Source organism: Nostoc sp. C96 (assembly GCF_059384975.1).
This window is the reverse complement of record NZ_CM182020.1, coordinates 1787672-1845342: the sequence shown is the minus strand read 5'-3', so window position 1 is coordinate 1845342 and position 57671 is coordinate 1787672. Positions and strand designations below refer to the sequence as shown.

The following is a 57671-nucleotide window of genomic DNA, read 5'->3' as shown; positions in this document are numbered from 1 at the left end:
TTTCAGTAAGTCTAATTACTAATAAATTTGTAGTTTACTACTAAGCTAAATGGCTCTCATGGATTGGAAAAAAATCATCTTCAGTAATTATCGAATCCATGAGAGTCAGCCATATCTTTACTGGGAATGATGAAATGGCAAAAATTATTATTAATGATCTAAGTTCTGGTGACTTAGACAGCTACCTGACCGAAGTGAATGAGCTAGATTCTCTGTCTATATATGGTGGTGAATCTGAATTTCAGCAAATTCTTAACTTTGCTTATAATCTCTTGAATTTTGTCCTATCGGCTTATGCTATCTACAATATTTCCTCAATAGCAAAATCCTTCAAAATTACTAGGAATAAAACTAACCGTTCTGTATTTAGCTTATTTTAATTGCTGTATCACAATTGAAATACTGACTCTGTGATTCTTTTAGCTAACTTGAAAAATATCTAACGCTATGCCATTTTTACTAAGCTCTCAAAATGTTCTCGAATACTTACTTACTTTTGGACTTTGTACTCAAGCAGAACAGTCATTAAGTAAAATTGAGCCAAAGCCTGCTAAAAATTTTAACTTGTTAGTTACTTTACCTGATAATCGGCAACTGCTAGTTAAGCAAGAGCGCCTAAATCGAGAAGGAAACACGGCTGGAGAGTTTTTTGCAGAATGGAGAGTGCATCAGTTTTTGCAAAATTTTCCTGATATCAATCATATTCGCTTGTTTTGTTCAGAAGCAGTGCATTTTGATGCTGAAAACTCTATTATTGTTTTCAATTATCTCAATAACTATCGAGATCTAGCTGATTTCTACATGAAAGAAAATGTCTTTCCTAGTGAGATTGCGATCGCAGTTGGCAAGACTTTGGCATTAATTCACCGTGCTACTATTACACATCCAGACTATGCACAATTTTTTCACCCAGCCGAGCAGACATCTCACCCAAAAAGTCCCAACCTCACCCTAGGATTAGATAGAATTACTCCAGAAATTTTTGGCATGGTTCCGAGTGAGGGATTAAAATTTTTTACCCTTTATCAACGTTACGATAGTTTGGGACAGGCGATCGCCGAATTGAACCGTTCTTACACCCGCTATTGTTTAACTCATCATGACCTAAAGCTGAACAATATTCTCTTATCTTTAACTTGGCAAGAGGCTCTTGCAAATAACTCTGTCTCAGATGAAAGTGTAATTCGCTTGATTGACTGGGAACGCGCTGCTTGGGGAGATCCGGCGCATGATTTAGGAATGCTCATCGCCAGCTATCTGCAATTCTGGTTATATAGTATGACTACCAGCAAATCAATGGCAATTGAAGAGTCATTACGTCTTGCTACCACACCTTTAGAGATACTTCAGCCTTCCATTGCAGCGTTGATGTCTACTTATTTAGCGCATTTTCCAGCCATTCTAGAGACTCGTCCAGATTTATTAGAACGAGTTGTGCAGTTTTGCGGTTTAGCCTTAATTACAGCTATTCAAGCCGGACTCCAGCATGAAAAAACTTTTGGTAATGTCGGAATCTGTATGCTTCAAGTTGCTAAAAGTTTGTTGTGTAATCCCAAAGCATCTATAAAAACAATTTTTGGAGTGGAAGCTGTAGAACTTTTACCAACAAATTTATCTCGCAATTAAACCTATCTAAAGATAAAAGGGGAGTAGAAAAAGAATTTTCTTCTACATTCTAAGAGGCTCTGTGAGAAGTAAGTCGGTGGAAATAAACCAAACTATATTACGAAGCGTAAATATTCTGAAAACGCTTACCAATGACAAATGACAGACATCACTAGTTATCTTTAATTACACCGACCTACTTATTCTCGCTAAAATCACAGTCTTAAAAACCTCATCTTGATCCTCCCCTTCCCTACATCCGCGCAGCATGTTGAAGACAGGGAATGAGAGAGGTTTGGAGAGGGGTCACTCGTATAATTTTCGACTTTTCAGACATCATTTAACTGCTGAATTTTGACTGCTGTATTCTTCTTCAATTACAGGTAAGCTTTTATGCAAATGTTAGATTCCATCGTAACTCAACTTTCACAGATTCCTGAATCATTGCAGACATCATTACAAGACATTATTTATAACATTGAAATTCAATCTGCTTATTGTATTAAACACCCCGATTACAAACCATTGGAATTGCCAGAATCAGCAGTTTCTCGCTTTCAGCAATTACCTGCGGCGCTGCAAAAAAAATTCTTAAGTTTGCAATTGCGAGGGTTTCTCTACGGCATTTATTACAATAACTCTTTAAAAAGTTCTCTGACAGCCAATACAGAAACTAACAATGTGGCGTTAAATCAAAATCTCGAAAATAATACATTACTGGGTGTCGATGTAGCTTTTTATGAGCGCCTGCATGAAAGTAATCGGGGTGAAGGCTATTGGAATTACAATTGGCAAGTAGTACAAGAAAATCTAGATAACACTTTAACAGTACAGAAGGATGGTTTGACTCTACAAATTGAGCGTAGCCGTCATCTATTACCTCAAAATCAATTTCCTGCGGTGGGTAAGTATGTTGCAATTAAAATGCCTAAAAATCTTGTCCAAAATGGCTTTTATATGGCAGTAGCAAACGCTGGAACTGCGACAAATCGGGAAAGATTAGTGCGTGTTTACTTTAATGTAACTCCAGAAGGTGCAGGTGCAGTTATGGAAACTTTGACTACTCAGCTTAACTTTCTAGAGATTCCTTTCTCATTTAAAGCTCTATACAATCCTTCCGATTACGAACGTTATGATTCAGCAGTTTTTTACTTTGATAAAAACGATTATGAAGCAATTCACCCAGTTTTAGAAAGGGTGTATGCAGAATGTCAATTTTATTTTCAGCCAGAAATACCTTTATTTACTAAGTTTATCGCCCCTGGGTTAGCGATCGCTGAAGAACCCAATCGCAGATTTGCTGAACAAGAGAGTTTTGGGACGCATCGTTGTCAAATTATTGCCAATGGCTTGCTTAATGCTTGGGAGCAAGAAAATGATACACCAGCCAATCGGATAACAGCGATTCTTGAACAATTTTCTTTATCTCAAGTGGAATTACAACATCCTTATCTGAATGCTAATTCTCAAGATATCTATATGCCTTTATTTTGATGATAAATGAAGTAAATTAACTTAAATAATTTAGACTGCAAAAGCACAACAAGCTATATATCTCTGACTAATCGCTTACTCTTTGAGAACTTTGAATCATCTTTATCTGTACATTAGCTAATTTTACTCACAAGAGATAGAATGATGAATAAAGAAGTAACTAAGTACACATTTATTCCTTCTTAGCTTTTCTTATTTCCTTCCTACACAAATCATTTCAGGAATCAAAGCAGATTCCTACATATATTTAATTATTTGCTAATTCTGACAACTTTGTTAATACTGCTTGTGCATGACCTTTTACTTTCACATTTGGCCAAGCGTAAGCAATAATTTTATCTGGTGAAATCAGAAAAGTTGACCGCACAATTCCCATATATTCTTTGCCCATAAATTTTTTTAATTGCCAAACACCATAGGAGTCTGCTAATTGATGTTCTGGGTCGCTCAACAGTGTAATTGACAAGTTATGTTTGTTGATAAACTTACAATGAGACTTACCAGAATCGGGACTGACACCTAAAACTTTGGCTCCTAATTGACTGAATTCTGAATGTAATGCAGTGAAATCTTGAGCTTCTGTCGTGCAACCAGGGGTGTCATCTTTGGGATAAAAATAAAGGACAACCCATTGCCCGCTAAAATCATCTAGGCTAAGTAAATTGTCATTTTGGTCAGGTGTGGAAAAAGTCGGTGCAGGTTGTCCAACTTGGGGAATGTTGCTCATAATGGATTGATAAAATAGCGATCGCCTCAAAATTTTACCGGAAGTTGGCGATCGCTTTTATCTGGTTTGTTGAGAATGGTGCAAAATATAAGTTCACCAACCCAACTGTCATAATCTCTATTCATGCTACGTAAATTTACTGGACGCGATGAATTGATAGCTTATCTGCGAGAACAGTTCCCCCAAGCCGCAGAACATGACAATCATATCAGCAAAATAATTGGCGGACGTAAAGCTGCTCAAACAGCATTACAAAAAGTAGACCCCACCACCTACAGCAAAACCCGTAACTTTTTAACAGGTGCAGTGACAAAACTTTCACCCTATATTCGCTATGGAGTTTTGAGCCTAGCAGAAATCCGTGACTACGTGTTAGACAAGGTAGAACAGCCAGAGGATGCGACTAAATTAATTAACGAATTAGGCTGGCGGGATTATTGGCAGAGATTGTATGTCAAGCTAGGTAATGGCATCTGGCAAGACCAAGAAGAATACAAAACTGGTTACACAGCCTCAGAATATGCCGCAGAATTGCACCCAGATATTCAAGCAGGTAGCACTAGCAGAGTTTGCATCGACAGCTTCAGCCAAGAATTGCAGGAAACTGGCTACTTACACAACCACAGTCGGATGTGGTTAGCCGCTTACATCGTGCATTGGCGGCGTATTCGTTGGCAAGCTGGTGCTAAGTGGTTTTTGCAACATCTTTTAGATGGTGATCCTGCCAGTAATAATATGTCTTGGCAATGGGTTGCTAGTACTTTTAGTCATAAACCATATTTTTTCAACCGCGAGAATTTAGAACGCTACACCAAAGGTGTCTATTGCCAGAAATGTCCTCTATATGGACACTGCGATTTTGAAGGTAGCTATGAAGAATTAGAACAGCGGTTATTTCCCCAAGGAGAATTTACCAAAAAACCAAATAGTCAAAGTTGGCAGCATGGTAAGAAAGGAAAAAAATGAATAAACCAATTATTTGGATACACGGCGACTGTCTTAGTCCATTCAACCCGGCACTTCAAGAATATCCCGATGCTCCAGCCATTTGGGTTTGGGACGATGCTTTGATTGAGGAATGGCAATTAAGCCTCAAACGCATCACCTTTATTTATGAATGCTTGCTAGAATTGCCAGTAGAAATCCGCCGGGGTAATGTAGCCCAAGAAATTTTAGCCTTTGCTCAAGAAAATCAAGCCAATTTAGTAGTGACAGCCGAAAGTCCCAGTCCTAGATTTGATGATATCTGCGATGAAATAGAACGTTCTTTGAAGTTGGAAGTATTAGCAGTGGAACCATTTTTTGAATACGACGGCTATATCGATTTAAAACGCTTCTCCCGCTATTGGAAGGTCGCAGAAAAGTACGTTTTTGAATAATAGGGCAAATTGCTGAGTACTGAGTAAGTATTCCACCCCTGCTCCCCATTTCTAAGGTGATAATCGCTCAATTTTCCAACTACCATCATCTAACAGAGTATATAGCAGGCGATCGTGTAGTCGGCTAGGACGACCTTGCCAAAACTCAATTTCGGAAGGGATGACTCTTAACCCTCCCCAATGAGGGGGGCGGGGAATCTCCTGATTTTCATATTTACTCTGAAATTCCTGCATTTTTTGTTCTAAAAGTTCTCGGCTTTCTATAACTTCGCTTTGCTGAGAAACCCACGCACCTAGGCGACTCTTGGGCGGACGAATCTCAAAATATCCATCTGACTCTTCTTCCGAAACTTTCTCTACATGACCACAAATTCGCACTTGGCGTTCTAATTCTGCCCACCAAAACACCAAAGCTGCTTGAGGATTTTCGGCGAGTTCTTGCCCTTTTTGACTGTTGTAATTGGTGAAAAAGACAAAACCTCGTTCATCAAAGTTTTTCAGCAGAACCATTCTGGCTGCGGGTTTAGCATCTGGTGTGGCAGTCGCTAAAGTCATTGCATTGGGTTCTGGTAATTGTGCTGCTAATGCCTGCTCAAACCATTTTTTAAATTGTATAAATGGATTAGGATCAACTTCAGTTTCAGTTAAGTCTTGTAATGTGTAGTCTTGGCGGAGGTCAGCTATGGTGGGGTTCATGGTCATGTATTTCCTCTATAACAGATACACTTATACAGGGCTTTGTTAAAAATATCTATAAATCATGCCTAGTATCAATGCCAGTTTTCCAAATTTATTCCACAAATATCTAGAGCGTTAAACCTAATGCGCCGTTCAGCCTCTCTACAAACTCTGTTATTCTACGGTTTGAGCGGCCCGATTATCGCTCTCAATGTTGGGCTGCTATCGATACTTTTCAGCTATTTCAAGCATCCCATCACCATTTTGAGCATTGCGGCGATTTTAGCTTTTTTACTTAATTACCCAGTGAAGTTTTTTGAACGCGCCCGCATCACGCGCACACAAGCAGTAATCATAGTTTTACTGGTGACATTAACTCTAGTGGTGATTTTGGGCATTACCCTAGTCCCTATCGTCATTGACCAGACAATTCAACTTTTAAATAAAATTCCTGATTGGTTAACCGCTAGTCAAGCAAACCTAGAACAGCTTGAGGAATTTACTAAACGGCGACGTTTGCCTTTTTTAGATTTACGAGTACTGAGTAATCAAATCAATGCCAACATTCAAAATATCGTCCAACAGTTGGCTTCTAGCGTAGTGGGTGTGGCTGGAATTTTAGTCTCAGGATTATTAAATCTAGTATTAGTGGTTGTCCTGGCATTTTATATGCTTTTATATGGCGATCGCGTCTGGTACGGTTTAATTAATCTTTTGCCATCTCATATTGGCATACCTCTAACCATATCTCTACAGCTAAATTTTCAAAGATTCTTCTTGAGTCAACTATTACTCGGCTTATTCATGATAGTGACTCTCACTCCGATTTTTATCGGCATGAAAATTCCTTTTGCCCTATTATTTGCCATACTCATCGGCTTATCAGAACTGATTCCCTTTATTGGGGCAACTCTCGGTATTAGTTTAGTCACACTTTTAGTTATGTTGCAAAATGGCTGGTTAGCAGTGCAAGTTGCTTTAGCCGCGATTTTTATGCAGCAAATTAAAGATAATCTCCTAGCCCCCAAATTACTAGGTGACTTTATTGGCCTCAATCCGATTTGGATTTTTGTATCTATTTTAATGGGATTTGAAATTGCCGGATTGTTGGGTACACTTGTGGCTGTTCCCATTGCTGGGACTATCAAAGGCACCTTTGATGCGATCAAGAATAACAAAGGAGGTAATTTCGTATCAACTGTCACTATTCCCCACGAACCACCAGAAGACCAGAGAAATTAGGTAGAGACAGGGCAAGAAATAACTAATGACCATTGACTATTAAGTTATCTTGCTGAAACAGCAGCATAAAAACCTAATGATATATTAGTTTGTCCATAAATAATTAAATTAACTAGACTATTTTGCTGGGATTTGTTTCACCAACCTCAAATGACAACTTCCATAATTCGGAAATCAGAATGGATGCTTCCGAGCTATTAGAGAACATCACACTCCTAATTGACCAAGCTGAACGAGGAGAAATAGACCCTTGGGATGTCAAGGTAATTGAGGTGATTGACCGTTATTTGGAATTTATGGCACCGGAGACAACAACAAAAGGCTACGAAGCAGATTTATCGCAATCTGGACAGGCTTTTTTATCTGCATCAATGCTGGTGTTATTCAAAGCGAATACCTTGATGCAGTGGTCAACAGCCGGAGATGTTCAAGAAATTCTCGAAGATGATGGCCTGACTGATATGGAAAACGGCCTCTCACATCAACGTCGTTTGCCATTAGAGCTGCAACTGCGCCGTCGTCCATCGGCTATGCCACCACCTAAGCGCCGTGTTACCCTGCAAGAACTAATTGAGCAATTGCAGCTGATGGCAAATCAGCTAAAACTTGTTCAGAAAGTTGATAAGCCTATTCGTGTAAAGCGTCAGCCTAGTGTCCGCACCATGCGGCAGGCGCTAGAATTGGCTCACCAAGAAAATCTGACAGAAGTAGCCGGGGAACTGGAGGAGGTATTGCGTTTTGCTGCTCAAGAATTAATGCAAGAACAAAATTATGTTAGCCTCGAACAGCTTGTACAATTGTGGTCTCAAACGAAGCAACCTCAAGAAAATGGTTCTAGCCACCAGTCCGAACATAGTCACTTAGTTGGCGTTTTTTGGGCTTTACTGCTGTTATCTGCTCAATCGAAAGTTGAGCTATTTCAAGAGGAATTTTACCAAGAGATTCAAATTAGACTGATTACAGATGTAGCTAATATCCCAAAATCAGTAGAACAACCAATAAACTAAATTACTAGTTCATCCTAAAAATATTATGTAAATTACCCAGACATACGGAAGCTATTTTTTTAAGTTTTAGCAAATTTAGAATATACGCCTACGCTTGTAGTCTATCTCTCGCTATGGTTGCAATAACCAGCAAATTACTGTTATCCCTGTTTCTAGGAGTTACTTAGAGCAGAATCAAAACTGATGATTAAGTATCACTCGTTGAAAATGAAGAGTGCTGAGTTGAAAGACTACCCTAAAGTAGTGGAGTATCAATTAACTCAAAATAAGCAGCTTCCGCCTACTAAAGGCCGGACTTTTATCGAATACGAAAGTACTAAGTACTTTTTACCTGACTCAGGGGCTAAACGCCCCGCTACTGCTAACAGCACTCAGCATTCAGTACTGAGTAAAGTAAACTGGCTTGTGGTTGAGGAATAAACTTATGAAAGCGATGATTCTCGCAGCGGGTAAGGGTACTCGCGTTCGTCCAATTACTTACACGACTCCCAAACCAATGATTCCCATCTTGCAAAAGCCAGTGATGGAATTTTTGCTGGAACTTTTGCGCCAACATGGTTTTGACCAAATTATGGTCAATGTTAGCCATTTAGCTGAAGAGATTGAAAACTATTTCCGTGACGGTCAGCGGTTTGGCGTTCAAATTGCCTATTCTTTTGAAGGCAAAATTGATGACGGTAAATTGGTAGGGGAAGCAATTGGTTCGGCGGGAGGGATGCGACGCATCCAAGATTTTTCGCCGTTTTTTGATGATACTTTTGTTGTATTGTGCGGTGATGCTTTAATTGATTTGGATTTAACAGCAGCTGTTAAGTGGCATAAATCCAAAGGGTCAATTGCAACAATCATTTCTAAGTCCGTCCCTCTAGAAGAAGTTTCTAGTTATGGTGTTGTTGTTACTGATGAGGATGGGCGCGTCAAAGCTTTCCAAGAAAAACCTTCAACGGAAGAAGCCCTCAGTACCAATATCAATACAGGGATTTACATTTTTGAGCCAGAGGTGTTTAAATATATCCCTTCTGGTGTGGAATATGACATTGGTAGTCAGTTATTCCCGAAATTAGTGGAAATTGGTGCGCCCTTCCATGCGATTCCGATGGATTTTGAATGGGTAGACATTGGTAAAGTACCAGACTACTGGCGGGCAATTCGCGGCGTATTGCTGGGTGAAATCAAAAACGTACAAATTCCTGGTCATGAAGTCGCCCCTGGTATCTATACTGGCTTAAATGTGGCTGTAAATTGGGACAAAGTGGATATCACAGGCCCAGTTTACATCGGTGGTATGACCAGAATTGAAGACGGGGCAAAAATCGTTGGACCAGCAATGATTGGCCCGAATTGTTGGATATGCAGTGGCGCAACTGTAGATAATAGCGTAATTTTTGAATGGTCACGCTTGGGGCCGGGAGTTCGTCTAGTTGATAAGCTGGTGTTTGGTCGTTATTGCGTAGATAAGACGGGCGCATCTATTGATGTCCAAGCTGCTTCTTTAGACTGGCTAATTACTGACGCTCGTCAAGCACCACCAGTGCATACTCCTCTAGAACGGCAAGCGATTGAAGAATTGCTGGGGACAAACGCTAGTTAGTCAATTGTCAATAGTCGTTGGTCATTGGTCATTGGTGAAAAACCATTGACTATTGACTATTGACTATTGACTTTGGACTATTAACTATTCAGATATGTGTATCGTCTGAGACTTTGTTCGTAAGTTTGCATGAGTCGTTGAGATTCTGCAAGAGTAATGCGTTTTTCTTCTAATGCTTTCTCGCAGCGCTGGCGGATGTGTTCCACCATATCTTCTGAGTCATACTGCACGTAGCTAACTACCTCACTCATGGTGTCGCCTTTGACGACGTGTTGAATTTGGTATCCTTTGGGTGTCAGTTGAATATGAACGGCGTTGGTATCTCCAAACAAGTTGTGTAAGTTCCCCATAATTTCTTGGTAAGCGCCATTCAAGAACATCCCCAAGTAATAGGGTTCGCCTGGTTGGAAGGTATGCAGCTCTAAAACTGATTTGACATCACGCAGGTCAATAAAGCGGTCTATTTTACCATCACTGTCGCAGGTGAGGTCTGCCAAAATTCCCCGCCGCGTTGGTTCTTCATCGAGACGATGGATAGGCATAATGGGGAATAACTGGTCGATCGCCCAACAATCGGGTGCTGATTGAAACACCGATAAGTTGGCATAGTAAATGGAAGCCATGATTTTTTCTAGGTCTTCCAGTTCGTCGGGTACGTAATCTTGCTGTCTGGTAATCTCCAGAATTTTTTGACAACAGGCCCAGTAGAGTCTCTCAGCTTTAGCTCGTTCGCGCAGGCGCAAAATACCTAAGTTGAAGCGGCTGATTGCTTCTTCTTTAAATTGCGTCGCGTCGTGGAAAAACTCTTGGTAATTTTCTTTGTTGATTGATTGGTAAGTTTCCCACAAATAATTGATGATTGGAGATTCTCCTTCTTGTGGGGGTTCTGGGCAGTTGAGGGGAACATCGCTGGTACTGAGAATATCAAAAATCAGTACTGATTGATGGGAGGCGATCGCCCTACCACTTTCACTGATTAATGTGGGTACGGGAATTTGCCGTTCCGCACAGGTATCTTTTAACTCTGCCACGATATCGTTGGCATAGTTTTGCATGTTGTAATTTTTGGAAGCGTAGAAGTTGGTTTGAGAACCGTCGTAGTCTACACCCAAGCCACCGCCGACATCGAGATATCGCATATCTGCTCCCAACATCGCCAACTCAACATAAATACGGCTGGCTTCTTGGATGGCATCTTTTATTACATTGATGGCAGAAATTTGTGAACCGATGTGGAAGTGTAACAACTGCAAAGATTCGATTAATTCGGCTTCGCGCAGTTTATCCACAGCTTCGATAATTTCTGGCATAGTTAAACCAAATTTGGCGCGATCGCCACTGGAGGTTCCCCAGCGTCCCATTCCTTGGGTGCTGAGTTTGGCGCGAACTCCGAGAATTGGTTTAATGCCCAACTGGCGATTAGCAGCAATTACCAAATCGACTTCTTCAATCTGCTCTAAAACGATGATTGGGGTTTGGCCTAGTCTTTGGGCTAACATTGCCGTTTCGATGTATTCTCGGTCTTTGTAGCCGTTGCAAACGAGCATTGCGCCTGGGGTATCCAATAAAGCCAGGGCAATCATTAATTCTGGCTTGGAACCTGCTTCTAAACCAAATTGATGGGGTTTACCAAATTTGACTAAATCTTCAATTAAATGCCTTTGCTGGTTACATTTGACCGGAAACACACCACGGTAAACACCTGGGTAATTATAACGGGCGATCGCTTTGGCAAAACAAGCATTTAGGCGCTCAATTCGGTCTTCCAAAATATCGGAAAAGCGAATTAGCATGGGTAGCCCTAAATTACGTTGTTTTAAGGCGTTGACTAATTCAAACAAGTCAAGAGAACCCCCGCGATCGCCTTTGGGAGAAACAGTAATATGACCTGCTGCGTTAATCGAAAAATAAGGTTGTCCCCATCCTTCAATCCGGTATAGTGCTTCGCTATCCTCGATTTTCCAGGCGCGAGGCAAATCGCCTGCGGTAGTGCTAGGTGGTAATAACTTTTTTTGTTTGTGATTTTTCACTTCAGCTTTATGCCCATTAGACGGTAGTTGTACCACCTCATCAGATGTAGCAGTTGACTCAACACCCATTTCTGACCTCTGTGTTTCACCCACGAATAAACAATTTAACGCATTCACTTGGTAATGGATATGCACCCAGTGATGATTTCTGAGATAAACTCTGATTGGTCAAGAGTCAACGGTCAATAGTCAATGGTCAAGAATGTATTGACTTTGGATGATTGACTATAGACACTTGACTAAATAAAAATTTTATTAAGTTTTGGGAGACAGCTTTGGAACGCACATTTTTAGCTATTAAGCCTGATGGCGTACAACGTAAACTAGTTGGCGAAATTATCCGTCGGTTTGAAACTAAGGGTTTTACCCTTGTGGGGTTGAAGTTTCTCCATGTGAGTCAAGAGTTGGCTGAACAACATTATGGTGTTCACCGGGCAAGACCCTTTTTTGGTAGCTTAGTTGAATTTATCACTTCTGGCCCAGTTGTAGCGATGGTCTGGGAAGGTGATGGTGTGATTGCTTCTGCCAGAAAAATTATTGGTGCAACCAATCCTTTAACAGCAGAGCCAGGAACCATTCGTGGTGACTTTGGGATCAATATCGGACGCAACCTAATTCACGGTTCTGATGCTCCCGAAACTGCACAAACAGAAATTGCTCTGTGGTTTAAAGATGAAGAATTAGTTAATTGGCAACCACATATATTCTCTTGGTTGCACGAATAGAATAAATTAAAAGGCAAAAGTAAAAAGGTGAGGCAGTGCGTTGGGCGGATCTCCCGACTTGAAGCAACTGCCGAACCCGAAGGGTAAAAAATTTCATTTTACTTTTGCCTTTTTACTTTTTACTTTACTTCGGTTTTTTCTGGTTCGGCTTGGGGTAATGCGGTTTCATTCCGCTTAGAAAAGCCCCAAGCTAAAATTAGGGCGATCGCCGTAATCATTAACCATTCTGGTGGAACTAAATCATCGTTGATGACTTTCAATAGCAAGCGCAAACCCACAAAAGCTACAGTCACATAACCTGCGTCTTCCAGATTGGCATATTCATCTAACCAACGAATAAACAACCCAGCCATAAATCGCAGTGTAATGATCCCAATGGTGGCACCTGTGAGTACTAACCATCTTTCTTGGGAAACGGCGATCGCTGTTGTAACGCTATCTAATGAAAATGCTAAGTCTGTAAATGCAATTACAGGTATGGCTTGTAAAACAGTTTTAAACCTCGGCCCGTGATGGTGAGAGTCTTCTGTTTCTTCTGAGGTAAAGTGTTGAAATACCAGCCACAACAAGTAAGCTGCACCTAAAAGTTCAAATTGCCAAAAATTTTGTACCCACGTAGCAGTCAAAATTAGGGAAATCCGTAATATGTAGGCAATAACTAAACCAAAGTTCAGCGCCTTACGTTCTAGTTCTTTGTCTTCTAGTCCTTGGGCGATCGCCGCTAAGGCGATGGCATTGTCAGCTGATAGCACCGCCTCTAAAAACACCAGAATTAACAGGACTATAGGGGCTTCTACGCTGAAATGAAAGTGGAGATAATCAAATATGCTGTCTAGCATTCCGGGTTCTCAAGCAGAAAAATAAAAACTAACAGAATGTTTCTTCTATAAAAAGCGCAATCAATCGCTACTTTTATCCAGCTTAACTTGTAGAGGCTGCATAATTGCGGCGATCGTATTCAAGTATTGTTGACTATTCTGTTTAAATGTATTTCATTATACACAAATTCCAGAATTTGTTTAAAAATTTTGCTTGTAAGTAAGAAAACATTTCATATCCCCTAAAATACCTGCTAAAAAGGGGAGATTTTGAGATAATTTCTCGCTTTGTCAGTGGGGTAGGGAGGTGTATGAGAAATATTTAATGATTCTCAGACATCCTCTTAATTTTAGTTTGGTTATAACGAAGTGGAACCCAACAATTATTATTTTGTGTTACGTTCCACCCCAGTTACGGTAATGCGCCGCTAGAAAAATTTTCGTAAAAGATGATTGGCTAAATTCCCAACTTCTGCATTATCTATATCATCAGCCAACAAATTTTTGATGGCTGATAATCTGTCATTCTCATCAATAATTCTTTCACATTCTGCTAAGTTAACCGCAAAATCAAACAACGATTTTTCATTTAATTGCTGTCTTACCTGAACAGCTAATATATCGTTACTGACTAAAAATTCCTTAATCGTATCTAATAAATGATTACCTAAAATTTCATCATGTCCCCAAGTTTCTAGCCAATCTCCATCAACATCTTCAACATATATATGCACAAAATCTAAACCATAAGTTAGCCAATCTTGTTGCATTTTGCGTGCTTTTGCTAATGCTTGGGCAAGTTTATCTAATTGTCCTTCGTAGCTTGCAGTTTCACGTTGGTTAGGCATAAAAGCTGTGATAAGCAGTTAACTGGATGAAATACATCAAAAAACTAAGCAAATTTTAGATATTTGCCTTCAGCAAGGTAATCACTGTTATACAAAGCAACGTTGACTAACTGATTAATGAAATTAGTATCTTTGGGATTGTAACTAACAAACAAGCCTCTTTCTATCTCCCACAAGTTAAGTGTATTTTTCCAATCATGATACTTTTGATTACTTAATTCTTCAGATACGCTGGTAACTTGAATACATAGCGGTTGATTGTTTCGACTGCTAACAATTAAATCTGTTGCCATAGAGAGGTCGGCAATATATCGCTGCCAAAAACTACCTTCTCGACTGACAATATCTTGAGCTATTGATTTAATAATATCATCATCAACTTGATTAAATTCACCGGACATCAATTTTTGCTTCCAAATATAAAATTTAGAGTCAGTTGCATTAATCCACTTAGGAAAAAGATAACCATACCAATACCGTTCATTCGGTGTCATTTGAGCTAATTTGGCTTGTTGTTCTGCTGCTGAAGGTAAGGATTTAATTAATAGCCAAATCGTAGAATCAGTAATTACCTCTAAAAGAAACGCCAGCACGAACGGTTTGGCCGTTAGGGAACCTAATTTAATATCTTTGACCCAACGATTAATTTCATCTAATTTTTTCGCTAGATTTGGATCTATCGATGATGACTGCTCAATCAGTGATTGTAACTGCTCCTTAATCTCTTTAGCTTGCAAATGATGCCCTACTTTGGTCAAAAATACTGAGTTTGTTTAAAAAACTGTCCTTAACTTCATCATGCTATTAAATATTCCCAGGGTCAATACCCTGAATGGGTCAAAGTCTACAATAGTAGGCTCAGACATCAGCGATCGCTCCCGATACTAAGTTCACTTTAGCAAAATCCTCCCCTGTTACTCCCAGGCGACCTGACGAACTTAATGAAAATCTAAACACTTTCTGCCACAACTCCGCTAACAATATATTTCAGTGTTAGAAGTGCATTCATAGTTTTATGTCACAGCCAACTATAGAATCAATCCTACAAGAGAAGCGTTTATTCCATCCGGCTGCGGGATTTTCGCAGAACGCCCATATTAAAAGCTTAGAAGATTACCAACAACTCTACGACAAAGCTAAGGCTGACCCGGAAAAATTTTGGGCAGACTTAGCCGCAACCGAACTGCATTGGTTTGAAAAATGGCACACTGTATTAGATTGGCAACCGCCGTTTGCTAAGTGGTTTGTCGGCGGGAAGACGAATATTTCTTACAACTGTTTAGATAGACATTTAACGACGTGGCGTAAGAATAAAGCGGCGTTGATTTGGGAAGGTGAACCTGGGGATTCGCGGACTTTAACTTATGCCCAATTACATCGGGAAGTTTGCCAGTTTGCCAATGTGCTGAAGCAACTGGGAGTGCAGAAAGGCGATCGCGTCGGTATTTATATGCCGATGATACCGGAAGCAGCGATCGCGATGTTAGCCTGTGCCAGAATTGGCGCACCTCATAGTGTAGTATTTGGTGGTTTTAGTGCGGAAGCATTGCGTGATCGCTTAATTGATGCCCAAGCTAAATTAGTAGTCACTGCTGATGGTGGTTGGCGCAAAGATGCGATCGTTCCGCTAAAAGAACAAGTCGATAAGGCTTTAGCTGATGACGCTGTCCCTTCTGTAGAAAACGTCTTGGTAGTCAAACGTACCGGACAAGATATTTATATGCAGTTGGGCGGACGTGACCATTGGTGGCACGATTTACAAAAAGGTGTATCGGCTGATTGTCCGGCGGAACCGATGGACAGCGAAGATATGCTGTTTGTACTTTACACTTCGGGGAGTACAGGCAAACCCAAGGGTGTTGTGCATACCACGGGTGGTTATAACTTGTACACCCATATCACCACCAAGTGGATTTTTGACTTGCAAGACACTGATGTTTATTGGTGTACTGCGGATGTGGGTTGGATTACCGGACATAGTTATATTGTTTACGGCCCCCTTTCTAACGGTGCAACCACGCTGATGTATGAAGGTGCGCCCCGTGCATCTAATCCCGGCTGCTTCTGGGATGTGATTGAAAAATACGGCGTGAATATTTTCTACACTGCACCGACGGCAATTCGGGCGTTTATTAAAATGGGCGAACACCATCCTAAAACCCGCAACTTGTCTTCATTGCGCTTGCTGGGAACCGTCGGCGAACCAATTAACCCCGAAGCTTGGATGTGGTATCACCGCGTTATCGGTGGCGATCGCTGTCCGATTGTGGATACTTGGTGGCAAACTGAAACTGGTGGAATTATGATTACACCCCTACCAGGTGCAATTGCGACTAAACCCGGTTCCGCAACCCGTCCCTTCCCTGGAATTTTGGCAGATATTGTCGATTTGGATGGCAATTCTTTACCCGACAACGAAGGCGGTTATTTAGCAGTGCGCCATCCTTGGCCGGGAATGATGCGGACTGTTTACGGCGATCCTGAACGCTTCCGCCGCACTTATTGGGAACATATTCCGCCGCAAGATGGCAAGTATACATACTTTGCTGGCGATGGCGCGCGACGAGATGAAGACGGTTATTTCTGGGTGATGGGACGTGTAGACGATGTGTTGAATGTTTCGGGACATCGCCTCGGAACAATGGAAATTGAATCAGCCTTAGTTTCTCACCCAGCTGTTGCCGAAGCGGCGGTAGTTGGTAAGCCAGATGAACTCAAAGGTGAGGATGTCGTAGCGTTTGTCACCTTAGAAGGTAGCCATCAAGCCAGCGAGGAGTTGAGTAAAGAACTGAAAAAACACGTCGTGCAGGAAATTGGTGCGATCGCTCGTCCCGGAGAAATCCGCTTTACCGATGCTTTACCCAAAACGCGATCGGGCAAGATTATGCGGCGATTGTTGCGTAACCTCGCAGCGGGACAAGAAGTTTCTGGTGATACTTCCACTTTAGAAGACCGTGGCGTATTAGATAAATTGCGCGAAGGTGCGTAAATCAGTAGGTGAGCTAGTGCTTTGCGGAGGTTCCCTCCGTTATAGCAACTGGCATTGTGTTGTCGCGTAGCGCAACGCACCATCTGAAATTGCGGTGCGTTATGAACGTTAGTTCTAACGCACCCTCCTAGTCCAAGATAAAATCATCGTATATGGCTGAAAGCTGAAGTAAAGCAGGCCAATCACTTAATTTAAATGTCAGAACAATGCTAGAAATAAGCAAAAATTACGTGATGGATGAAAATCAGCAACCTATTGCTGTACAAATTTCTATTGCTGACTTTGAAAAGATCGAAGAAATGTTAGAAAACTATGGATTGGTAAAGTTAATGGACGAGTCAGAAAGTGATGAACATCTGACTACAGAAGAAGCATTGAAATATTACCAGCCCTTGAAGAAAAAGAATGTGGCAAATTGAATATACTAAAAGCTTTTTAAAGGAATTGGCAAATATGAAAGCATACGAATTTCCAGCTAATATTACTGTGGAAGGAAAAATAGAATTACCAGATGTGATTTTGCAACAGTTAGCAAATCAGCAACAGGTAAAAGTAATTATCCTTGTTAAGGAACCTACAGAAGAAGAACAAGAGGAAGCAGCTTGGCATCGTCTTGCAGCCGAGCAATTATTAAAAGGCTACAGCGACGATGATGCTATCTACGACACGATTTAAGCAATGCAAAATTATCAATCTGGCTCAGTTATTTTGCTCAAATTGCCTTTTTCTGATGCAGTAACATTCAAACTTCGTCCGGTATTAGTAATTTTAGATACAGGAGATAATGATTTTATTGTCGCGCGGATTACAAGTCAAATAACTCAAACAATTTTTGATGTTGAAATTATGGAATGGCAGTTAGCAGGTTTAATGCGTCCTTCGGTAGTTAGGCTGCATAAAATAAACACAGTAGAAAAGCGTCTATTAGAACGTCAATTAGGAATTTTACAACCCCAGGATTGGGAAACAGTACGTCAACGCATTCAGCAAATATGGTCTTCTATTTAAGAAGAGAAGGGGAATAATTAGAAATTGCCATATATGAAGATGCTTCGCCACGCTGCATTGATGTAGCTAAAAATTACGTCTAATTCTACGATTGCGTCCAGTTCAGCAGAAGAAGCTGATGCCATAAAATCAGAGTAAATTTAGACTTGCTATTCAAGAATAGTGCCACACATATTTGCTCCTGAAAAATTCGCTCCTACAATCACTGTTGTATCAAGATTTGCCATTTCCAAATTTGCCATTTCCAAATTTGCATCTTCTAAAATTGCCCATCCAAAGTTTACTCTTCTAAGATTTGCACTTTCAAGATTTGCTTCTCTCAGAATTGCTTCTTCCAAATTTGCATCTTCAAGTTGTGCTTCTTTCAAATTTGCACCTTCAAGATATACTTGTTTAAGAATAGCCTGTTTACAAATTGACTGCTCAAGGTTTGCTCCGTTAAGATTTGCCTGTTCAAGATTTGCACCTAATAGATTAGCTCCTTCAAGATTGGACTGCTCAAAGTTTGCATTGTAAAAATCTTTAAAGATTAAAATGCAGTTTTGTAAATTCAAAAAACTCAGACAATTCAAGCACAATACATCAGCACCAAAACTAACTCTTTGCCCTTGCAAGCGAGAAATCCAATTACCAAAAGCTTCAAGATCAGGCCATTCAATTTTAGAAATTTTTTGCGTCACCCTGGCGCAAGCATTTAAGACAACTAACAAAGCTTCTTCGGCGTTACGCGCTTGTTGATTGGCTTGATGAAAGCTTTTGATTTCCGGCAAAAGTTCCATTGGCATTCCGTGATGCAGCATAAAACCAATTAAATGGCATAAGCTTTGTTGCCAATTTTCAACATCTGCGGGATTTTGTAAACGGATTTCGTCACAAATGAAATCGAACAAATACTTATCAATTGGGGATGTGCCGCAAAGAATAGCCCAGTTTTTTAATGCCTCTGTTTCATCCCATCCTTTACGATGATATTTGTCTTTTTGGCGTTCTTCTAACTGTTCATGAATCCAAATGAGTTCCCGCACTATGTGTCTGGCTGTGAGATATTCACCAAAACTCTTGTGCGTGAATTCAAAGGTTTTTTCTTGTTCTTTAACTCCACTCTGCCGGAAATAAAATGCTGTCAAAAGACGAGTTACACCCGCTTCTGCTGCTTGTTGATATTCCCTAAATAGTTGATTGATATGACTATTAGTGCCACATTTCTTTTCAATCTTACTTACTGTTGTGGTTCTACCGTTACCATGCCAGCAAGCTAGGGCAATTTCTTCTAAAATCAGGGCAAACTCTTCATCATCTGCGATGCTAAATTCCTGAGCTACGGGATGTTTTTGTTTATCGCCCCAACGACGCTCATAAACAGCTTTGAGTAAGTCTGCATAAATAGTATTTAAGTTACTATTTTCTGAAAATTCCACTTCGCCACGGTCATAACTCAAAGCCACCAGATAATTTAACAATGGTTGAGCAGTAATTTCTATGAGCTTTCCTTGGTTTAAAGCAGTTGGTACACCATTATATTGCTTATCCTTGGCTTGGGAATACTTCTGCCACCAAAATTGCCGTTGATCTACCTCAAGAAATTTGTTTTCGTCTTTGTATTTAGACCTTTCATCTTTAGTTACGAAGTAAGGCAGGATATGTAATATTTCTTGGGCAGATTTATCAAACTGATTTGTGTTGGCTTGTACTACTAACTCACGTCCAGTAATTAAAACTTGCAAGCGAGTTTCGTGCTGATTAGAGTTATCTACTTTTCTTTCTACTTTCTGAATGAATTTTTGGGCTACTTCTGCACCTTGCTTGCCCTGCATGGCGAGTTCATCTAAGCCATCAAAGATAATTAACAAACGTGATTGATCATTATCTTCTAGGGGGTTATGCTGCAAGAATCCATTAGCTTTAACAAACTCACCCACTGCATTAACTAAATTATCTTCAACCTCAAAACGGTGTAAGGGAATAAATAAAACTTGAATTTCTGCTTTTGCAGCTTGTTCAGCAGCAAACATTTTGGCAAAAGAAGATTTACCGCTACCAGGGCCACCACTAATTACCCGCATAGCATCTTGAGGTGAAGCTTTTGTTAACCAAGCTTCTAGTTCTTCTTTTAAATTAACTACAACTTGCTCAAATTTTTCTGATTCTTGACTTTGACGATAAGAATAACTGTCTTTTTGAGGTTTAATCTGGACTTTATAATAAGCCCGTAAGGGTATATAGACTTTTTCTAAGCCAAAGGTTTCATCAAAAATTGGCTCTGCTACTTGTTTTTGTAACCAAGCCGCATAACGTAACCATGAGCGTTCTTGTTCATTGGCTTGCGTAAAGGGAGTGTCTACCTCTGCTTTTAAACAAGCATATTTATCTGGATGTTCTGCCCATTCTTGATGTAGAGCAAAGATAAAATAAGTAGGTAGGCGATCGCTAATTGTTTGAGCTTGAACTGTAGTTAGGCTAAAATATTGCAACCAATTACCAAAAGCACTGTTAATTGTGGCGAGAATTGGCAAATCTTTGGGATTGTTAAAAAAATCTTGGTCAATACGTAACTCTTGACTTTCTAAGGATTCGTTGAGGTGACTATACAATAATTCCAGGTCACTTTGATTTGGTGTTTCAAAGAGAAAAGTTCGGTTCTCTTCTACCAAACTGAGCATTGCTTGAATCAAAGCACGGTAAACAAGCAACCAGCCTATCTCTTCTGGTGTTTGCGCCCACCCAATTGCTGCTGATGCTTCTACTACATCTTTGGCTACCTCTTGCCAATTTCTTAAAGCCCCATCTATAGCGGCTTTGCTGAGAGATTTGAACAGTTCTCTCACATCTAACTTTGGTGGTTTTCTCCAAAATTGAACAGGCTTACTGATTGATGTTCCAGATTCACTGCTCATACTCATGGCAATTAAGTAAAAAATACTGCTTTAACAACTAATTAAGCAGTGTTTTATTCTAAAATTTCCAAAATTCAGCTTAAAAATTAATAATTTGTTTGTAAAAGGCTCAACTGTCAGCCTCAGAGGTTCAACTGTCAGCCTCAAAGGTTCAATCGTCAGCCTCAAAGGTTCAATCGTCAGCCTCAAAGGTTCAACTGTCAGCCTCAGAGGTTCAATTGTCAGCATCAAAGGTTCAACTTTCAACCTCAAAGGCTCAACTTTCAGCCTCAAAGGCTCAACAGTCAGCCTCAGAGGTTCAACCTTCAGCCTCAAAGGCTCAAAAGGCGAGTTATACAAGTCTTTTTTGACCTCACCCCAACCCCTCTCCGACGCGGAGAGGGGCTTAAATATGCTTAACTACCGACGAGAAATTAAGCTATTGAAGCCTCTCTCCTTGCAGGGGAGAGGTTTGGAGAGGGGTTTGATTATGATTTTGGACTTTCCAAACATCCTCTAAGAAAAATACAAAATAGGGACACAAAAATTATGTGTCCCCATATCAATTATTAGTGCGATCGCCTATCCTAATCCTTACCCCGCCACAATTTCAGTTTTCTTTTTCTTAGAACGGCGCGTAAACCTGCGTCCCATTTCATCAATCACGCTATCTAAACCAGCGACATCACCACTAGCTTTGGCATAGTTATAAACTGCTAAGGCTGCTGTATATGCTTCACTACCAGATGCCATACAAGTATCATCCACCAGTTCTTGCAGTTGCGTCAAAGACAACAACACGGGATACAAAGCTTCATACAGTGCTAAGTCGCGCCGCATTTCTTCGATATCAAAAGAACGGGGTAAAAAGTTAGGGTTTTGGGTGGCGACTTCCAAGGCTTTGCTGACAAAGGCGCGGCTTTTATCGCCCATTTTGACTATTGTGCGACGGTCTTCGGTGGTCAAGTCAATTAAAAATGGTAATTTTTCTTTGATAGTCGCGATTGCTTGCATAACTGCATCTTTATCTGCGGCGGTCAAGTTGGCACTGATGCGATTTTCTGCCATATTTATTACACTCTGGTATACTCTTAACCCCAGTATTCCCAAAGTTGGAGCGCGATCGCTAATCTCTGAGGGAACGTTAGATCATACACTTCCATCTATGATAAGGATCAGGACATTATTGAGGAGTTGAAGGCAATGAAGATTCTACCTATTAGTAGCATGATCCTAACTCTAATAGCTGCAATTGGTGGATCACCATTAGTGTTAGCAGTTCCCACAAAAGTTGCATTATTACATGGGAACACCCAAATTGCTGAAAAACCACCACAACAACTAGCGCAACTTTCGGATGATGGGAATTCAGAGCGATCGCAACTAGTACAACAAGCGAATGCTTTATATAATCAAGGAGATTTAACAGGTGCGGAGAAAATCCTACGTAGATTAACTAAAAAATATTCCGAAGATGCTTTTGGACACTTTCAACTAGGTAATGTACTTCTCCGCCAAAAGCAACCTGAAGCAGCTATTTCATCATATCAAGAAGCTATTCGCCTCAAGCCAAAATATGCTTTAGCTTACAATGCACTCGGTGTTGTTTATGCAACTCAAGACCGCTGGGATGATGCTATTAGTCAATATCGCAAAGCCTTAGAAATAAATGCTAATTATGGCGAAGCAATGACTAATTTAGGGCAGGCATTATGGCAACTTAATAAAAAAGATGAGGCCGTTGCTTCTCTAGAAAAAGCTTTAAATATTTTCAAAACTCAAAGTAGAAATGATAAGGTTTACCAAATTCAACAAATGTTAAAACAGATTAGAACAGCCGATGACCCTAGTGTGTCTTGACGAAGAATATAGATTGTATAAATTTAATGGGCAACTGCACCGCCAGTTGCTTTCACTTTTTTAATGAACAAAATAGCAATACCGCTGACTAATAAAGCTAGACCAATAAAATAAAAACAATCATTAAACGCCATAACAAATGCTTCGCGGCGGACGACATTAGAAATAGATGCGATCGCCTGATTTTGGGCTGTAGTTAAATCTGCACCGCGACTGACAAAATATTGTGTCATCTGGTCAATTCTTTGTTGCGTTTCTGGGTTATATAAAGATATAGCATCTCCTAATCTATTCGAGTGAAATTGCTCTCTATTGCTTAATAAAGTTGCTAATATCGCAATTCCTAAAGAACCACCCATATTTCGCATCATATTAAATAAACCACTAGCTGAACCTGCATCTTTGGGGTTCAAACCCGCAGTTGCAATTGATGTTAGAGGAACCATAATTAATGGTTGTCCCATCGCCCGAACTAGTTGTGACCACCGCAATTGATCTAACCCAGTTTGATTAGTCAAACCTCCATTCATAAATGCACTAATCGCAAATAATGTAACTCCTAACGCCACCATAAACCGCACATCAATGCGTTGCATCAGTTTGGGAATAAAAGGAATAATAAATAATTGCGGAATACCCGCCCAAATTAACACTTCGCCAATTTGCAAAGCATTATATTGTTGAATTTGGGCAAGATACAAAGGCAAAATATAAATCGAGCCATATAACCCTATTCCTAGAGAGACATTCACAATACTGGCTAAAGCAAAGTTGCGATAACGCAAAAGACGCAAATTAATAAATGGTTGCTTACGAGTTAATTCAATAAAGAAGAATAAAGTCAGAAAAATTGCAGCAATAATACTCAAACGGACAATTAATGGTGAACCAAACCAATCTTTGCGGCTACCTTCTTCTAATACCACCTGTAGGGAACCTAAGCCAATAGCCATCGAAATAATTCCCCACCAGTCACCCTGCTTTAATAACTGTATTTGGGGTTGGACTTGCTTAATTCCATACCACACACCAGCCAGCATTAATGCCCCAGGAAATACATTAATATAAAAGCTATATTCCCAACTAAAATTTTCGGTTAACCAACCGCCTAATGTGGGGCCAATTGATGGTGCAAAAACTGCTGTAATTGCAAATGCAGCTAGTCCGATTGATTGCTTGGCTGGTGGTAATGTTGTTAAAACTACTGTTAAAGACGAAGGAATTAAAACTCCGCCTGTAAAGCCTTGCAAAGCACGGAAAAGAATCATAGAATTCAAATCCCAAGCCCAAGCGCAGCAAATAGAGAAGAAGATAAATAATACTGTATTAACTAGTAAATAAAGCCTGAGAGAAAAAACCCGTGATAACCATCCAGTTAAGGGAATAACGACAATTTCTGCTACCAGATAAGCAGTAGAAATCCAAGAACCTTCTTCTAAAGTTGCGCCTAAAGATGCTTGAATTTCTTGTAATGAAGCGTTAGTAATTTGGATATCTAAAACTGCCATAAAGGCACCAAGCATACTGGCTAATACACCAATCCAAGTTCTTAACGGTATGCGTTCTGGCGCTACAGCAGAAACATTAGCCATAGTATTGCTCCAGTTTGAGGTGCGAATAAAATTGGAATAATATTAAAAATTTACCATTGATAGTAAGTTAGAGGTTACAGAAGAGGGATATCTACAGATATTCTCTTAAATCTCTCTGCGCCTCTGCGTGAAATAACTTCTCAACGTCAACACAGTTAGCAATTGAAGCTTGATTGATAAATCTACTTCCTAGCTACAATACCTCTTTGTTCATAAATAGGTATCACCATTTTTCGTAAAGTAGGAAGTTGTCTACTAAAAAATATTGAACCAATAATACAAGCTATACCATCAATTATTAATGTATTAGGAGCGCCAATTATATCTGCGATTCCGCCGCCGATTAAATTGCCTATAGGTATCATGCCTAAAAATGACATTGTGTATAAGCTCATCAATCTGCCACGTTTATCTTCTTCAACAATAGTTTGCAAAAATGTATTACTCGCCGCAATCTGTAAAATCGTTCCTAAGCCAACAAATAGCATTGTGAACAACGATAATGGTAAAAATCGAGACAATGCAAAAGCGATCAAACCACATCCTAATATTGCCGGTGCGATCGCAATTAATTTCCCAATTCCTAAAATGGTTTGGCGCGTAGCTAGATATATTCCCCCTGATAATGCTCCTAACCCTGATGCAGCCATTAAAAAGCCTAAAGTTTCCGCGCCACCTTTGAGAATCGTTTCGGCAAATACTGGCACAAGAATTGTATTTTGTAACCCCATTAAACTAACCAAAGCTGATAGCAATAAAATTGCTCGAATGGGTTGAAAGTTAAAGGCATAGACAAAACCTTCTTTAACTCTTTGTAAGGGATTACCTGAATTAACCGGAATTTTCCAAGGCTTAACGTTCATTGCTAGTAACCCTGCAAGTACAGCAATATAACTCAAACCATCTATTAAAAAACAGTAAGCTACACCAACTCGCGCAATTAGTAATCCTCCCACAGCGGGGCCAATTAGTCGCGCCCCATTAATCATAGTTGAGTTGATGGCGATCGCATTGGCTAAATCATCTTTGCGTTCTACTAATTCGGGTACGAATGCTTGTCTGGCTGGTGCATCCAAGGCATTAATAAATCCTTGTAATAAGCTCAAAGCAATAATATGCCAAATTTGAATTACCCCTGTTAGTGTTAAGGTAGCTAACGCTAACGATTGGATCATCGCCATAATTTGTGTACCAATTAAGGTACGATACCGCGAAAAGCGATCTACAAATACGCCGCCCAAGGGAGCGAGAAAAAAGCTAGGAATTTGACTGGCAAATCCGACAACTCCTAACATTAATGGTGAGTTAGTTAAGTCATACACTAGCCAAACAGTAGCTAGTTGAGTCATCCATGTCCCAATTAGAGAAATGCCTTGTCCGGCAAAAAACAAACGATAGTTTTTTGATCTGAATGCAGGTATTTGCAACTGTTTAAATATTGTCATTGGTCATTTGTCATTGGTCATTTGTCCTTAGTCAATGGTCAATAGCTAAGAATTGATGACTATTGACATCCGTCGAACTCAAGCTAATTTCAGACTTCACCTCACTTCACTTCAACAGTAACTTCCGCAGACATCCCCGGTGTAATCCGTGAGTCGTAACCTTGCATACTCTTTTGGTCTAAAACTATTTTGACGGGGATACGTTGTACAACTTTGGTAAAGTTACCTGTAGCATTGTCTGGCGGTAACAAAGCAAATTGCGCGCCGGAAGCTGGCGAAACACTGTCAACTCTGCCGCTAAAGGTGTGATGGGGAAAAGCATCCAGTTTCACTTCTACTGGTTGTCCTGCTCTCATCCTTTCTAATTGAGTTTCTTTGAAGTTGGCTACTACCCAATTTTCGTTATCGACGATCGCCATTAATGGTGATCCCGCTTGGATTCTATTCCCAACTTCCACGGTTTTTTTACCAACTCGTCCGCCACTGGGAGCCGTAATGTTGGTGTAGGATAACTGCAATTGGGCATCTTTTAATGATGCTTCTGCTTGGGCGATCGCTGCTTTAGCTGCTTCGTATTGACCCCGTTTGACGCTGGTATCTTGACCACCAGCTGTCGCTTGTTGCAATCCACCTCTCGATGCTGCAAGTTTCGCTTGGGCGCTGGTGACACCTTCTTGGGCTTGTGCTAGTTGAGATTGAGCTTTAGCTACTCCAACTCTAGCTGAGGCTAACCTAGCTTGCGCTTGTTTAACTCCTTGGACAGCAGCATTTTTCTGCGCTAAAGCTACGTCATAAGCTGCTTTGGCTGCATCCAACTGTTGACGCGCGATCGCCCCTTCTTTATACAAGCTGTTGTAACGGTTATAATCGGTTTCCGCTTTTTGCAAGTTAGCGTTGGTTTGGGCTACTTGGGCTTGGGCGGCGGGAATTCCGGCTTGGGCTTCTTGTACTGCTGCTTGGGCGGCGGGAATTCCGGCTTGGGCTTCTTGTACTGCTGCTTGGGCGGTAGAAATTGCTGCTATTGCATTACTAACATCACCTTGCGCCTGAGTTGTCTTCCCACTAGTGGTTTCTGAACTTAAGGCAATATTGGCGGCGGCGGCTTGGGCTTGGCTACGGGCATTTTCTAAGGCGGCGGCGGCTTGCTGCACTTTACTTTGATAATCGCGGGGGTCGAGTTTAACTAATAACTGTCCCGGTTGCACTTCTTGGTTATCGTTAACTAAAACTTGGGCAACTGTTCCCGGAATTTTGCTACTAACTTGGTGAACATGGCCTGTCACCGTAGCGTTATCTGTTTCTTCGTGTGTGGAAGCAAACTGCCAATAGTTATAACCAAATGTACCTGCGGCGATCGCACCTACACCCAAACCAGCCAAAATGAAAGGCAATCGCTTTTTACTACGCGGTTTGTCTTTTTTACCTACCTCTGGCTGTACCTCAGTTTCTGGTGCTTCTGGCGTGGCGATCGCTGTCTCTAAAGCTTCGGTATCCGTAATCATTTCTGTTTCGACAACAGCTGTTTTCTCTTTGTTGCGTCCGTTGAAAGTAGTTGTCGTCATAGTTCCCCTCTTCCTTGCTCAATCATTAGAATACGTACTATTTAGTTACAAGCTGCTCTTAGTCTTTTATTTAGTATGCTAAATATTTTCTTAAATAAATTTATACATGGCTTCACCCGAATGGGCGATTGTCATCCAGCCTTAAGATAGGTTAGCAATTGCTCTATTTAGCAGTTGAGAAAAGAATTCACGGTCATCGGGAGAAATACCACGCATGGCATCTTCACGTAATTCTGCGGCTAGTGGAGGTAATATTTTTTCTAAGTCTTTACCAGCATCAGTTAACCAGATGCGCCAAATGCGGCGATCATGCACATCTCGTTCTCGACGAACTAAGCCGCGTTCTTCCATTCGGTCTAGTACGCCTGTTAACGTTCCACCCACCTGTTGCAACTTCTCACCAATACTGGATGTGGGTAAACCATCTTCTTGCCACAAACAGCACAATACCAACCAATGAAATGGTGTTAGTCCAAAAGGCTCTAGTTTTTCAGTAAACTTGCGGGTAAGCAGTTGTGAAAGCAGCTTGATTCGATAACCTAAATTGTAAGGTGCTAAAACTTGCTGCCACGACTCTAATGCGGTAGAATTATTGGGTTGAACAACCATTATGAAAATTACTTAGCATACGTAATATTTAGTATAACTATAATTATTCATCTTGGCAATAGAGCGATCGCATTTAGCAATAAATTGGTAGAGTGGGTGCGATCGCACAACAAAATATGACACATCGGCAAGATAAATTATCTTGTCATTTTTTTGTTGATTTATCAGTAAATCTTTAATAATTTTAAGAGTAATTTTTGACATCGTTATGCTCAGAGTTCAAAGCATAACGATGACATTAAATAACGAAGATGAGTGCGTCAACGCAATCTAAAAGTTTTTGAATACTTTATTTTTGGTGATTGCTTTAATACTTGACTGTGGGATTTTATTTTCTCTTGTTCAGTATTTTGTAAGTAAATTTTCCACTGCATATCCTGAATTTGACTTTCTAAAAAGGTAATATGTAATTTCATTAATTTAATTTCTTCTCGTACAATATCCTTATTGATTTCATCAATTAACAGCTGTTTAATTTTTTTAAATAGCCATTGGAAAGGCACTAAAGCTAACTGAATAAAATTGAAAATAATCATCGCTTTATATCTAGTAAACAATATATTTCAATATAAATAGTCAAATCATCAAAATTCAATACCGCTAACTAGGACAAAATAGTATTTTTGATTAAAATACATTCAAAGCTAAAGTGAAAAATATAGAACAAATGTATTATTAGGCGTTCGTACTTCCTCACCAAAAGTGATCGCACACATTATCAAAAACCACATAATAATTAGTCCCCTCCTCGCCTGCGGGGAGGGGGTTGGGGGTGGGGTTCATCTCTGCAAACAAGCAGCAATATCCTCTAACACCCCCTCTATCCTCTCCATCACATCCTCATTTCTAAATCGCACAACCTGTAACTCTAAACTCTCCAAAAACTCTTGACGTATAGTATCTTCCACTTGGGTGTAATCGTGAATTTCTCCATCCACTTCCACCACTAACCGCGCTTCACTACAGTAAAAATCGACGATAAAACGGTCAATTGTTTGCTGGCGGCGGAACTTGAACCCCAAAAGTTGCTTGTGTCTTAACTTCTCCCAAAGTCGCTTTTCTGCTGGAGTTGGTTCACACCTCATCTGTCGCGCTAAGGGTTTGAGTTTTTCCCAAAGTTGAGGTGTGGTTTGCCAAACTTGGCCTGGAACCCCACCCCCTAACCCCCTCCCCGCAAGCGAAGAGGGGGAATTAGAGTTTTTGAGAGGCTTTGGCTTGGGATTTTGATTTTGGGTCATTTGCGTTGTTGGCTAATGAATATTTCAGCTATTATTCCCAGCGCGATCGCATTCCCAAAAGCAAATTACTGAATAGATTGTTAAAACCGCTGTGCTAACTGTGGAGTTCGCCCTTTTAAACCAATCATTAATTTTAAGGCAAATACCTTTAATAAGGGAACGCGCTGCATCAACCATAAACCCAAACGACGCAACACAACTAAGGGTAAAATTCGGTTAGAAAACATCCGGTCTAATAAATCGGTGAAACCTAAAATTGTCAGGTTTTCCAGTTTCCGCCAGCGTTCATAGCGTTTGAGAACTTGAATTTTGCCGATATCTTCGCCTTTAGCAGATGCTGTTTGGATAACTTGCGCTAGGGCTGCTGCATCTCGAATACCGAGATTTAAACCTTGTCCACCGACGGGATGACAGTTATGGGCTGCGTCGCCAATTAATGCCAAACGGGGGAGGACATAGCGATCGCTTTGCATAAGTTGGACTGGGAAGACGAAGCGATCGCCTAATAATTCCAATTTGCCCATTTGATCACCGTAACGGCGGGTGAGTTCTGCCAAAAATTGCTCATCATCCAAAGCACACAAAGCTTTTGCTTCTTCATGGGGTGCTGTCCAGACAATGCGGCAACGGTTCCCCGGTAAAGGTAAAATCGCAAACGGGCCGCTAGGCCAAAATCTTTCGTAAGCTGTATCGTTGTGGGGTTTTTCTGGTTTGACAAAAGCCACTATACAAGATTGCCAATATTTCCAACCATGAGTTTTGATCCCAGCAGATTGGCGAATAGGCGATCTCGATCCATCCGCCGCTACCAGCAATTTACTGCGGACTGTATATATCTGCTCAGAAATCTTGATATCGATTGCCACTATATCCTGCTGATGTTGCGTATTAACGACTTCCGCTGGACACAGATAATTCACATTAGGGCATTTCTGAACAAATTCCTGCAAAGGCTGCAACAAAGCTTGGTGTTCGGCAACGTAACCTAACTCTGGTGTGTCTTTAGCAAGATCAGCAGTTGCAAATTCCACCACATCAGGATAATCGGCATCAGAAAGCCGCACATGGCGGTATTTGGCAATTTGGGGTAATATTTTGTCCCAAACTCCAATACCTTGGTAAATCAGCGCTGAAAGCAAATGGACTGCGTAAGCTTGGCCTTTAGCTACAGATGCTGATGTTACCTTGGCTTCAATTAGCAGAATATTTAAGCCAGAGTCTTTTAAAGCAGCGGCTAGGGTTAACCCAACAATTCCACCGCCGACAATTACCAAATCATAGTCGTATCCCCGCTTGTCTGCTACGGGTTGCTGAGGGGAAAGAGTTTGAGTAAGTTGGGTTAGCGCCATTGTTAAGAGAAATTAAGCCATCTTAAATATTATTCTTACGCGATCGCCCCTGATAGAGCAAGTTGATCAGCGAATTTTCCAATTCCATCAAAATACTTCAGTATTTCATTAACTTTTTTAACTATTTTCAGTGCCTGAAATGTCTTAAATGTCTTAACTGTCCCAAAAAATAACCAGAAAGTAAACTTATTGTACAAATACTTGCTGGATTAATTAAGTGTTTGTAGTCTAACGTATGGCAATTTAAATACTAAAAAAATAATTACCATGCCTAAAAAATAGTCTTGATTTGACCTATAAATATGAGTCAAATTGTGACATTTTTTGTTCTGCTTTCTCAAAAAAATCTCAAACTTTAAAACAGAACAATGAAACGTCTGGTTATTTGTTGTGATGGAACTTGGCAACAGTTAGCTAATCCCTACCCAAGCAATGTGGTGAAACTGGCTCAATCTGTAAAGCCAATTGCTCAAGATAAAGTTCCCCAGATTGTCTTTTATGATGAGGGCATTGGCACTGAAAGTCAAAAGGTTTTGGGAGGAGCTACCGGATTAGGAATCGATAGAAATATTGAAGATGGCTATCGGTTTCTGGTTCTCAACTATGTTCCTGGTGATGAGATCTATTTATTTGGCTTTAGTCGTGGTGCTTATACAGTCAGAAGTCTAGCAGGAATGATCTATTGTTCAGGTTTGCTAGACCGACCGCATATAACCAAAGCACATGAAGCTTACGAACTTTATCGTAACCGTAATGTCAAGCCCAGAGATAAAGAAGCAGTAGAATATCGCAACACATACGGCGATCGCGTTCCCATCACCTTGATTGGTTGTTTTGACACTGTAGGAGCGCTGGGTATTCCTGGGTTAGCTGTCTTCAAAAAGTTTCATGACCAACTTAATCAACGCTACAGATTCCATGACACTACTTTAAACAAAGATATTCAGAATGCGATCCACGCAATGGCGATCGACGAAATCAGAGAAATCTTTGATGTAACGCCCATGAAACCCCATCCTGAAGCTAAAAACCAAAGGGTGATTCAAAAGTGGTTTCCTGGTGAGCATGGTTGCGTTGGTGGTGGAACTAAAGAACACAGCGGATTATCTGATGCAGCCTTACAGTGGATGATTGATTCTGTCGGCGATTTAGGATTAGGACTGGACTTTGATACAAATGTAATTCCCACAGGTATCAATCCCAATTATGAATGTGAGTTTAAAAATGATCCTGGATTTTTTAAATTAGCAGGAATCAAGCTACGTGAGGTTGGCGATTCTATTGAAGATATTCATGACAGTGCAATTAACCGCCTAAAAGGTCGCAAGGACTATAGACCGAAAAATTTAAAAACAATTATTTCCAAATTATTGGATTAATTCCAGATGAGGAAATTTTTTGGCGATCGCTAAAACTAATAAATTCTAGGTTTAATCAATACAGAGGTAATTATTATGGCTGGTAAAAGAGACACATCTAGAGATGGTTTAAACAACAAAATTCAAACATTAGTTTTAACTAACTTTAAAGGGCTTTGGCAATTAATTCAAAGTAACGAATCTATCAAACGTAAAGTTAACAAAGCATTGCTCAATAGTCTCATCTACAAAATTCCTACTCGTCCCAATCCCTACAGTATGATGACACTAGATAAGCATATTCCTGATACCGATAAGGAGAAGAAAACTGATACTTATACTTCCTGGGAATCACTTAACGATCGTACTTATACCGGACGACATTTACCACCCAATCCCAAATTAAACGACCCGAATAATCTACCAAAAGTTGAAGACCTAGCCATTTTATTCCGTAAAAGAGACGGTAAAACAATTTACTCTAGCAAATCAACTATGCTGTTTCCCTATTGGGTGCAGTGGTTTACTGATAGTTTTCTCCGTATCGACCACACTAATAAATTAAAAAATACATCCAATCATGAAATTGATTTGTGTAATGTTTATGGTTTAACCAGAAAACAAACACATCTCTTAAGAAGCTTCCAAGGCGGTAAATTTAAAACTCAAAAACTCAAACGCCAAGATGGTGTAGAAGAAGAATATCCTCTATTTTATTATGCTGATCCAGCCCAGGGAATAGTTGACCCGCAATTTGTCGGTCTTTATGAACCCGTCAATGATGAAAAAAGACAGCCAGCAGATAAAAAACAATATCTGTTTGCAATGGGAGTAGAACGCGCCAATGTGCAAATTGGCTATGTCATGCTCAATATTTTATGTCTGCGGGAACATAATCGTCTTTGTGATGTATTAGCCAGTAATTATCCAGATTGGGATGATGAACGCCTCTTCCAAACTTCGAGAAATATTCTGATGGCAATTATTCTCAAAATCATTATGGAAGAGTACATTAACCATATAACTCCTTATCACTTTAAACTATTTGCTGATCCTGAAGCTTTTACAAAAGAAAGTTGGTATCGTACCAATCACATGTCCATTGAATTTGATTTTGTTTATCGCTGGCATAGTGCAATTCCTGAAACATTTACTTGTAAGGGCAAACCCACTCATGTTGCAGCAACTCTCTGGAACAATAAAATATTAATTGACCAAGGGTTGGGAGCATTAATGGAAGAAACTTGTTCGCAAGCAGGAACAAGAATTGGTTTATTTAACACGCCTGATATATTAGTTGAATTAGCTGAATTACCTTCAATCAGACTAGGACGGGAACTGCAATTAACCAGCTACAACGATTATCGAGAATTGTGTGGTTTCCCCAGAGTCACAAGTTTTGAGCAAATTACTGGCGATGAATTTACTCAACAAAAACTCAAAGAATTCTATGGTCATGTGGATAATATTGAGTTCTTTGTAGGACTCTACTCTGAAGATGTGCGGCAAAATTCCACTATCCCGCCTTTAGTAGCACGTTTAATTGGGATTGATGCCTTTTCTCAAGCGCTAACTAATCCTTTGTTATCACCTAAAATCTTCAATAAAGATACTCTTTCGACTGTAGGTTGGGAAATATATCAAACTACAAACACAGTCTCAGATTTAGTTAATCGCAACGTTCCGCCATCAAACAAGAAGTATAAAGTTACTTTCGACCTTCACAAAGAATAGTTGATTTGAGTTTGATTGATAGGGACAACAATATCACTGACTTCTTAAAGAAGTCGGTGATATGAACCTCTCGTGTTTTATAAATTAAAAAAATATCTCGCCGCAATTATTCCATCTACTATCTACCAACAGAAAAATGCAACTATTTACAGAATATCCAGAACAAGACGAAGCAAAATATTGCGCTCTGATGAGTGAGTTAGTAAAAAAGAACATGGATAATCTTTACAAAGGTGAAAAGCAGAAAATTGCTAAGAGAGATACTCACTCTAAAACCCATGCAGCTGTTCAAGGTACTTTAGAAATTTTTGACTTTGATGAAGCCGCCATTAAACAAGAATTACGTCAACGCACTTCCTTAACTGAAGGTCAAATTCAAGGAATTTCCCTCAAACAAGGTTTATTTGCCAAAGCAAAACAATATCCAGTTTGGTTAAGATTTGCTAGTGGTGCATTCTCTGTCAAAAATGATTATGAAGGCGATACGCGCTCTATGGCGGTTAAAGTCCTTGGGGTAGAAGGAGAACGATTACCGCAAAGTCATGAATTAAAAACCCACGATATTATCGTCCACAATACCGAACTCTTTTTTGTAAGAACCATTAAAGATTTCTACGGCTTTTTTTTGGCAATTTATAGAGCAGGTTTGTTTCCACTTTTTAAGCTGTTGGTGCTGTTATGGCTCAAGTTACATCCCTACGAATCAGATCTTTTACAAACTAGTTTCAAACGTTTTCCTAAAAGTTTACTTAAAGAACGCTATTGGAGTGCTTCAGCATATTCTCTGGGACTAAAATCTGATTTTGATCCATCCCAACCAGGTCGAATTCCGGTGGAATATCCAGCTGTCATTAAATATGGATTTACTCCGGTGTCTACTCAAGCACCTCATCAACCACTTCCTCTAGAGTCCAGATCCAGAAACTGAACTTCAGCGTGTTAAAGCTTCAGGTGCAGAGGACAACTACTACCGAGAAGATATTATTCAAGCTTTAGCCAAGCCTGATGCTGAATACGCTTGGGACTTTCAAATCCAATTTCAAACTAAACCAGAAATGTCGGTTGATGATTCCACCATTCCTTGGAATGAAGCAGAATCACCCTTTTTAACAATTGGTCGTCTGACAGTTAAGCATCAGAAAGTTGATTCTCCCTTAGAAAGTGACTTTGGGGAAAATCTCAGTTTTTCTCCAGGGAACGGTCTAGCAGTACATCGTCCTGTCGGTGCTATTAATCGGTTACGCTACACTGTGTATTCCATTGTTGCTCAGTCTCGTCATAGTAAACGAGGAGTTAAATATCAAGAACCAACTATCGAAGCAAAATATTAAGTCAATCTCATTAATATGGGGAGATGCGGCTAAATAAACAAACGCACTCTGAGCAATTTAAAATAGATAATCACAGAAAAAACTCGCTGACATCCGCAGATTTAAGCGAGTTTTAACCTGAGTAATTACCTATCCAGAAAACTGAGAAGATATGAGGTCGAGCTAGAACTATTACTTATGGGCTTTGTTAGCAGGAGTTGTAGATTTATTAGCTAAGTTTGCAGAAATATGTTTATGATGCTTGTAATGTTTTAAGTGTTTTTTATGAGTAGTTTTGTTTGATTTTAAATTAGTCTTACTATCATTGATTGCAACTTTGTGATGAATTTTATTATTACTAGTCTTAGTTAAAGCCGATGTTTTAGTAGTAGATGTAGTTTCAGCATGAACAGCAGGTAAACTAATAGCCATAGGCGAAGAAAATGCTAAAACTATTAGTAAACCTTTAATTACATTTTTCATGATATTTTCTACCTTCTAATCGATGAGTTGATGATTTAACTATGCCAAGTAGTTATGTCATACTCTTGTTATTTATATGGATTTTGTGTGGATTGTTGATTTGGTAGTCTTGAACAGCAAAGTTTTATATAGTGTTTCTAATTTTGTTTTGGTACATCCCTTTGCCCACCCTACACTGTCGCTGATTTGATATATTTTATATGCTTGGAAATCGCCGTAATCTCAAGTTAAATTAATAAACTTGATAAATCTTGTAAACAGAAAAAAACTGCTGTGAGTTGTCAGCAGTTATAATATGGTACAGGGCAAGATTAGTAAATAAAATAAATTTATAATTTATCTGGAGAGGAACTAAATATTTGAGGAAAATTTAGATTTATGTCGTAAGTATTTTAGCAACCTATGAAATTTTATTGTTAAAAATGGCTTAGTAGTCTTCTTGTAAATTGAAGTTAATTTGGATAAACATCTTCAAATTTGAGAAGACTAAAGCCGCATCAACCTTGAAGCTAATTACTTGGTGAGAATTCATATCTCATCAGTAACTTACAAATAAGAATATCGCAAAGCAATGTGTCATTATTTTGTTCTTTGTATAAATTTTATGTGTCAAATTGACTTACATCTTGCAGCAGTGGCTTGATTGCCATGAAAGTCAGGTGGGCAATGTAGAAAATTTGGTCAAAGCCTTATGTTTACGTTGAGGTTATTGCCCACCCTACGCTGATTGAGAATAGTGCAAGATATCAGCTAAGGCAATAGGTTGATATGAAAATTTTTACCGCCAAGTTTATATGTATTGGCTTAAACAACACTCACAGCTAATAACTGTTCTGACATATCAAAATTAGATGTGACATTCTGCACATCATCTAAGCTTTCTAGAGTATCAATTAACTTGAGTAGCGATCGCGCCTGATCTAAGTCTGTCACCTCTACATTATTACTGGGAATCCAGCGCAATTCGGCATCAGTGACTTTAAAACCCTTGTCTTTAAGGGTTTGGTTAAGAATTTCTAAATTAGCGACCTCAGTCAGTACTTCCGCCGTCTCATCTTCCGTCATTTCGTAAGACTCAGCGCCGCCTTCTAAAGATGCTTCTAAAAGCTGGTCTTCATCAACCACACCTTGCACAATACACACACCCTTTTGGTCAAACATCCAGCTAACGCAACCAGTCTCACCCAGATTTCCACCGTTTTTACTAAAAGCCACCCGTAAATCAGCCGCCGTGCGATTGCGATTATCAGTGAGGGCTTCAATTAAAATTGCGACACCACAGGGGCCATAACCTTCGTAGCGAATTTCTTCCAGACTATGATTATCGCCGCTAAATGTACCTGCACCTTTAGCGATTGCTCTTTCAATATTGTCATTGGGTATACCTGCGGCCTTTGCCTTTTCAATTGCTGTGCGTAGTTGAAAATTCCCGCTTGGATCTGGTACACCATTTCTCGCCGCCAAAATAATTGCCCGCGATAACTGAGTGAAAGTCTTTCCTCTTTTGGCATCCACTACAGCCTTTTGGCGCTTAATATTAGCCCATTTACTATGACCTGCCATAATTTGAAACTATTTATGTTCTCTCCAAAGATTAGGATATACAAGTGAAGTATGAAGTATGAAGTGTGAAGTATAGAAATTTAACTTTCATTCTTCATAAGTTGCTATTCCCTGTTAGATTAATGATTCATCTTCTCCAGCGAGTTTTGGCGCGATTTGTGTTTACTATCCACACATTTAGGCGCAGAAAAAAGAAATTGCCACAATATCTTAAGCAATTACTCTTGTTATTACTGATAGGCATAGTTGCTTTAAGTGGATGTCAAAATCTGCGTTCTAGAGTCGAAGCAGATAAGGTAACTCATATAACTTTATGGCATGGTGTGAATCCACCACCAAATCGAGATGTATTGCAAAAGCTGGTAGATAAATTTAACCAAACCCATACAGAGATTCAGGTAGAGTCTTTATACATTGGGCAACAGGATCAGCAAACGCCGAAAATTTTGGCAGCTGTTGTTGGCAATGCACCTCCAGATTTATTGTGGTACAACCCAACTATTGCTGGGCAACTGGTAGAACTAGGGGCGTTGATTTCTGTAGATGAGATGTTGGCAGACTCCCCAGTTAAAAGCGAAATTGACCCGACTTTGTATGCGGCGATGGAATATAAAGGTCAATTATGGTCAGTTCCCTTTGCCACAAATAACCTCGGCATTTTTTACCGTCCGAGTTTATTTAAAGCCGCGGGGATTATGGAAATTCCTCGAAACTGGCAAGAATTTCGCCAAGTTGCCAAAAAATTAACTCGTGATTTTAACAATGATGGGCAGATAGATCAGTATGGAATGTTTCTGCCTTTGGGTAAAGGAGAATTTACTGTTTTCTCTTGGTTGCCATTTATGTGGAGTAGTGGCGGTGAACTAGTGAGTGGTGATGCCCAAAATCCCGCAGGTGTGATATTAACCGAAAATCAAGGAGCGATCGCCGCCTTACAATTTTGGCGTAACTTAATTACAGATGGTTCCACAATGTTATCTAGCCCAGAACGAGGATATGAAACAGACCCCTTGCTATCGGGAAAAGTGGCAATGCAAATTAATGGCCCTTGGAACTTAGGACAATTTCAAGATACTAACGTTGATTTTGGGGTTTTTCCCCTGCCGAATAACCAAAAACCGGCTACGAATATTGGCGGTGAAAATCTGTTCTTATTTAAAACCACACCAGAACGCCAAAAGGCAACATTTAAATTTGCTGAATATGCCATGAGTGCCGATTTTCAAACAGAATTAGCTCTAGGTACTGGTTATTTACCGATTAATGTAAAATCTCGCCAAAGCAGCAAATATCAAGAATTTGTCAAGAAAATACCACAAGTGAAAGTCTTTTTAGAACAAGCTCAGTATGGTCGCAGTCGTCCAATTTTTCCTGGGTACAATCGTATTTCTGATGGTATAGGACGGGCAGTTGAAGCAGTATTGTTGGGTAAACTTTCGCCAGTTGAGGCACTAAAAGCCAGTCAGCAGCGTTTAGATTTAATCTTTAAATAAAGCCAAAAATAGCCACATAAGGGAAAAATCTGAGCAGTGACATCTACTACTCAGATTCTTTGGTGCTGTTCTGTGTCATTATTAACTTCAGTCGAATTTGCAAAGATTACGCAAATCTGAAAAAAATAATCTGTAAATTTACCCAATAGTTTTACTTCTAATTAAATATTGACTTTAGTCTGGTTAATAAAATATGATTTTAGATTGTCTGTCTTATTCCTGCTCGGATCAGGTAGACACATCACAAAAGCTAACCACAGCGATTAATCAAGCTCAGGTATATCGCCTTCTCTACAAGAGATTTTAGTTAGCTACCTGTACGGCAACTCTAAGGACAATTTAATGACCTACGCAATTATTGAAACTGGTGGCAAACAATTAAGAGTTGAGCCAGGCCGTTTTTACGATATTGAACTGCTGACTGCTCAACCAGACGAAAAAGTTACAATAAATTCCGTACTACTAGTACACCATGATGGTGGACTCAGTATCGGTCAGCCTCTAGTAGCAGGGGCAACTGTAGAAGGGACGGTATTGCGGCATCTTAGAGGTCGCAAAGTCCTGGTATACAAAATGAAGCCGAAGAAGAAAACCCGCAAAAAACGGGGTCATCGTCAAGAAATAACCAGACTGTTAATTAATTCCATCACTCTCAATGGTGAGGTATTTGCAGCTGCTGAAGTTGCAACAGCCGAAACTAGTGCGGCTGAGAGTTCCCCTGCGGAAACCACTGCTGAATAATAGAAAAATAAGCATAAAAGGAAATTATGGCTCATAAGAAAGGAACAGGTAGTACACGTAACGGTCGTGATTCTAACGCTCAACGTCTAGGTGTGAAGCGTTTTGGTGGTCAAGTTGTTCGTGCGGGAAATATTCTTGTACGTCAGCGTGGTACTAAATTCCACCCTGGTAACAATGTTGGTATCGGTAGTGATGACACCTTGTTTGCCTTAGTTGATGGTATTGTTACCTTTGAGAGAAAAGGTAAATCTCGCAAAAAAGTCAGCATTTATCCAGCGGCTGCGGCTGAAGCAGTAGCCAGCTAAAAATCTGGGAATTTGATTTATTACCCAGGATTTTCGGTAAAAAAATGAGGGTGGAAGTTACCAACCCTCATTTTTACTATTTATTAAAGCTTTAGATCTTGCGCTTCTACTTACCACATAGATGTATGTATTGATAATTCCTCGTGGAGAACTGCGCCGCAAGCTATACCTGTCAATGAAAATAAGGATGTAATCAAGAAGGCCGACCTGCCTTTAAATCCTGCTGTATGAAAATCAATTTTTGCTAATATTGCCGCAGAAATAATTAACAACGTATCAAGAAAGAGTCGAAACCAAGCAACCATTAGGAAAAACAAAAATGCCCCGCATACGGCAATTAAAAAAGTTCTAGTACTTGACTCAAAAAATACACTAGAATAATTAGCCATCGCTAAAAAGGGAACAGCTAAACTTGCTAACAAAATCAATACACCAAGTACCGCTACTATCCAGAGAGGCCAAGGCATACGTGATTCAGATAACACCCAGCCTAGGGTAGTATAACTAACCAGTACTAGTAATAAGGATGTCCAAGGAAGTCTTTTGAAAATTGACATGGGTTGATTTTGTCATGAATTAAGTAAAGTGATTTTTTGCATAAATTTTCAATTACCAAGTACTTGCTCTGACTTGTAGGAGTCTTGATGTTGGTGGGAGTAAAGGCGATCGCACCCTACAAGAAAGCGAACTTCAGTTGGGTATATTTTGACAAGAATGACTTAGACTATATGTTTATCATCCTATTTTTACAAGACGTAATCAATAGGCGGTTAGGCAAATTCTCTAAATTTACAAACAATTACGGTACAAACTAGTTAAATATTTTCGTAAACATTTGTAAACTGTTAGCAGCAGAGTAGCAAAGTATCACATCTGGATTAAGGAATTGTCATGAAACAACTTGTTGTCGCTGAGCGCGTAAGCCTCATCGGTCATATTGTGTCAATGGTGTTTGGGTTAGTAGGGATATTATTGGTTGTACCCAATGCCGAACTCATTTTGAACTTGTCCGAATTTGGACAAACTGCTATGCAGTGGAGTATGGCTGGTGGCGGTGTAGTTTATATGATTTTGGGTGCAGCAGCCGTATTGTTGTATGCCTCGCGGACATTAGGTGTGAGTCGTGCTGTGGCATTTCTGCTGCCTGCTGTATTAATTTCTTTAACCAGTGAACTCTTAGGGACTAGCACAGGCTTTCCTTTTGGTCACTACCACTATTTAAGTGGCTTGGGTTATAAAATTGCTGGTTTAGTGCCGTTTACAATTCCCTTATCTTGGTTTTATTTAGGCTGTGTATCTTACTTGTTAGCCCGTGCAGGTTTAGAAGTAGATACAAAACCGAGCTTATGGCGACATATTGGCGCGATTGGCTTGGGTTCTTTGCTGCTGACCTCCTGGGATTTTGTACTTGATCCAGCCATGAGTCAAACCACCTTACCCTTTTGGTATTGGCAGCAACCGGGTGCTTTCTTTGGAATGCCTTATCAAAACTTTGCTGGTTGGTTAGGTACTGGCGCAGTTTTCATGACAGTAGCAGCTGTATTGTGGAAGAACCAGCCAATTAAATTTGAGCGATCGCAACTTAATTTACCTTTAGTAGTCTATTTAAGTAACTTTGCTTTTGCTACAGTTATGAGCTTGGCTGCGGGATTCTCCATTCCTGTATTACTCGGTTTATTATTAGGAGTGACTCCTGCTATTACCTTGTGGTGGAAAGCATCAGCCGCAACTACTCAAGTGACCATTGAGCCAGCAACTCAAGAAGTTTCCGTGGCCAGCGTCAAAGTTGCTTTGAAGTAGTAAAAGTGGGCAAAAAGTAGGGGACAATGGGGAAATTTTTATCAGTACCCAATAGCCCTAAATTAGTCATAAACAACAAGATCCCCGATTTCTTCAAGAAGTCGGGGATCTGAATCTGATTAAGTCTAATTAAAATCTAAAAATTACATCTTTGAGCATATATCAAGCATATTAAAGAGATTAACATCTGAAAGTACAGATATTGTGGGAACTGTTCAATTATTATGGTCTATGATTGGCTTACTCCTGACAATGGGTGGCACATTTCTGGAAGCATATAGTATCACCTTGCCTTGGAGTTGGACTCAACATGGAATTCAAACCTTTTCTTTAGGTGTCACCTTCCAAATTGGGGCGGTGCTACTTGTAGGTTGTTTGGGAGGTCAAAATGCTGGTGCGCTCTCGCAAATTGCCTACTTAGTTATGGGTTTAACCTTACTACCGGTATTCTCCGAAGGTGGAGGTCTTGGTTATGTCAGGCTATCTCAGTTTGGCTATTTGTTAGGCTTTGTTCCTGGAGCCTGGATTTGTGGATTTTTGGCTTTTCAAGCCAGACCAAAACTAGAATCTTTGGCATTTAGCTGTATTTGTGGCTTGTTAACGATTCACTTTTGCGGTATTGCTTATTTGACTATTAGTTACTTTCTTCAGTGGCAAGGTACAGAAAACATATCCTTAATCCAAGCAGTCTTAAAATACTCTTGGTTTGCCGTACCAGGACAATTAGCTGTAGTCTGTGCCGTTACCTCAATAGCTTATTTATTACGTCATTTAATGTTTTATTAGTTATTAGTCCATTGTCAATAGTTAGACTGACTTTTGACTTTTGACTTTTGACCAACTGACTAACACACCATGATTTTACAAAATCGCCTGTTTTGGCTTGCTGCTTTCATCTCTTTTTTCTTAGATCAACTGACCAAATACTGGGTAGTGCAAACCTTTAAATTAGGGGAAACATTCCCACTGATACCAGGGGTATTTCACTTTACTTATGTGACTAACACTGGTGCCGCTTTTAGCTTACTTAGTGGAAAAGTTGAGTGGTTACGCTGGTTATCGTTGGGAGTCAGTTTAGGGTTGATAGCCTTGGGTATATTTGGCTCAATGTTAAGTCGTTGGGATCAGTTAGGATATGGTTTAATTTTGGGTGGGGCGATGGGCAATGGGATCGATCGCTTTGTTTTAGGTTATGTAGTGGATTTTCTAGATTTTCGCTTAATTAATTTTGCTGTATTTAATATTGCCGATTCATTTATCAGTATTGGTATTGTTTGTTTACTGATAGCCTCATTTCAAAAAACCCCAACTACCCCCCGCAGAAGGTGACGCAGAGTTGAGCTATTGACCATTGACTCTACTTAACTATGCTGTAAAAACTCTACTTTAGGTACTAAAGGGTCAGTAACAATAGCTACACCAATAAAACCCCAACGTTTCAGCAAGCTACTAAGTTGGCTTCCTGGTAGAGATTCTACAGCAAAGCGATTTGCCACATCTGCTGCATGGGTGTTGAGATAGCTTAAAGCATCAAAGTTTTCTCGAAACAGCAAAATATAACCTGATTCTTCAGCGTTGGGACGCGCTGTTAAGTAACGACCGTCAGATTTTACACGCACTAGATAATAAATGTCGGAAAACATATTGTAAAAGTCCAATGTCAATAGTCAAGAGTCAATAGTTGATTGTAATTACTATGGACTCTTGACTTATCTGTAAATAATTAAGCATCGAGACGAATACGCGGGTCGGCGACCTTTAACATTAAATCTGCGAATAAGTTACCGACATTCAACAGCACAGCACTCATCACAAGGCTCGCCATAACTAGATACTGGTCTTTAGCGATAACAGCTTGTAAGGTTAATCTTCCTAAACCAGGCCAGTTAAAGAACTGTTCGGCGATGAATGCACCACCTAATAAACTGGCTAATTCAAAACCGAGCAAAGTAATTAGGGGGTTAATAGCATTACGAAGGGCGTGAACGTAAATTACGCGATTTTCTGGTAATCCTTTAGCGCGGGCAGTTTGAATATAATCTTGACGTAATACGTCTAATAATTCCCCACGGGTAATGCGTTGTAAACCTGCAAAACTGGTAATACTTAAGGCAACGGTGGGTAAGATCATGTGCCAGCCGATATCAATAATTTTACCAAACCAAGATAAATCAGCATGATCGATGCTGGTCATACTGCCGACGGGGAATAAAGGAGAGGTAAATTGAGCAAATATTAATAAAAATAGGGCGGTGATGAAACTGGGAAATCCTTGTCCGGCGTAGCTAATGACTTGCAATATGCGGTCTGTAGCGCGATTTTGCTTCACCGCTGCGATGATACCCAAAGGAATTGCGATCGCCCATGTCACAATTAAAGAAGCGATCGCGAGTAGTAACGTTGCAGGTACTCTCTCCCACAACAGCGAAGCTACAGAACGCTGGTAAACAAAACTGGTACCAAAATCTCCTTTGGTAAATATCCGCCACAACCATAAGAAATATTGCTCGGGCCAAGACTTATCTAAACCGAACTGTCTTCTAACTTCCTCAATGCGTTCTGGCGAAATTTTCGGATTTTGTCGGAGGGTATCTACATAATCCCCTGGAGACAATTTGATGATGAAAAACGACAGCGCTGATGCCAACAATAAGGTAAACAACGCTTGCAATATCCGCTTTAACACATAAATAAAAGTTTCACTCGTGATTAGCCTAATTAGCCAATCTCGACTTGTCTCCAAAGAAATTTTTGTAGCTGTCATAGTATTTAGTCAATGGTCAATGGTCAATGGTCAATGGTCAGTGGGTGATTAACTAGTCTAATAACCAAAAACTCTAGATTTTTGACTATGGACTATGAACTTTTGACCATTGACTAATATTCAATTAACGAGATAATCGGCACATCTGGCAGATTTTTCCGCCCTTGTAAATCTCGTAGCTCGATAATAAACCCAAAACCTACTAGTTCACAGTCAAGCTGTTGGACTAACTTGGCTGTAGCACTGGCTGTACCACCTGTAGCAATCAAATCATCGACAATTAAAACTCGGCTCCCTGGATGCAATGCGTCTTGGTGCATTTCCAAGCAGTCAGTACCATACTCTAATTGATATTCAATGGAGTGAACTGCTGCGGGTAACTTACCTTTTTTCCGCACAGGAATGAACCCCGCGCCTAATTTATAAGCTAGAGGAGTGCCAAAAATAAATCCCCGCGACTCCATCCCGATAATATAATCGGCTTGGAATTCAGCTTCACTACATTTTTCGGCAAAAAAGTCAATAGTGTATCGCAGTCCTTCGCGATCGCGCAGTAGAGTAGTAATATCTCGAAATAAAATGCCAGGCTTGGGAAAATCTGGGATGTCACGAACTAGAGATTTTAAATCCATAAACAGTGAAGGAGTAGGTCAGACTGGAAAAATCGTACACTATAATGTCATACGCTGGATTTGAGGCTCTAGTATCATCATCCATTGACGATAGTGAGAATCTACACCAAGCTTAAATATGGACTGGTACTTAATACAAAGAAGGTGAACTGATGCTGGAAAAACTGAAATTTAAGTATACGCAAACTTTCTCATAGAACAAGTTAAGTCATGTATACGTCAAGTATTATGGCTACTGCCACAAGTTTAATGTTATTTTTTGGCTACTTATCTTAAATTTAGTTGTACTAGTTGTATCTAGTCTGTTGGAAGCGCACAAGGTAATTTATCGAATGAATGTCTCCGCGAGCTTAACGCCGTTCAACAGTCCCGCACCTGCATCAACGCCAATGATTCTGGATACCTTACCAGATCCGGCGATCGCAGGACAAGGATGTCCGCCCAGAACCAGGGTGCAAATCGACCTCATTTTATTGGCCATTGAAGCTTTAGAACTAGGTGGTTCCGAAGCAATTTTGGCTTTTGCTGAAGAACTAGATTTAAAAGAGATTATTAAAAATCGGGTCAATTTATGGCGGATGCGTAGCTCTAACCCTATGCGCCGAGCAAATATCCGCCGACCCCTAACTATTATGGAAGCCAAGGCTTTAGTAGTTATTGCTTGCTACATTGCGCGGCGGTTAACAGTTGTCATCCGCCAGATGCTAATGATATATCAGCAAATGAATGACAAGCAGATACCTCTAGAACAAAATTTGCGTTTATCTAACTACTTAGAACGCTTTCGAGCGCATTTTAAAAGTAGAATGAATGCCCGACGTTCTGGCGTACTGGCCTTAACTTCTGATGAAAAATTAGATGAGTTAGCTATTAATTTGCTAGAAAAACTACTATTTTGTACTGGTACGGCCGGAATGCAGCGGTTCTGGATTAGTCTTTTTGACGGGGAAGTGGAATGAACATTCAACGGAAGTACAGTTTACCTAACTGTACGTTGCTTTTAGAGGGTTTAAGTGATGCTTCCAGGGCGGCACATTTACAAGAGCTACGCCCAGAATTATCAATATTGGTAAATGTAGAATGCTATATATCTGGTTATAAGCAGCCTCTGGTGGGAGGCCGAGAATTTTTTGAAAGTTTGGTCAGGGCGGTGAGTGGGTACGCCCAAGAATTTTTAAGTAATGTACCGAATCCTCAAGCTCATAACCAGGATTCGGAATTAGTAGAACTACAAAAAATTGACCATAACCGTCATAGACTGATTATTCATGCTGAAAGCACGACAGAAGGTTTGGAGTCGAATGCTAACCAGGCTAAATCACCGATTCAAATTGATATGAATACGGTGCAGTTATTTGATTTGGTAGAAGCTGTAGACCAGTTTTTTGCTGATACCCAAACCTTAGCAGAATTATCATTAGAGTTACAACCAGTTGCCCGACGTTATGGTGGTGCTAATGAAATTCTCATCAAGCAAGCAGTACCAGCCAGTATTGGAGTTGCGAGTGTAGCTGTCGCTGCGGTTGCTTTTAGTTTGATTCCACCTCCCCAAATTCGCACACCAGAACCACAACCAGAAACTCAGAGTAGCGCCACGCCAACACCTATTACTACGGCGACTCCCAGCACAACACCCTCAGCGGCGAACTCTCCCTTAGCTAGTGCAACACCCATAGCTGCTACTATCAACCCGACTCCAGCACCGACAGCAGCAACACCGCCGACAAAAGATTTAGAAGCACTGTTAAATACAGTTTCCGAAATCACCGACCCATCTCAACTACGCGCTTTGAATCGTCAGGTATGGAATCAACTTGATCCCGCGTGGAGTAACCGTTCGGCAATCAAAGATGATTTAGTTTATCGTGTAGGTGTGGCTGGTGATGGTGCGATCGTTGGTTATAAGGCAGTCAATCAAGGGTCAAATGACGGCATAGAGTTAACCCCACTACCCAAAGTACTTTACAATCCTGCTAAACGTTCTGCAATTACTAATGAACCAATAGCTCAATTTAAAGTGGTCTTTACTAACAAAGGTGTGTTAGAAGTTAGTCCTTGGCGCGGTTATGCTAGTACACCACAGGTAATTGGCAGTAAAATTACAGACTCTAATACAGTTAAAACTTTAAACCAAAAGCTATACAATACAATTCGCCAAAATTGGAAAGGTACTCCCACCTACACAAAAGATTTGCGTTATCGAGTCGCCGTTAATAAAGAGGGCATCATTGCTGATTATGAACCACTAAATCAGGTTGCTTTCGATTATTTTCGGGAAACCCCACTGCCAAATATGTTTCAATCTGTTTATGGTTCTAATGGTGCAGCACCGAATAACCAAGAACCCCTAGCTCACTTCCAAGTAGTGTTCAATCCCACTGGCAAACTGGAAGTCACTCCTTGGAAAGGGTATCAGTAACTATAGCAGGGGATAGGTGATAAGTGACAGAGTTAAAAGACTTTTACTGATATTTTAGCTACCTGGGCGATCGCACTTAATTGTCATCTATCAGCAGGCGGAATTACTAATCTATCTAAAAAAAGTTTTTAGAAGTTAGTAAAAACAACTATGTTGTTTTCGGGTAATAATAACTTTGTTACTCGATAGCGTTGCTGGTAACGAAAATGACGCGCTCTCCCAATTCAGGCAATGATCAGGAGCCAACTAACCGTCGTTTATTACATTTTCTCCTTTTAAGACGTACTAGTCTGGTAGTTGGAATTATCCTGCTGGCTGGAACTGCATCGGGAATTTGGTGGGCGAGAAATTATGTATATAACGAATTAGCACCGTTAGTAGAGACAAATCTTGAACAATTACTGGGGCGACCGATAACATTAGGTCATGTTGAGGCCTTTTCACTTTCGAGTCTGAGATTTAGTTCTTTATCGATACCAGCAACGCCTACTGATTCTGACCAACTGACAGCCAAAGCTGTTGATGTAAGGTTTTCTCTATTACCAGTCATTTTCAGCCGCACACTACCGTTAAATGTCACATTAATTCAACCCCGTGTATTTATCCAACAGGATCAGGATGGGCGTTGGGTGACAGCGGCAGTGAAAAGTGCAGAGGGTCAAGGTTTTATTCAAACTCAGTTACAAACACTTGAGATTGCTGATGGCAATGTAGAATTATTACCAGCCACTGCACCAACTAAACCAAAAGGTGCTGTAGTCATAGATAAATTTGGTGGAGTAGCGCGATTTTCACCAGATAATACACAGATTAGTTATGAAATCAATGGTCAACTCACCAGAGGCGGCGCTGTTAAAATTTCTGGGGAAACGCAACCAAAAGCACAGCAAACTAATCTTCAGGTTGTAGCACAAGATTTACAAGCATCTGATGTTAGCCGATTAATTCAGTTACCCATTGTTTTGCAAGCAGGTAGGGTAAATGCTGACTTGGGTGTGCAAATTCCCGCAGATGCTTCAGAAATTGCGATTACTGGGACAGCTATTTCTCATCAAGTCACAGCGCAAATTCAAAATATTCCCCAAAAATTTGTCAATTCTAACGGTAGATTAGCCTTTCAAGGTCAGGCGATCGCATTAGATAATCTAAGCACAAACTTGGGCAAAGTTCCCCTCCTGGCAAATGGCACAGTTAATACTAAAACAGGTTTTAACCTATCAGCGCAGGTAAAACCAGTCAATGCCAAAAACTTATTAGATACATTCAACGTCAAATCACCAGTTATCGCCACTGGGGAAATCCAAGCTAACGTCAAAGTCCAAGGTTCTCTTCAACAGCCAGTTCTCAGCGGTACAGTTAGCAACACCAAACCTATTCAAGTTGACCGTGTGCAATTCAAGGCTGTCAACACTAATTTTCGCTTGAATGTTAATAAAAATACATCTCAAATCACTGTCTCAAATCTCAACTTAGTTCCCGCAGCAGGAGGAGTAATTACAGGGAGTGGTCAAGCAATATTAGGCGGGCAGGTAAAATTTAACGTGCAAACTGAGGGTATATCAGGAGATATACTGGCACGTAATTACGGTTTAACTCCCCCGATTAATATTGGTAATGTCTCAGCTAATACACAAATTACTGGCTTTCTGGGCAAACAACCTTTAATACTCAATGTTGCCAGCATTCAAGTCAATCCACCAGCCGGGGGGCAGATTGTTGGGCGTGGTCAAGTGCAACTAGCACCCCAAGGTTCAGTATTATTGAATATTCTCGCCCAAAATTTACCAGGAGATGCGATCGCTAAAACCAACAATTCTTCCTCCACAATCAAAGTTGGCAATGTATCAGTAAATACTAAAATTTCTGGCGTGTTGGGGAATTTGCGGGCTGTGGCGCAAGTGCAAGCGCCTAATGCAACTTATCCCACCATCGGTGCAGCAGTAATTGACCAACAAGGGCAGAATATCATCTTGCCCACGGCTGTGTTTAATGTGGCAGGTAATACAATTAGGGCTAGGGGTCAGGTTGTACAGAACCGCTGGCAAGCTTTTGTGAATACTGAGCAAGTTCAGTTAAGCCGTTTTCCGCAGGTTCCCAAGCAATTTCAAGGAGTTGTCAATAGTGCATCAGTGAATTTGTCAGGAAGCACTAAATCTTTTCAAACGGAAACTATTCGCGCCACAGCACAGGCTAACTTGAGTGTAGCAGGTGGTAGAGTTAACATCAGGGATGCTAATTTAAATAATGGTCGCTGGCAAGCTGTTGCTAATGCTTCGCAGATTGCTTTAAGCCGTTTTCCGCAGATTCCCAAGCAATTTCAAGGAGTTGTCAATAGTGCGTCGGTGAATTTATCTGGAAGCACGAAATCTTTGCAACCGGAAACTATTCGCGCCACTGCACAGGCAAACTTGAGTGTGGCAGGCGGGAGAGTTAACATCAGGGATGCTAACTTGAATAATGGTCGTTGGCAAGCAGTTGCGAATGCTTCGCAAATTCAACTGAGTCGTTTTTCACCGCAACTGCGAGGAAGACTTAATGGTAATGTGCAGTTAGCTGGTAATACCAAATCTTTTGCGCTTGCAGATATTCGCGCTACTGGACAACTTCGCGCTAATCAAGGAGTGGCGCAGTTAGCACAACCATTGACAGCGCAATTTCAGTGGAATGGTAGGCAGATAATTGTGCCACGGGCGACGACACCGGGGGTTAGTGCTAATGGTGCGATCGCAGTACAATTACCAGAAACTGGTACACCGAAAATTGCGGGCTTTAATTTCAATGTCCTGGCGCAGAATTTTAACCTTAACAATACAGGTGTGCAAGTTCCCGGAGACGTTGCCCTATCAGGCTTTCTCGATTTTAATGGGCAAGTTTCTGGCACTCCAGAAACACCGCAAGCTACAGGTAATATTCGCCTGCGGAATTTCAATGTGAGTAACTTGGCATTTGACCCAGTTTTAGCTGGTAATGTCAACTTTCAAGGCGGACGCGGGGGAAGTCTGCAACTTGCAGGTGTGCAAGATAGGATAGCCCTGAACCTGAATGCAAATTATCGCCCAACTTCATTTTTAGTGAAGCGCGGTCAAGCAATTAGCTCAGGTAGAACCGAGGGAGATAACTTAATTATCAACGCCCAACAGTTTCCTATTGCTTTGGTTGGCGGCTTTATCCCTGACAATAGATTGAAACCCTTGGGCGGACAATTATCAGGGAATTTAGTTGTTAATCTCAATAATTATGCTTTAGCTGGAGATGTAGCTATTGCTCAACCGCGGGTTGCTAGAGTTTCAGCCGCAGAATTCCGCGGTAGTTTCAATTATGCCAATGGTGCTGCTAACTTAACTAACGGTCTATTGCGTCTCGGTGATAGTAGCATTGCCTTAAGTGGGAGTGTGCAAACTGGCAATAACCCGCAATTTCAAGTCCAAGCTAATTTAGTGGAAACTAGAATCCAAGAAATTTTACAAGCTTTTAATATCTACAATTTTCAAGACTTGAGTACAGGAACAGAAGCGCCAACTCTAGCAGGCGCAGAAGCACTCAACACCACACCTCTTAGCTTACCTAATGCAGACTTGCAAACCCAGTTAGAATATTTCTCTAAAATTGCCACAGTCGTAACGCAACAACAACAGCAAGAGGAAAAACAAGCGCCGCCTTTGCCTAGCTTGGCAGAATTAACAGGTGCGTTAAATGGAACAATTACCGCTAGTGGTTCATTAAAATCTGGCTTGAATGCAGGGTTTAATCTTCAAGGTGCTAATTGGCAATGGGGACAATATGCTATTAATCAAGTGATTGCTCAAGGTAATTTTGCCGATGGTGTTGTGACGCTCTCACCTTTGAGTATTGGTATCAATCAAGGATTAATAGCCTTCACCGGACAGTTAGGCTTTGACCAACTTTCGGGACAGTTGAATGTAGCTAGTTTACCTTTATCTCTGTTTCAGCCTTTCATCGCCAAATATCCTATAGATATTACAGGTCAAGTGAATGCTGTTGCTAATTTGCAAGGTAGTTTACAAGACCCTAGAGTAAATGGCCAAGTTTCACTGGCGAATGCGACTCTCAACAACCAACCAGTGCAGACAGGACAGGTAAAATTTGCCTACAACAATGCTCGCGCAAATTTTGATAGTACCTTACTGTTGACCGGAACTCAACCTATCACAATTACAGGTAGTGTTCCTGCACCCTTACCTTTTGTCGCAGCACAGCCAGAAAGCAATCAAATCAGCGTTAACGCCAATGTGAGTAACGAAGGTTTAACACTGTTAAATCTGTTGACTAACAATCAAGTTTCGTGGGTAGATGGACAAGGACAAGTTGCTGTCAACGTTGATGGTACATTAAACCAGCCAATTATCAATGGAACTGCCACATTTAATAATGCAACTATCGGCGCTCAAGCTTTATCAAAACCGCTAACCAATGTCACAGGAACAGCGCAATTTAACGGCAATACAGTGAATGTGGCAGGTATTCAAGGCAATTATAATCAAGGGTTAGTCACTGCATCAGGAATCTTGCCGATTTTTACACCTCAGTCTACTGCATCTAATCCGCTGACAGTATTAATAGAAAAACAATTAGATTTTCAAGTTCCAGGATTATATGAAGGTGGTGTGAGTGGTAATGCGGTAATTCGCGGAACCGCACTCAAACCGCAAATTGGTGGGGAAATTGAACTGAATAACGGACAAGTCATTATTGGCAATTCCACTACGGCTAATTCAAAACCAGCAACGACAGATAGTAATAACATCAACATTAGTGCCGTAACAACAACAGCAGCTAACCCCAATACGACAACTACAACAGAGCCTACTAACGCTGTAAATAACACTGCTGTAACTAGACCTAATTTACCTGTAGAGTTTGCTGATTTACGCTTGACTTTGGGTAATGATGTGAAAGTTACAAGTCAGTCTCTATTGAGTTTTGTACCAGGAGCCTTAAGTCAACCCATACTTAGCTTTAACGCCAAAGGTGACTTGACCATTAATGGAACTTTAGCCAAGCCTCTCCCGGAAGGAGTGATTCGTTTAACTGGAGGACGAGTTAGTTTATTTTCAACTGAGTTCACCTTAGAACGCGGCTATGAACAAACAGCGACATTTATTCCCAGTCAAGGACTTGATCCTACATTAGATGTGCGACTGTTGGCGATCGTCCCAGAGACATCAGCCACGAGTAATCGCATTTTAGAATCACCGTTGTCGGGAGAAATTAGTGATGTTTCTACAACTAATTTCGGGACTTTACGTACTGTGCGCGTACAAGCCAGAGCGACAGGACGAGCCAGTGAATTAAACCAAAATTTAGAACTTACCAGTCAACCTCGCCGCAGTCAGGGAGAGATTGTGGCGTTGCTAGGTGGGTCAATTTTGAATAATTTTGCTCAAACCGGAGATATAACGCAAGGATTAACCAATTTTGCTGGTACTACTATTTTAGGCAGTTTACAAGGAACTATTACTGCGATCGGTCAGGCAGTTGGCTTTAGTGAATTTCGCATCTTTCCCACTCCCATCACAGACTCCACATCAAGACGCTCATCGGTTTTTGATTTGTCAGCAGAGGGAGTGTTCAACATTAATCGAGATTTTTCTGTTTCTTTATCAAGACCTTTATTTAGTAGTGATGCGTCTTTTCGTTATAACGTCCTTTATCGGCTGAATGATGAAATCTTGGTGCGTGGTGCAACTGATTTAGGTAGTGAAAATCTCCTATTATTTGAGTATGAAACTCGGTTTTAGGTTTTAGTCGGGGCGATTGATCGCCCGCCCTAATTTATAAATGATACAAATACATTTGTAGGGGCGAACGGCCGTTCGCCCCTACTACGATACCCACGTTCGCCCCTACAATACCCACGTTTGATTACAAACCTTACGTCGTTCATCACAAACGCTAACTCATCCATAGAGAGCCTTACGTCATTCGTCGCAAACCTTACGTCCTTGCTTATTAACCCTACCTCATCCATAAAGAACCTTACGTCATTCGTCACAAACCTTACGTTGTTGCTTATTAACGCTACCTCATTCGTTATGAACAAGGAAACGTTTATGATCAATGGGGAAGCGATCGCCTAAATCAAGAAAAAACCAAATTTATTAATCCTTTTACTTTTCTTGATAATTAGGAAGTTTCGATAGATCTTGTAAAACTTCCTTAGCAGACTGGTATCTTCTGAGGTAATCGTAGCTTGTCATTTTATCAATAATTGCAGCTAATTTATCTGTTGTTTGTGTCATATCTCGCCAAATTACCACAGTTGTCTGTGGATCGCGCATAATTTCTTTAGCATTAAGTCCTGTTAAAGCTTGAATTCCAATCATACCCAAGGCATGAATATCACTGTTTAACCTGGGTTGACCCATGAGTTGTTCAGGCGCTGCATAACCCAAAGTACCCACTGCCACTGTTAAGTTTTCCTCTTCTTGCTGAGATTGAATTTGTTTTACTGAGCCAAAGTCAATCAGTACTATTTTATTGTCTGTTTCCCGCCGGATAAAATTGCTAGGTTTGATATCTCGATGGATAACATTATGATCATGGATAAATGCTAATACTTCTAAAACATCCTTGAGGATTTTAATCACCTCAACTTCCTTAAGACAAATACCTGGCATCAATTTGTCATACAAAGATTGCCCTTCAATAAATTCTTGCACTAAATAAAACTGTTGATTTTCTTCAAAATAAGCCAGTAGTTGAGGAATTTGCTTGTGTTGACCTAAAAGCTCTAAAATTTCTGCCTCTGTCTTAAATAAACGTCTAGCAACTTCCAAAAATCTGGGGTCTTTTTGAGCAGGTTGTAAATGCTTGACAACACATATTGGCGAACCAGGACGCTTAGTATCATCGGCTAAGTAAGTATAAGCAAAACCCCCTGAACCCAATACATGCGTCACTTTGTAACGGTGGTTCAGCAATTGATCTCTTTGAGGCTGGCTATCAACTGGTGGATTAGCTTCGTTACCAGTATTACTACCTTCTCTTAATAAGGATTTTAAGAGGTCTAGAGTTTTTTCTTGTTCTTGAATTTGGTACTTAAATCTTTTTTGCTGCTGCTTAGTATTATAGAAATAATAGACACAAATACTACTGACAAAGGCTGCTAGTCCTAAAACTATTTGATTTTTATTTTCTAATAATATACTGAGAGGTATTACAAATGATACTGTTATTATAAAATAGAAAAATACTGATCCTGTATTCTGGCGAGGTTTTTGCTGTTTTAGTATACTTAAACTTTCAAGCAGTAGCTTTTTTTCTCTATCCAGCGCATCAATTTTTACCTGTTTGGCTTCTTCACTGTTTTTGAGTGTAAAAACATATTCTCTATCAATTCGTATTTGTTTATCACGAATAAAATTTACTAGATAATCATGAACTAGTTGATAACGATTACCTGAAGAATCTGGCAATAAAGTAACCAAACCTGATTTTACCAATATCATTAGTATTAAATCTAAATTTTCTACTTTTTTACCTACTAAGTCTCCTGCTAGTTCATCCAGAGTTTTAAGAGGACGTGTTCTATTGTTTGCATCTGTTAATAAGTACAAGACAAGTAAAGCAGTTTTATAATTACCATCACCACAATCTTGTAATAGTTCATCAATAAATTGTTCTACTAGTTTGGCTTTAGGATTACTACTGAGGTGATAGTAGTCTACTAAAGTAGTAATCTTTTTTGTTTGTAATTGCCTACCCACAATCTGTAGCTCAATAGGACGAACTTCACCTAATTCTTCTGCTAAGTCCCTTACAAGCTGATCTATCAGCTTTGGCTCTAATTTAAAATATGTTTTTTTTGTGATTTCTTCTATAACATATCTTACTTGTCTAAGGGAGAAGTTGCCTAAAAAATACCGATTGTTTTTATCTAGGATATTATTATTAATGGCATCCAATTTAAATAGTTGTTCAAATTCTAATAAACAATGTAAATATTCTTCCTGTAAAGACAGCACAATCTTAACAAAAGGAATATCTAAACAAACCCGCAAAAACTCATAAAACTCTTGCCTTTGGGCCTTATCTGGATAAACAAAGAAAAACTCCTCAAACTGGTCAAAAATTAAAACTGTTAATAAATTATGGTCAGCATTATTTCTTAACTGTGATTGAATTGCTGCAACTGCATCAAGATTAACAGTTAATTTCCTTTCTCTAATCGCCTCAAACTCCTCAATCAAACGCCGCCCTAAACCAGCCACCCAATCTGTATAAACTCTGATTAAAATTGGTAAAGCATCTCTTTCGCCAATCGATCGCTGTTGCAAAGCTGGAATTAAACCCGCTTGCAAAATTGAACTTTTACCTACACCCGATTGCCCATGAATGATAGTTAATTTATAATCATTACGGCTAATTCTTTCTCGCAGACGGTTAACATCTATTTCTCGACCAGAAGCCGCAATTTCTTGAGCAATTGTCCCAGTATTATCTAGTTGACCTAACCCGCTAACCCCTTTCCCTGTGAGGGAAGGGGGAATATTTAAAGCCTCTCTCCTTGTAGGGGAACCAGTGCGTTGCGGGGGTTCCCCCCGTTGTAGCAACTGGTGTGAGAGGTTTGGAGAGGGGTTTTCTATAACTTGTGCAACGTAAGGATTAATTACCTTTCTCTGAGGATTTAAATAAGAAGCCCCAACAAAAGCCCGAAAACCATATTGTTGTTCTATTTGTAATTGCTCTAACTTAAAATTAAAAGCTTTGAGATATTCACCTTGCTCAAAATATAGTGAGCGTAACTTTTCTAAAATAGAAATATATAACTGCGGATTATATTGATGATTACTAGATTCTCTTGCAGTTTCTAAACTATGAATTGCTGCTGTAACATCACCTAAACCCTGTTGTGCTTGAGCTAAAATCAACCGATACCAACTATATGTATGTGGCTGTATCTCAGAAATAATAAATAATATTTGCAAAGCCTGTTGTATAAGTTCATTTGCTTCTTCCCACCGCGAATTTTCTACAGCCACTTCAGCCAAAAAGCCATAAGCTTGAGCTACCTGCAACGGTGTACCATATTCTTGTTGCAACACCAATGATTCATTTGCCAGACTTTCTAACTCTGACCAAGTTTTTAAATTTTGCAGTATTTCACCAAGTTTATTAATATATTTAGCAACTAAATTTAAATATTGTCCTTGCTTTAAAATATCTAGTGCTTGCTGCAAATATTCTTTAGCAGATTGCCAATAATGTTGATTTTGGGTCTGATTAATTACTGCATAACGGTCATAAGCTAAGGCAATATGAGCCAATAATATACCTTGTCGTTCTAAATCTTCACTTTGTCGCCAAAAACTCAAGCTTTGTTGATAATGTGTTACAGCAGCATCTATTTGATCATCTAAATAATTTTGCAAACCCCGCACAAACTCAAGATTTGCTTGTAATGATGATGTTAAAACTTCTCCCCGACTTTGCAAATCTTGAATTGCTCTTTCTAATTCCCAGCAAGTCTGCGGGTTAAGTCTGACATCACCAGCAAATATTGCCTCAGTCTGTTGCTGAATAAATGCAATCAACTCATGAGTAGAATTTTCAAACTCGATAATAGTTGACCAATTTTCTAAATCAGTGGCTAGTCTGATAAACTTTTGCAAAACTAGGTCATTTACCCACAGCAATATCGGAAAAGCAAAGTTTCTTCTAAACTCCTCCCGCACTCTGTTAGCCGCAGTCAACATCGTGTCAATATCTTTCACATTTTCCAAGCCAAACACCATCAATGCTGGTGGGTGTTCATCTCCAAGTTGTTCAGCTATGTTGGAGTAAAGTGTTTTGACAGATGCAGGTAAAGTAATTTCGCGTATGTTTACGGGAGAAATTTGGTGTAGTTTTTGGGTAATGCGTCGTCGCAATTCAGTATAATTACAACGTAATAAAATCAGCGAAAATTGACCCTGAGAAAGAGTAATTGCTCTGACTAATGTTTGTAATGAATGCTCATTATTAGGAGTTAAATTTTCTGAATTATTCTGATTTGTCATACTGTAAATTATTCTGCTGCAAATAATATGAAACCTAACCCCCTAACCCCCTTCCCTACGAGGGAAGGGGGAGAGTTCAGCCAAATACTTATCCCCGAAATTCCCTAGCTTCTGCCAAAATTGGATTGATATCAAACCACGAACCATCTTCATCTCGATATTCAAATACAAACATATTGCGGAGTAAAAGGTCGTATTTTTCATGTCCTCTGAGGATTTTTCCTTGGGCAACTTCCCGCAATACTTCCCATTCATCTGCGGTAATTGCCAAAGTTAGTTCGTTACAGCGTTTTTTAATAACTCTATTGACACAATCCCAGGAAATTGGCGGGTCTTCTTGTTGTAGACAGCGAAACAATATCATGAGCAAGTTCCGCAAAT

53 protein-coding genes (2 of these 53 running past the window's edge) are annotated in these 57671 nt (G+C 40.1%); 29 read left to right on the top strand and 24 right to left on the bottom strand.

Going from position 1 to position 57671, the window contains the following annotated elements; translation table 11 throughout:
• The 4 genes from AC504W_RS07985 to AC504W_RS07970 all read left to right on the top strand — a co-directional run.
• A protein-coding gene (locus tag AC504W_RS07985; RefSeq protein WP_494877219.1) for a hypothetical protein crosses the window boundary here: on the top strand, positions 1-22 show its final stretch. It extends 236 nt beyond the left edge of the window; only the last 22 of its 258 coding nucleotides appear in the window; its start codon lies off the left edge, out of view; the stop codon is at positions 20-22.
• A 112-nt stretch (positions 23-134) separates the two neighbouring features.
• Entirely contained in the window at positions 135-380 is a 246-nt protein-coding gene (locus tag AC504W_RS07980; protein WP_494877218.1) for a hypothetical protein, read from the top strand.
• Between the two features lie 67 nt (positions 381-447).
• Positions 448-1626, top strand: a complete 1179-nt coding sequence (locus tag AC504W_RS07975) for a phosphotransferase (protein ID WP_494877217.1) — start codon at positions 448-450, stop codon at positions 1624-1626.
• Between the two features lie 372 nt (positions 1627-1998).
• Positions 1999-3099, top strand: coding sequence for a T3SS effector HopA1 family protein (locus AC504W_RS07970; protein ID WP_494877216.1), 1101 nt, complete (start codon positions 1999-2001; stop codon positions 3097-3099).
• Positions 3100-3346: 247 nt separating this feature from the next.
• On the opposite strand, the gene bcp is transcribed toward AC504W_RS07970, so the two are convergent.
• Entirely contained in the window at positions 3347-3826 is a 480-nt protein-coding gene (gene bcp / locus AC504W_RS07965; RefSeq protein ID WP_494877215.1) for a thioredoxin-dependent thiol peroxidase, read from the bottom strand.
• Positions 3827-3949: 123 nt separating this feature from the next.
• Between bcp and AC504W_RS07960 the strand changes: the two genes are divergently transcribed.
• Positions 3950-4792 carry an FAD-binding domain-containing protein gene (locus AC504W_RS07960; RefSeq protein WP_494877214.1) on the top strand — a complete coding sequence of 281 codons (843 nt, stop codon included), beginning with the start codon at positions 3950-3952 and terminating at the stop codon, positions 4790-4792.
• On the top strand, positions 4789-5205 hold the full coding sequence (locus tag AC504W_RS07955) for a hypothetical protein (RefSeq protein WP_494877213.1): 417 nt from the start codon (positions 4789-4791) through the stop codon (positions 5203-5205). Before AC504W_RS07960 ends, AC504W_RS07955 begins: the two co-directional genes overlap by 4 nt.
• Positions 5206-5256: 51 nt before the next feature.
• Here AC504W_RS07955 and pdxH read toward each other — a convergent pair whose 3' ends face one another.
• Complete coding sequence (gene pdxH / locus AC504W_RS07950) at positions 5257-5901, bottom strand: pyridoxamine 5'-phosphate oxidase (protein ID WP_494877212.1); 645 nt, start codon at positions 5899-5901, stop codon at positions 5257-5259.
• 126 nt (positions 5902-6027) lie between these two features.
• On the opposite strand from pdxH, the gene AC504W_RS07945 reads away from it, so the two are divergent.
• The 3 genes from AC504W_RS07945 (at position 6028) to AC504W_RS07935 (ending at position 9723) form a co-directional block, all read left to right on the top strand.
• Positions 6028-7125: an AI-2E family transporter gene (locus tag AC504W_RS07945; protein ID WP_494877210.1), complete on the top strand. Its 1098-nt coding sequence runs from the start codon at positions 6028-6030 to the stop codon at positions 7123-7125.
• 179 nt (positions 7126-7304) lie between these two features.
• A complete protein-coding gene (locus tag AC504W_RS07940; protein ID WP_494877209.1) occupies positions 7305-8132 on the top strand; it encodes a segregation/condensation protein A in 828 nt (275 codons plus the stop codon).
• 424 nt (positions 8133-8556) lie between these two features.
• A complete protein-coding gene (locus AC504W_RS07935; protein WP_096574995.1) occupies positions 8557-9723 on the top strand; it encodes a nucleotidyltransferase family protein in 1167 nt (388 codons plus the stop codon).
• A gap of 80 nt (positions 9724-9803) precedes the next feature.
• On the opposite strand, the gene speA is transcribed toward AC504W_RS07935, so the two are convergent.
• The gene (speA, locus tag AC504W_RS07930) at positions 9804-11822 is read right to left on the bottom strand and encodes a biosynthetic arginine decarboxylase (RefSeq protein ID WP_494877208.1); all 2019 of its coding nucleotides are present in this window, start codon (positions 11820-11822) and stop codon (positions 9804-9806) included.
• A 206-nt stretch (positions 11823-12028) separates the two neighbouring features.
• Between speA and ndk the strand changes: the two genes are divergently transcribed.
• Complete coding sequence (gene ndk, locus AC504W_RS07925) at positions 12029-12478, top strand: nucleoside-diphosphate kinase (protein ID WP_096574991.1); 450 nt, start codon at positions 12029-12031, stop codon at positions 12476-12478.
• A gap of 119 nt (positions 12479-12597) precedes the next feature.
• Here ndk and AC504W_RS07920 read toward each other — a convergent pair whose 3' ends face one another.
• The 3 genes from AC504W_RS07920 to AC504W_RS07910 form a co-directional block, all read right to left on the bottom strand.
• The gene (locus AC504W_RS07920) at positions 12598-13317 is read right to left on the bottom strand and encodes a TerC family protein (RefSeq protein ID WP_494877207.1); all 720 of its coding nucleotides are present in this window, start codon (positions 13315-13317) and stop codon (positions 12598-12600) included.
• A 407-nt stretch (positions 13318-13724) separates the two neighbouring features.
• Positions 13725-14144 (bottom strand): hypothetical protein, encoded by a 420-nt coding sequence (locus AC504W_RS07915; RefSeq protein WP_494877205.1) that lies wholly within the window; start codon positions 14142-14144, stop codon positions 13725-13727.
• 44 nt (positions 14145-14188) lie between these two features.
• The gene (locus tag AC504W_RS07910; RefSeq protein ID WP_187308245.1) at positions 14189-14881 is read right to left on the bottom strand and encodes a hypothetical protein; all 693 of its coding nucleotides are present in this window, start codon (positions 14879-14881) and stop codon (positions 14189-14191) included.
• A gap of 278 nt (positions 14882-15159) precedes the next feature.
• On the opposite strand from AC504W_RS07910, the gene acs reads away from it, so the two are divergent.
• The 4 genes from acs (at position 15160) to AC504W_RS07890 (ending at position 18141) form a co-directional block, all read left to right on the top strand.
• Positions 15160-17133 carry an acetate--CoA ligase gene (gene acs / locus AC504W_RS07905; protein WP_494877203.1) on the top strand — a complete coding sequence of 658 codons (1974 nt, stop codon included), beginning with the start codon at positions 15160-15162 and terminating at the stop codon, positions 17131-17133.
• A 206-nt stretch (positions 17134-17339) separates the two neighbouring features.
• Entirely contained in the window at positions 17340-17552 is a 213-nt protein-coding gene (locus tag AC504W_RS07900) for a RelB antitoxin-like protein (RefSeq protein ID WP_494877201.1), read from the top strand.
• A gap of 34 nt (positions 17553-17586) precedes the next feature.
• Positions 17587-17808 carry a hypothetical protein gene (locus AC504W_RS07895; protein ID WP_494877200.1) on the top strand — a complete coding sequence of 74 codons (222 nt, stop codon included), beginning with the start codon at positions 17587-17589 and terminating at the stop codon, positions 17806-17808.
• A gap of 3 nt (positions 17809-17811) precedes the next feature.
• Positions 17812-18141 carry a type II toxin-antitoxin system PemK/MazF family toxin gene (locus AC504W_RS07890; RefSeq protein WP_494877198.1) on the top strand — a complete coding sequence of 110 codons (330 nt, stop codon included), beginning with the start codon at positions 17812-17814 and terminating at the stop codon, positions 18139-18141.
• A 149-nt stretch (positions 18142-18290) separates the two neighbouring features.
• Here AC504W_RS07890 and AC504W_RS07885 read toward each other — a convergent pair whose 3' ends face one another.
• Positions 18291-21035, bottom strand: coding sequence for a pentapeptide repeat-containing protein (locus AC504W_RS07885; RefSeq protein ID WP_494877196.1), 2745 nt, complete (start codon positions 21033-21035; stop codon positions 18291-18293).
• Positions 21036-21129: 94 nt separating this feature from the next.
• Between AC504W_RS07885 and AC504W_RS07880 the strand changes: the two genes are divergently transcribed.
• Positions 21130-21534, top strand: a complete 405-nt coding sequence (locus AC504W_RS07880; RefSeq protein ID WP_494877194.1) for a hypothetical protein — start codon at positions 21130-21132, stop codon at positions 21532-21534.
• 74 nt (positions 21535-21608) lie between these two features.
• Here AC504W_RS07880 and AC504W_RS07875 read toward each other — a convergent pair whose 3' ends face one another.
• Complete coding sequence (locus tag AC504W_RS07875; protein ID WP_494877193.1) at positions 21609-22082, bottom strand: hypothetical protein; 474 nt, start codon at positions 22080-22082, stop codon at positions 21609-21611.
• 135 nt (positions 22083-22217) lie between these two features.
• Between AC504W_RS07875 and AC504W_RS07870 the strand changes: the two genes are divergently transcribed.
• A complete protein-coding gene (locus AC504W_RS07870) occupies positions 22218-22874 on the top strand; it encodes a tetratricopeptide repeat protein (protein WP_494877192.1) in 657 nt (218 codons plus the stop codon).
• A 23-nt stretch (positions 22875-22897) separates the two neighbouring features.
• On the opposite strand, the gene AC504W_RS07865 is transcribed toward AC504W_RS07870, so the two are convergent.
• The 8 genes from AC504W_RS07865 to AC504W_RS07830 all read right to left on the bottom strand — a co-directional run bounded on the left by AC504W_RS07865 (position 22898) and on the right by AC504W_RS07830 (position 30669).
• Positions 22898-24466: a DHA2 family efflux MFS transporter permease subunit gene (locus AC504W_RS07865; RefSeq protein ID WP_494877190.1), complete on the bottom strand. Its 1569-nt coding sequence runs from the start codon at positions 24464-24466 to the stop codon at positions 22898-22900.
• Positions 24467-24648: 182 nt separating this feature from the next.
• Complete coding sequence (locus AC504W_RS07860) at positions 24649-25911, bottom strand: MFS transporter (RefSeq protein ID WP_494877189.1); 1263 nt, start codon at positions 25909-25911, stop codon at positions 24649-24651.
• Between the two features lie 101 nt (positions 25912-26012).
• A complete protein-coding gene (locus tag AC504W_RS07855) occupies positions 26013-27473 on the bottom strand; it encodes an HlyD family secretion protein (RefSeq protein WP_494877188.1) in 1461 nt (486 codons plus the stop codon).
• 141 nt (positions 27474-27614) lie between these two features.
• Positions 27615-28082: a MarR family winged helix-turn-helix transcriptional regulator gene (locus tag AC504W_RS07850; RefSeq protein ID WP_494877186.1), complete on the bottom strand. Its 468-nt coding sequence runs from the start codon at positions 28080-28082 to the stop codon at positions 27615-27617.
• Between the two features lie 12 nt (positions 28083-28094).
• A complete protein-coding gene (locus AC504W_RS07845; RefSeq protein WP_494877185.1) occupies positions 28095-28286 on the bottom strand; it encodes a hypothetical protein in 192 nt (63 codons plus the stop codon).
• Positions 28287-28342: 56 nt separating this feature from the next.
• Positions 28343-28618: a hypothetical protein gene (locus AC504W_RS07840; RefSeq protein WP_494877183.1), complete on the bottom strand. Its 276-nt coding sequence runs from the start codon at positions 28616-28618 to the stop codon at positions 28343-28345.
• Between the two features lie 243 nt (positions 28619-28861).
• Positions 28862-29320 (bottom strand): endonuclease domain-containing protein, encoded by a 459-nt coding sequence (locus AC504W_RS07835; RefSeq protein ID WP_494877182.1) that lies wholly within the window; start codon positions 29318-29320, stop codon positions 28862-28864.
• 80 nt (positions 29321-29400) lie between these two features.
• Positions 29401-30669 (bottom strand): FAD-dependent hydroxylase, encoded by a 1269-nt coding sequence (locus AC504W_RS07830; protein ID WP_494877181.1) that lies wholly within the window; start codon positions 30667-30669, stop codon positions 29401-29403.
• A 368-nt stretch (positions 30670-31037) separates the two neighbouring features.
• On the opposite strand from AC504W_RS07830, the gene AC504W_RS07825 reads away from it, so the two are divergent.
• From AC504W_RS07825 to AC504W_RS07810, 4 genes are all read left to right on the top strand, one after another.
• Positions 31038-32048, top strand: a complete 1011-nt coding sequence (locus AC504W_RS07825) for a T6SS phospholipase effector Tle1-like catalytic domain-containing protein (protein ID WP_494877180.1) — start codon at positions 31038-31040, stop codon at positions 32046-32048.
• A 75-nt stretch (positions 32049-32123) separates the two neighbouring features.
• The gene (locus tag AC504W_RS07820; RefSeq protein ID WP_494877178.1) at positions 32124-33761 is read left to right on the top strand and encodes a peroxidase family protein; all 1638 of its coding nucleotides are present in this window, start codon (positions 32124-32126) and stop codon (positions 33759-33761) included.
• Between the two features lie 136 nt (positions 33762-33897).
• Positions 33898-34689, top strand: coding sequence for a catalase family protein (locus AC504W_RS07815; RefSeq protein WP_494877177.1), 792 nt, complete (start codon positions 33898-33900; stop codon positions 34687-34689).
• 127 nt (positions 34690-34816) lie between these two features.
• Positions 34817-35092 carry a hypothetical protein gene (locus AC504W_RS07810; protein ID WP_494877176.1) on the top strand — a complete coding sequence of 92 codons (276 nt, stop codon included), beginning with the start codon at positions 34817-34819 and terminating at the stop codon, positions 35090-35092.
• A gap of 171 nt (positions 35093-35263) precedes the next feature.
• Here the strand turns inward: AC504W_RS07810 and AC504W_RS07805 are convergent, their stop codons facing one another.
• A complete protein-coding gene (locus AC504W_RS07805) occupies positions 35264-35554 on the bottom strand; it encodes a hypothetical protein (RefSeq protein WP_494877175.1) in 291 nt (96 codons plus the stop codon).
• Between the two features lie 804 nt (positions 35555-36358).
• Positions 36359-37117 carry a YebC/PmpR family DNA-binding transcriptional regulator gene (locus AC504W_RS07800; RefSeq protein ID WP_494877174.1) on the bottom strand — a complete coding sequence of 253 codons (759 nt, stop codon included), beginning with the start codon at positions 37115-37117 and terminating at the stop codon, positions 36359-36361.
• Positions 37118-37239: 122 nt separating this feature from the next.
• Between AC504W_RS07800 and AC504W_RS07795 the strand changes: the two genes are divergently transcribed.
• The 3 genes from AC504W_RS07795 (at position 37240) to rpmA (ending at position 39656) form a co-directional block, all read left to right on the top strand.
• Positions 37240-38610 (top strand): ABC transporter substrate-binding protein, encoded by a 1371-nt coding sequence (locus AC504W_RS07795; RefSeq protein WP_494877172.1) that lies wholly within the window; start codon positions 37240-37242, stop codon positions 38608-38610.
• Between the two features lie 342 nt (positions 38611-38952).
• Complete coding sequence (rplU, locus tag AC504W_RS07790) at positions 38953-39351, top strand: 50S ribosomal protein L21 (protein WP_096574949.1); 399 nt, start codon at positions 38953-38955, stop codon at positions 39349-39351.
• A gap of 26 nt (positions 39352-39377) precedes the next feature.
• The gene (gene rpmA, locus AC504W_RS07785) at positions 39378-39656 is read left to right on the top strand and encodes a 50S ribosomal protein L27 (protein WP_494877171.1); all 279 of its coding nucleotides are present in this window, start codon (positions 39378-39380) and stop codon (positions 39654-39656) included.
• Between the two features lie 110 nt (positions 39657-39766).
• Here rpmA and AC504W_RS07780 read toward each other — a convergent pair whose 3' ends face one another.
• The gene (locus tag AC504W_RS07780) at positions 39767-40213 is read right to left on the bottom strand and encodes a hypothetical protein (protein WP_494877169.1); all 447 of its coding nucleotides are present in this window, start codon (positions 40211-40213) and stop codon (positions 39767-39769) included.
• Between the two features lie 334 nt (positions 40214-40547).
• Between AC504W_RS07780 and cruF the strand changes: the two genes are divergently transcribed.
• From cruF to lspA, 3 genes are all read left to right on the top strand, one after another.
• Positions 40548-41456, top strand: a complete 909-nt coding sequence (gene cruF / locus AC504W_RS07775) for a gamma-carotene 1'-hydroxylase CruF (RefSeq protein ID WP_494877168.1) — start codon at positions 40548-40550, stop codon at positions 41454-41456.
• 231 nt (positions 41457-41687) lie between these two features.
• Positions 41688-42242 (top strand): biotin transporter BioY, encoded by a 555-nt coding sequence (locus AC504W_RS07770; protein ID WP_494878603.1) that lies wholly within the window; start codon positions 41688-41690, stop codon positions 42240-42242.
• A gap of 69 nt (positions 42243-42311) precedes the next feature.
• Positions 42312-42785, top strand: a complete 474-nt coding sequence (lspA, locus tag AC504W_RS07765) for a signal peptidase II (RefSeq protein WP_096574941.1) — start codon at positions 42312-42314, stop codon at positions 42783-42785.
• Between the two features lie 32 nt (positions 42786-42817).
• On the opposite strand, the gene AC504W_RS07760 is transcribed toward lspA, so the two are convergent.
• The 3 genes from AC504W_RS07760 to AC504W_RS07750 all read right to left on the bottom strand — a co-directional run bounded on the left by AC504W_RS07760 (position 42818) and on the right by AC504W_RS07750 (position 44852).
• Positions 42818-43099, bottom strand: coding sequence for a hypothetical protein (locus tag AC504W_RS07760; RefSeq protein WP_494877166.1), 282 nt, complete (start codon positions 43097-43099; stop codon positions 42818-42820).
• Positions 43100-43179: 80 nt separating this feature from the next.
• Positions 43180-44220 (bottom strand): ABC transporter permease, encoded by a 1041-nt coding sequence (locus AC504W_RS07755; protein ID WP_494877165.1) that lies wholly within the window; start codon positions 44218-44220, stop codon positions 43180-43182.
• A gap of 113 nt (positions 44221-44333) precedes the next feature.
• Positions 44334-44852, bottom strand: a complete 519-nt coding sequence (locus tag AC504W_RS07750) for an adenine phosphoribosyltransferase (RefSeq protein ID WP_494877163.1) — start codon at positions 44850-44852, stop codon at positions 44334-44336.
• Positions 44853-45184: 332 nt separating this feature from the next.
• Here AC504W_RS07750 and AC504W_RS07745 point away from each other — a divergent pair, with 332 nt between their 5' ends.
• The 3 genes from AC504W_RS07745 to AC504W_RS07735 all read left to right on the top strand — a co-directional run bounded on the left by AC504W_RS07745 (position 45185) and on the right by AC504W_RS07735 (position 53030).
• Positions 45185-45811 (top strand): DUF3038 domain-containing protein, encoded by a 627-nt coding sequence (locus AC504W_RS07745; RefSeq protein WP_494877162.1) that lies wholly within the window; start codon positions 45185-45187, stop codon positions 45809-45811.
• A complete protein-coding gene (locus AC504W_RS07740; RefSeq protein WP_494877161.1) occupies positions 45808-47271 on the top strand; it encodes a DUF4335 domain-containing protein in 1464 nt (487 codons plus the stop codon). The genes AC504W_RS07745 and AC504W_RS07740 overlap by 4 nt, the downstream gene beginning before the upstream one ends.
• Before the next feature lie 206 nt (positions 47272-47477).
• Positions 47478-53030 (top strand): translocation/assembly module TamB domain-containing protein, encoded by a 5553-nt coding sequence (locus AC504W_RS07735; RefSeq protein WP_494877160.1) that lies wholly within the window; start codon positions 47478-47480, stop codon positions 53028-53030.
• A gap of 369 nt (positions 53031-53399) precedes the next feature.
• Here AC504W_RS07735 and AC504W_RS07730 read toward each other — a convergent pair whose 3' ends face one another.
• Together AC504W_RS07730 and AC504W_RS07725 are read right to left on the bottom strand one after the other, a co-directional pair.
• A complete protein-coding gene (locus AC504W_RS07730) occupies positions 53400-57290 on the bottom strand; it encodes a protein kinase domain-containing protein (protein WP_494877159.1) in 3891 nt (1296 codons plus the stop codon).
• A gap of 88 nt (positions 57291-57378) precedes the next feature.
• Positions 57379-57671, bottom strand: the final stretch of a protein-coding gene (locus AC504W_RS07725) for a P-loop NTPase fold protein (protein ID WP_494877158.1). 1012 nt of this gene lie beyond the right edge of the window; the window shows 293 of its 1305 coding nt (coding positions 1013-1305); its start codon lies beyond the right edge, outside the window — the gene reads right to left on this strand; it ends in the stop codon at positions 57379-57381.

Bases quoted from the DNA above. Each gene is read 5' to 3' on its own strand.
- AC504W_RS07980 (WP_494877218.1), top strand. From the start codon at position 135: ATGGCAAAAATTATTATTAATGATCTAAGTTCTGGTGACTTAGACAGC.
- AC504W_RS07975 (WP_494877217.1), top strand. From the start codon at position 448: ATGCCATTTTTACTAAGCTCTCAAAATGTTCTCGAATACTTACTTACT.
- AC504W_RS07970 (WP_494877216.1), top strand. From the start codon at position 1,999: ATGCAAATGTTAGATTCCATCGTAACTCAACTTTCACAGATTCCTGAA.
- bcp (WP_494877215.1), bottom strand. From the start codon at position 3,826: ATGAGCAACATTCCCCAAGTTGGACAACCTGCACCGACTTTTTCCACA.
- AC504W_RS07960 (WP_494877214.1), top strand. From the start codon at position 3,950: ATGCTACGTAAATTTACTGGACGCGATGAATTGATAGCTTATCTGCGA.
- AC504W_RS07955 (WP_494877213.1), top strand. From the start codon at position 4,789: ATGAATAAACCAATTATTTGGATACACGGCGACTGTCTTAGTCCATTC.
- pdxH (WP_494877212.1), bottom strand. From the start codon at position 5,901: ATGAACCCCACCATAGCTGACCTCCGCCAAGACTACACATTACAAGAC.
- AC504W_RS07945 (WP_494877210.1), top strand. From the start codon at position 6,028: ATGCGCCGTTCAGCCTCTCTACAAACTCTGTTATTCTACGGTTTGAGC.
- AC504W_RS07940 (WP_494877209.1), top strand. From the start codon at position 7,305: ATGGATGCTTCCGAGCTATTAGAGAACATCACACTCCTAATTGACCAA.
- AC504W_RS07935 (WP_096574995.1), top strand. From the start codon at position 8,557: ATGAAAGCGATGATTCTCGCAGCGGGTAAGGGTACTCGCGTTCGTCCA.
- speA (WP_494877208.1), bottom strand. From the start codon at position 11,822: ATGGGTGTTGAGTCAACTGCTACATCTGATGAGGTGGTACAACTACCG.
- AC504W_RS07920 (WP_494877207.1), bottom strand. From the start codon at position 13,317: ATGCTAGACAGCATATTTGATTATCTCCACTTTCATTTCAGCGTAGAA.
- AC504W_RS07915 (WP_494877205.1), bottom strand. From the start codon at position 14,144: ATGCCTAACCAACGTGAAACTGCAAGCTACGAAGGACAATTAGATAAA.
- acs (WP_494877203.1), top strand. From the start codon at position 15,160: ATGTCACAGCCAACTATAGAATCAATCCTACAAGAGAAGCGTTTATTC.
- AC504W_RS07900 (WP_494877201.1), top strand. From the start codon at position 17,340: ATGCTAGAAATAAGCAAAAATTACGTGATGGATGAAAATCAGCAACCT.
- AC504W_RS07895 (WP_494877200.1), top strand. From the start codon at position 17,587: ATGAAAGCATACGAATTTCCAGCTAATATTACTGTGGAAGGAAAAATA.
- AC504W_RS07890 (WP_494877198.1), top strand. From the start codon at position 17,812: ATGCAAAATTATCAATCTGGCTCAGTTATTTTGCTCAAATTGCCTTTT.
- AC504W_RS07885 (WP_494877196.1), bottom strand. From the start codon at position 21,035: ATGAGCAGTGAATCTGGAACATCAATCAGTAAGCCTGTTCAATTTTGG.
- AC504W_RS07875 (WP_494877193.1), bottom strand. From the start codon at position 22,082: ATGGCAGAAAATCGCATCAGTGCCAACTTGACCGCCGCAGATAAAGAT.
- AC504W_RS07870 (WP_494877192.1), top strand. From the start codon at position 22,218: ATGAAGATTCTACCTATTAGTAGCATGATCCTAACTCTAATAGCTGCA.
- AC504W_RS07865 (WP_494877190.1), bottom strand. From the start codon at position 24,466: ATGGCTAATGTTTCTGCTGTAGCGCCAGAACGCATACCGTTAAGAACT.
- AC504W_RS07860 (WP_494877189.1), bottom strand. From the start codon at position 25,911: ATGACAATATTTAAACAGTTGCAAATACCTGCATTCAGATCAAAAAAC.
- AC504W_RS07855 (WP_494877188.1), bottom strand. From the start codon at position 27,473: ATGACGACAACTACTTTCAACGGACGCAACAAAGAGAAAACAGCTGTT.
- AC504W_RS07850 (WP_494877186.1), bottom strand. From the start codon at position 28,082: ATGGTTGTTCAACCCAATAATTCTACCGCATTAGAGTCGTGGCAGCAA.
- AC504W_RS07845 (WP_494877185.1), bottom strand. From the start codon at position 28,286: ATGTCAAAAATTACTCTTAAAATTATTAAAGATTTACTGATAAATCAA.
- AC504W_RS07840 (WP_494877183.1), bottom strand. From the start codon at position 28,618: ATGATTATTTTCAATTTTATTCAGTTAGCTTTAGTGCCTTTCCAATGG.
- AC504W_RS07835 (WP_494877182.1), bottom strand. From the start codon at position 29,320: ATGACCCAAAATCAAAATCCCAAGCCAAAGCCTCTCAAAAACTCTAAT.
- AC504W_RS07830 (WP_494877181.1), bottom strand. From the start codon at position 30,669: ATGGCGCTAACCCAACTTACTCAAACTCTTTCCCCTCAGCAACCCGTA.
- AC504W_RS07825 (WP_494877180.1), top strand. From the start codon at position 31,038: ATGAAACGTCTGGTTATTTGTTGTGATGGAACTTGGCAACAGTTAGCT.
- AC504W_RS07820 (WP_494877178.1), top strand. From the start codon at position 32,124: ATGGCTGGTAAAAGAGACACATCTAGAGATGGTTTAAACAACAAAATT.
- AC504W_RS07815 (WP_494877177.1), top strand. From the start codon at position 33,898: ATGCAACTATTTACAGAATATCCAGAACAAGACGAAGCAAAATATTGC.
- AC504W_RS07810 (WP_494877176.1), top strand. From the start codon at position 34,817: ATGTCGGTTGATGATTCCACCATTCCTTGGAATGAAGCAGAATCACCC.
- AC504W_RS07805 (WP_494877175.1), bottom strand. From the start codon at position 35,554: ATGAAAAATGTAATTAAAGGTTTACTAATAGTTTTAGCATTTTCTTCG.
- AC504W_RS07800 (WP_494877174.1), bottom strand. From the start codon at position 37,117: ATGGCAGGTCATAGTAAATGGGCTAATATTAAGCGCCAAAAGGCTGTA.
- AC504W_RS07795 (WP_494877172.1), top strand. From the start codon at position 37,240: ATGATTCATCTTCTCCAGCGAGTTTTGGCGCGATTTGTGTTTACTATC.
- rplU (WP_096574949.1), top strand. From the start codon at position 38,953: ATGACCTACGCAATTATTGAAACTGGTGGCAAACAATTAAGAGTTGAG.
- rpmA (WP_494877171.1), top strand. From the start codon at position 39,378: ATGGCTCATAAGAAAGGAACAGGTAGTACACGTAACGGTCGTGATTCT.
- AC504W_RS07780 (WP_494877169.1), bottom strand. From the start codon at position 40,213: ATGTCAATTTTCAAAAGACTTCCTTGGACATCCTTATTACTAGTACTG.
- cruF (WP_494877168.1), top strand. From the start codon at position 40,548: ATGAAACAACTTGTTGTCGCTGAGCGCGTAAGCCTCATCGGTCATATT.
- AC504W_RS07770 (WP_494878603.1), top strand. From the start codon at position 41,688: ATGATTGGCTTACTCCTGACAATGGGTGGCACATTTCTGGAAGCATAT.
- lspA (WP_096574941.1), top strand. From the start codon at position 42,312: ATGATTTTACAAAATCGCCTGTTTTGGCTTGCTGCTTTCATCTCTTTT.
- AC504W_RS07760 (WP_494877166.1), bottom strand. From the start codon at position 43,099: ATGTTTTCCGACATTTATTATCTAGTGCGTGTAAAATCTGACGGTCGT.
- AC504W_RS07755 (WP_494877165.1), bottom strand. From the start codon at position 44,220: ATGACAGCTACAAAAATTTCTTTGGAGACAAGTCGAGATTGGCTAATT.
- AC504W_RS07750 (WP_494877163.1), bottom strand. From the start codon at position 44,852: ATGGATTTAAAATCTCTAGTTCGTGACATCCCAGATTTTCCCAAGCCT.
- AC504W_RS07745 (WP_494877162.1), top strand. From the start codon at position 45,185: ATGAATGTCTCCGCGAGCTTAACGCCGTTCAACAGTCCCGCACCTGCA.
- AC504W_RS07740 (WP_494877161.1), top strand. From the start codon at position 45,808: ATGAACATTCAACGGAAGTACAGTTTACCTAACTGTACGTTGCTTTTA.
- AC504W_RS07735 (WP_494877160.1), top strand. From the start codon at position 47,478: ATGACGCGCTCTCCCAATTCAGGCAATGATCAGGAGCCAACTAACCGT.
- AC504W_RS07730 (WP_494877159.1), bottom strand. From the start codon at position 57,290: ATGACAAATCAGAATAATTCAGAAAATTTAACTCCTAATAATGAGCAT.